The sequence below is a fragment of the Mixta sp. genome (genome assembly GCF_024610815.1).
In the GTDB taxonomy this organism is placed as follows: domain Bacteria; phylum Pseudomonadota; class Gammaproteobacteria; order Enterobacterales; family Enterobacteriaceae; genus Mixta; species Mixta calida.
This window is the reverse complement of the sequence record NZ_JANION010000209.1, coordinates 1-49,185: the sequence shown is the minus strand read 5'-3', so window position 1 is coordinate 49,185 and position 49,185 is coordinate 1. Positions and strand designations below refer to the sequence as shown.

Below are 49,185 nucleotides of genomic sequence, written 5' to 3'. Positions count from 1 at the left end.
CATTGATCTGCTGGATTTTCGCCGAAACGCCTTCGGTAAAGACCAGTTTCAAATCGACGCGGTTGCGCGGCAGCGGCGTCACTACCGCTTTTACGCTGGCGCTGTATTTGCCGACGCTGTAGTAGAAATCTTCCAGCCCTTTTTCAATACTGGAGATAGTCGTGCGATCCAGCGCTTCGCCGACGCGCACGCCGGACGCTTCGAGATTCTGTTTGAGCATGTCATCTTTCACCGCCTTGTTGCCGGAGAAAGTGATGCTGGCAATGGTGGGACGCTCTTTGACCTGAACAATCAGCGTGGCGCCGTCGCGCAGGACCTGAACATCTTCGAAGTTCCCGGTAGCAAACAGGGCGCGAATGGTATTACTGATATCTTCATCATCTACCGTATCACCAACACGCACCGGCATGCTGAGCAGAGCCGCACCGACAGCGACTCGCTGCAGTCCTTCGAAATGAATGTCCTTCACTACGAACCCGTCTGCACCGTAAACGGTGGCGCTGCTGAACAGCAGCGACGCTATGAGCAACTTTTTCATCGCCATCGTTGTTATGCGTTCTTCCTAACACGTCCCAGCCTGGACAACGTTCCGGTCATCACAGGCGAGAGAAATCATTGAATAGTGCAAGCCCCATTAACAGCACCAGCAAAATCGAGCCGATGCGATAACTGAAGTCCTGAACTCGCTCGGACACCGGTTTTCCTTTGATTTTTTCAATCGCCAGAAAAAGCAGATGCCCACCATCTAATACCGGTAACGGGAACAAATTGATAATACCGAGATTCACGCTGATAAGCGCAAGAAACATCAGGTAATAAATCATCCCATACTCTGCTGACATCCCGGCGCCCTGCGCGATAGAAATCGGCCCGCTCAGGTTGTTCAGCTTAACATCGCCGGTGACCAATTTGCCAAGCATGCCGACCGTCAGCTTCATCAGCTGCCAGGTTTTCTCCCCGGCCTCGCCAATGGCAGCGAACGGACCATACTGCCGCACCGTTTTATACTCTTCCGGCAGCGGCAGCACGCGCGGCACGACGCCGGCAAACCCTTCCGCGCCTTTCGCGGTCGGCGTCAGCGTCAGGCTGACGATCTCACCCTGGCGCTCGACATCCAGCGCGATGGCTTTGGCCGGACTTTCCCGCACCAGGTTAACGAAATCCCGCCATGCCGTCAGCGGTTGCCCATCGACTTTAACGATCCTGTCGCCAGCTTGCAAACCTGCCGTGCTGGCAGGCGAGTTCGTCTGTACATCCGCCAGTACCGTTTCAATCTCCGGCCCGCGCGGCGCGATGCCCAACGCCGACACAGGGTCCTGCTTGTCCGGCTCAAAATGCCAGTTACGCAAATCGACCCGTTTTTCCACACGCTGCGATGAACCGAAAGGCGACAGCGTCAGGGTAACGTCGGTGTCGCCGATCTTACCTACCAACGCCATGCGCACGGCATCCCAGTCAGGCGTTTCGATGCCATCTACAGCTTTAAGTTCCATTCCGGGCGAAATTTGCGCTTCCGCCGCCACCGAATCGCTCAGGATTTCGCCAATTACCGGACGCACGCCGGGGACGCCGTGAATAAACACCAGCCAGTAGGCGAAAATGGCGAAGAGGAAGTTGGCGACGGGGCCGGCGGCGATGACTGCCGCGCGCTGCAGCACCGTTTTATTGTTGAAGGCCTGATGACGCAGTTCCGGCGCGACGCTCTCTACCCGCTCATCCAGCATTTTGACGTAGCCGCCGAGCGGAATCAGCGCGATGACGTACTCGGTGCCGAGCCGGTCGCGGCGGCGCCATAGCGCCTTGCCGAAGCCGACGGAAAAGCGCTCGACTTTAATCCCGCAACGGCGCGCCACCCAGAAGTGGCCGAATTCATGCACGGTGATCAGCACGCCCAACGCAACGATAAAGGCGGCAAGACTCCAGATAAAGCTCAGCATAGCGTCTTGTCCTTACAGCGTCCTGAACACCAGCAGCAGTAAACAGGCGAAGACCGGCACCGCAGCGGTCAGGCTGTCGATACGATCGAGAATGCCGCCGTGGCCGGGGATCAGATGCCCGCTGTCTTTGATGCCCGCTTCGCGCTTGAACATGCTTTCCGTCAGATCACCCAGCACGGAAGCCAGCGTAGCGATAATGGAGCTGATCAGCAGCGTGGCCGGCGCAACGCTGAGCGGCGCCCACAGGCCGAACAGCCAGGCGATCAGCGCGGCAGTGACCAGCCCGCCGAAAAAGCCTTCCCAGGTTTTGCCCGGCGACACTTTCGGTGCCAGCTTATGCTTACCGAACAGACGGCCGAACATATAAGCCCCGGAGTCAGCGCCCCAGACCAACACCATCACGTACAGCAGCCACCAGGCGCCGGCGAAATGGTCAGCGGTGTAGTGATACTGACGCAGCGCCACCATGCCGAAGAAAAACGGCACGATAGTCAGCACGCCGAACAGCAGGCGCAACGCGCGCGATTGCCGCCAAAAGCTGGCGGAACCGGGATAGGACAATACCAGCAGCAGCGCGACAATCCACCAGCCGAGCGCAGTCCATAGCGAACCGCTGAACTGCGGCAGCTGCACGGCATATTGATAAGGAGGAAGCGTGAAAAGCATCAGGGCAAGCAGCAGGCCGCAAAGCACGGCCAGCCAGATGCGTTGAAGACGGGAAGTGAAGCCGGCAAGCTGGCCCCATTCCCATGCGGCCAGCATGCATACCACAAGCGTGGCGATGGCGAACCCGGAGGGCGGTAACCAGAAAAGCGCAGCGATCACCAAAGGAATTAAGATGAACGCTGTAATCAGACGCGACTTCAGCAAAGGTTACCCCCAGGGCGCTCAGGCGCCGCCAGGTGCTGCGCCGCCAAATCGACGCTCACGATGTGAGAAAGCATTCATTGCACCTTCAAAAACTTGTTCGTCAAAATCAGGCCAGAGAACATCGGTAAAGTAAAACTCCGCGTAGGCGATTTGCCACAGCAGGAAGTTACTGATGCGATGTTCCCCCCCGGTCCTTATTACCAGATCCACCGGTGCCAAATCATGCATACAGAGAAATCCGGACAGCGTAGTTTCCTCGATCTGGTCAGGACGGAGCAACCCTTCCTGCACCTGCTCGGCTATCTGTCGTACGCCGTGAATAATATCCCAACGGCCGCCATAATTCGCGGCAATGTTGAGGGTTAATCCATTATTTTGTTGAGTAAGTTCCTCGGCGCGGCGAATACGCTCCTGTAAGCGTGAATTAAAACGGCTGATATCGCCAATAATTCTTAAGCGAACATTGTGTTTGTGCAGGCTTTTTACTTCGCTATCCAGCGCCCAGACAAACAGCTCCATCAGCGCCACCACTTCCTGGGGCGGACGGGACCAGTTCTCGCTACTGAAGGCATAAAGCGTGAGTGCTTCCAGTTTATTGCTGACGGCAAAGCTTACGGCGCGACGCACCGATTTCACTCCCGCTTTATGACCAGAGACACGAAGTTTGCCCTGATTTTTCGCCCAGCGGCCGTTGCCATCCATGATGATGGCCACATGACGCGGGCGTATCCGCTGCTGGTCATCGGTTGTTATTTGAGTTTCGGACGACATAACGCGTATTCATTTCCTTTCATCAGAAATACAGCGGCTTCTGAATACATTTCCCGTGCGGCCGTAAAAAAGCCGTGACGACCACGGCTCTGTTCACCGCTCTGGCTGTGTGTAAATGCAAAACGGGAGCCGGGGACTATACCAGTTTCCCCCAGGGCTCACAAATAGCGACCACGCAAAACTGCGAATTAACCCGCCGCGGAGAAACGCGGCAACAGCGCCTGCGCCGCCCGTCGCGCCTCAGTATCGATCGCCAGTACCGCGTCCACGCTTTGTGGCTCAGCATGGTGAAGCGATGCCAAAACGGCGGTGTTGAGCGCGGCAATATCGGTAAAGCGAATCCGCCCGTTAAGAAACGCGGCGACCGCTATCTCGTTTGCCGCATTCAGCGCGGTGGTCGCCGCCTGCCCCTGCTCGCACGCATCCATCGCCAGCTTCAGGCAGGGATAGCGATGAAAATCAGGTTCGGCGAAGGTTAACGCCTTCATGCGGGTAAAATCGAGCGGTGTGGCGCCCGCTTCGACCCGCTGCGGCCAGGCCATAGTATGCGCGATCGGCGTACGCATATCCGGCGATCCCAGCTGCGCCAGCACGCTGCCGTCGCGGTAGCGCACCATAGAGTGAATCACCGACTGCGGATGCAGGATCACTTCCATCTGCGCATCGGTTGCATTAAACAGCCAGCGGGCTTCAATGTATTCCAGGCCTTTATTCATCATGGTGGCGGAGTCAACGGAGATTTTACGTCCCATCGACCAGTTCGGATGCGCGCATGCCTGCTCCGGCGTGACGGTAGCCAACGCCGGGAGCGGCGTGTCACGAAACGGTCCACCAGATCCCGTAAGGATGATCGACTCAATGCCGTTCTCCTGCAGGTTAGCGTATCCTAACTGTTGCTGGATGGAAGCCGGTAAACTCTGAAAAATGGCATTATGCTCGCTGTCGACAGGCAACAGACGCGCGCCGCTGGCGCTCACCGCCTCCATAAATAAACGGCCGCACGTGACAAGGGATTCTTTATTCGCCAGCAGCACCGTTTTGCCGGCGCGAATGGCGGCCAGCGTCGGCAGCAGGCCCGCCGCGCCGACGATCGCCGCCATCACCTGATCTACCTCATCCAGCGCCGCCAGTTCACATGCGGCCTCTTCGCCGAACAGCACCTCGGTTTTTGCGCCCTGTTCATGCAGGCGCTGGCGCAGCAGGCGCGCGGAGGCTTCATCAGCCATCGCGGCGTAGTCGGGATGGAAGCGCAGGCACTGCTCGGTCATCAGATCGACATTGTATCCGGCGACCAGCGCCTTAACGGAGAACTGCTGGGGATTAGCCGCCACCACCGCCAGCGTATTAGTGCCAATCGATCCGGTGGAGCCGAGAATGGTTAGTTGCTTCATGAGGCCGCTCTGTGTAGAAATTCGGACACGGCGCTACAGAGAAATGCGCCAGTGCGCCAATAATGGGGAGAAAGCAAAACGCCGTCAAACAGCGTAGGCTGGATAACAGTACGCTGTGGACGGCGTTTTACAGAAGCGTGATGGAATCAGAAGTCCATCAGCTCCGTTTCTTTTTCAGCCAGCGCGGCATCGATTTTCTTAATATACGCGTCGGTCATTTTCTGAATTTCATCCTGCGCACGGCGTTCTTCATCTTCGCCGATCGCTTTGTCTTTCAGCAGCGCTTTCACTTTGTCGTTCGCGTCGCGACGGACGTTACGCACGGAAACACGGCCCTGCTCAGCTTCGCCACGCACGACCTTGATCAGATCTTTACGACGTTCTTCGGTCAATGGCGGCAGCGGCACGCGAATGTCGGTGCCGGCGGAGCTCGGATTCAGACCGAGATCGGAGGACATGATCGCTTTCTCAACAGCCGGACCCAGAGAGCGGTCAAACACGTTGATCTTCAGCGTGCGTGAGTCTTCGACGGTAACGTTGGCCAGCTGGCGCAGCGGTGTCGGCGTACCGTAGTATTCTACTACGATACCGTCGAGAAGCGCTGGTGATGCGCGGCCAGTGCGTACTTTGCCGATGTTATTTTTGAACGCCTCAACGCATTTTTCCATGCGCGTATCGGCATCTTTTTTGATGTCGTTAATCACGTTGTAACCCTTGGATTCTGTTTGACCTGCCACGGCTACGTGTCAGGAAACGGTAAAATTCGTCGGTAATCCTGAACGGTGCGCGACGCGCTAAACGCCGCGCAGACAGAATATACCCTATTTTACGCCGTGACGGATATTAATGCGTAATCAGGGTGCCTTCTTTTTCACCCATTACGACACGACGCAGCGCGCCCGGCTTGTTCATATTGAACACGCGAATCGGCAGCTGGTGGTCGCGCGCCAGCGTAAAGGCGGCCAGATCCATCACTTTCAGTTCACGTTCCAGCACTTCCTGATAGGAGAGCTGGTCATACAGGGTCGCGTCCGGGTTCTTAACCGGATCGGCGGAATAAACGCCGTCGACTTTGGTGGCTTTCAGCACCACGTCGGCTTCAATTTCGATCCCGCGCAGGCAGGCGGCGGAGTCGGTCGTAAAGAACGGGTTGCCGGTGCCGGCGGAGAAGATCACTACGCGATTGTTGCGCAGCAGGCTGATGGCTTCCGCCCAGCTGTAGTTGTCGCATACGCCGTTCAGCGGAATCGCTGACATCAGGCGCGCGTTCACATAGGCGCGGTGTAGCGCATCACGCATCGCCAGCCCGTTCATCACGGTCGCCAGCATGCCCATGTGGTCGCCCACGACGCGATTCATGCCCGCCTGCGCCAGACCGGCGCCACGGAAAAGGTTGCCTCCACCAATCACGACGCCCACCTGAATACCCAGCTCCACCAGCTCTTTAATTTCCTGAGCCATGCGATCGAGCACGCTCGCGTCGATGCCGAAACCTTCGGCGCCCTGCAGCGCTTCGCCACTCAGTTTTAGCAGGATACGTTGATAAACAGGTTTTGCATTGGTAGCCATGGTCGTTTTTCCTGGAAGCTATCATGAAAATGAGGAGTTAAATCCGATCTATCATCCGCTTAGCCGGTAAGGAAAGCTATTGGGATGAGACTGAAAAATGCTGACGAACTCAGACAAAAAAGAACCGCCGGTTGGCGGTTCTTTCGGGACCATTAAGACTGCTTGGACATAGCAGCAACTTCTGCTGCGAAGTCGCTTTCGACTTTCTCAATGCCCTCACCCACTTCGAAGCGGATGAAGTTGATGACGTCAGCGCCTTTCTCTTTCAGCAGCTGGCCAACGGTTTTGCTCGGGTCCATTACGAAGTGCTGACCGGTCAGGGAAACTTCGCCGGTGAACTTGTTCATACGGCCCTGAACCATTTTCTCAGCGATTTCGCGCGGTTTACCGGACTGCATGGCGATATCCAGCTGGATCTGATGCTCGCGAGCCACCACGTCAGCCGGTACGTCTTCCGGCTTCACATATTCCGGCTTGCTTGCCGCAACGTGCATAGCGATGTGTTTAACCAGCTCTTCATCAGCGCCGGTTGCAGAAACCAGAACGCCGATACGCGCGCCGTGCAGGTAAGAACCTACAACGTCGCCTTCCAGGATAGCAACGCGACGGATGTTGATGTTTTCACCGATTTTCGCTACCAGCGCGGTGCGCTGATCTTCGAATTTCGCTTTCAGCGCTTCGATATCAGTGATGCGCTCAGCGGTTGCAGCGGCGATAACTTCTTTACCGAAAGCCAGGAAGCCTGCGTCTTTTGCAACGAAGTCGGTTTCGCAGTTCAGCTCGACGATCACGCCGACATTGCCAGCGACTTCAGTCAGGATTACGCCTTCAGCAGCAACGCGGCCAGATTTCTTCGCCGCTTTCGCCTGACCAGACTTACGCATGTTGTCAATCGCCAGCTCGATGTCGCCATTCGCTTCAACCAGCGCTTTTTTACATTCCATCATGCCCGCGCCAGTACGCTCGCGCAGTTCTTTTACCAGAGCAGCGGTAATATCAGCCATTCTCTCTTCCTCAGTTGTCTGTTGCCTGCGGTTTTTCTTCCCGCTCGCGCGGGAAACGGCCGCCACGATATTGCCGGGACGACCAGCCTGCCTGCCCGCAATTCGCTGCGGGCCAACAGCCCCTGTTCGCAGGAGTGCGTCGCCGCCCGGTCAGACGCTGCCGGACCGGGCGGCGGTTAAAAAAATAAAGGGGCCTTAAGCGGCCCCTTACAGATCATATCTGAATGATAAGGGCTCTGTAGCAGAGCAAACCTTATTAAGCGTTCTCTAAAGAAGCTTCTTCTGCCTGCTCAGCCAGATCCTGAGAGCGGCCTTCGCGAATGGTAGTCGCTACAGCGGTCAGGTACAGGCTAACAGCACGGATCGCATCGTCGTTACCCGGGATAACGAAATCAACGCCATCCGGATCGGAGTTGGTATCAACGATAGCAAATACCGGGATACCCAGGTTATTTGCTTCTTTGATCGCGATGTGTTCGTGATCGGCGTCGATCACAAACAGTGCGTCCGGCAGACCGCCCATGTCTTTGATACCGCCCAGGCTGTTTTCCAGCTTGGCCAGTTCACGAGCGCGCATCAGCGCTTCTTTTTTGGTCAGCTTGTCGAACGTACCGTCCTGAGACTGAGTTTCCAGATCTTTCAGACGCTTGATGGACTGACGAACGGTTTTCCAGTTAGTCAGCATACCACCCAGCCAGCGGTGGTTGACGAAGAACTGGTCGCAGCTCAGTGCAGCCTCTTTGATTGATTCGCTGGCAGCGCGCTTAGTACCGACAAACAGAATCTTACCTTTACGGGAAGCGATTTTGTTCAGTTCCGCCAGAGCGTCGTTGAACATCGGTACGGTTTTCTCAAGGTTGATGATGTGAACTTTGTTACGCGCACCGAAGATGAACGGCTTCATTTTCGGGTTCCAGTAACGGGTCTGGTGACCGAAGTGAACACCAGCCTTGAGCATGTCGCGCATGGAAACAGTTGCCATGATTACCTCTGTAATAAGTTGGGGTTGGGCCTCCACATATCCCATGCAACCGACCCCGAAAGGCACCCCGGCGCATGTGCCGATATGTGTGTGTTATTTACACGGGAGATTTATGCGTTTCCCGCAGGGCTTTCGCCTTACATGGAATCGTCGGCGCGCTTTATACCATAAAGCGTGATTTGACGCCAATATTTGTTAGCGCTTATCGGCCGCGCGCGCCAATCGCCCTGACCGTCCTTCGTAGCGGCAAGCGACGCCGTCGTCGGCAGATTAACGGTCAGTGGCAGCGCGCAGGCTGACCTGCTAACATGGCTCCACTTGCTCTATTATTGTCGAAAATGACGACAACTGCGGATAAAATTAATGGCAATTTCAATTAAAACCCCAGAAGAAATCGAAAAAATGCGCGTGGCGGGCCGTCTTGCCGCCGAAGTGCTGGAGATGATCGAGCCTCACGTGAAGCCGGGCGTTTCCACCGGCGAACTCGATCGGATCTGCAACGACTATATCGTCAACACGCAGAAGGCGATTTCTGCCAGCCTGGGCTATCACGGCTTCCCGAAATCGGTCTGCATTTCGGTGAACGACGTAGTATGTCATGGCATTCCGAGCGACGATAAGCTGCTGAAAGACGGCGACATCGTCAATATCGACGTGACGGTCATTAAAGACGAGTATCACGGCGACACGTCCAAAATGTATATCGTCGGCAAACCGACCATTCTGGGCGAGCGTCTCTGCCGCGTCACGCAGGAGAGCCTCTATTTAGCGCTGCGCATGGTGAAGCCGGGCATCCGTCTGCGCACGCTGGGCCGCGAAATTCAGAAGTATGTCGAGGCGCAGGATTTCTCCGTAGTGCGTGAATATTGTGGACACGGCATCGGCAAAGGCTTCCATGAAGAGCCGCAGGTGCTGCACTACGACGCGGATGACGGCGGCGTCGTGCTTCAACCGGGTATGACCTTCACCATCGAACCCATGGTCAACGCGGGCGATTACCGCATCCGCAGCATGAAAGATGGCTGGACGGTAAAAACCAAAGATCGCAGCTTGTCCGCGCAGTATGAACACACTATTGTGGTGACAGATAACGGCTGTGAAATTCTTACCCTGCGTAAAGACGACACCATTCCGGCAGTGCTGGTAAACGAAGCCTGAGGGCAGCGCGCGCCTGCCTGAATGTGATTTGCGAAAGCCGGCTGCCCGCCGGCTTTTTTTATGGCGAAAGCGGAGCAATCTTTCCATGAGCAATGGCGTAACCGAAGAAGTAAAACATGGCCTGGCGGATTCGCCGTCGGAGTGGGACGACGCCCAGCTTACGCGCGAGACGCTAAAACAGCATCTTGACCGTTTTCAACAGCATCTCGCCGCCGCCTTCGACGCCGGCGAAGAGGTGGAAACGCTGATTGACGCCCGCACGCTGTTTATCGATCGACTGCTGCGCCGCCTGTGGCGCTTTTACGGCTTTGAAGAGGTGGCGGAGATCGCGTTGGTGGCGGTAGGCGGCTATGGCCGCGGCGAGCTGCATCCGCTTTCCGACGTCGACCTGCTGATTCTGAGCCGCACGCCGCTGGAGGAGTCGACGGCGGCGCGCACCAGCGAGCTGCTGACGCTGCTGTGGGACCTGAAGCTGGAGGTCGGCCACAGCGTGCGCACGCTGGAAGAGTGTCTGCTGGAAGGCCTCGCCGACCTGACCGTCGCCACCAATCTGATCGAATCGCGCATGCTGATCGGCGACGTAGCGCTGTTTCTGGAACTGCAAAAGCATATTTTCAGCGACGGCTTCTGGCCTTCGGACCGCTTTTACGCGGCGAAAATCGCCGAGCAGCAGGAGCGCCATAAACGCTATCACGGCACCAGCTACAACCTGGAGCCGGATATTAAAAGCAGTCCCGGCGGCCTGCGCGATATCCATACGCTGCTGTGGGTCGCGCGGCGCCATTTCGGCGCCACCTCGCTGGATGAGATGGTCGGTTTCGGCTTTCTCACCGAGGCGGAGCGCAACGAGCTGAACGAGTGCCAGACGTTCCTGTGGCGCATCCGCTTCTCTCTGCACCTGACCCTGCCCCGCTACGATAACCGCCTGCTGTTCGATCGCCAGCTAACCGTCGCGCAGCGCCTGAACTACCAGGGCGAAGGCAACGAGCCGGTCGAACGCATGATGAAAGATTTCTTTCGCGTCACGCGGCGCATCGGCGAACTTAACCAGATGCTGTTGCAGCTGTTTGACGACGCCATTCTGGCGCTGGAGGCGACCGATAAACCGGTGCCGATTGATGACGATTTCCAACTGCGCGGCACGCTGATCGATCTGCGCGACGACGCGCTGTTTATCCGCCAGCCGGAAGCGATCATGCGCATGTTCTGGGTAATGGTGCGCAATGAAAATATCAAAGGCATCTACTCCTCCACGCTGCGCCAGCTGCGCCATGCGCGCCGCAATCTGCGTCAGTCGCTCTGCTACCTGCCGGAGGCGCGCCGCTACTTCCTCTCTATCCTGCGCCATCCCGGCGCGGTGAGCCGGGCGCTGGTGCCGATGCACCGTCACAGCGTGCTGTCGGCCTATCTGCCGCAGTGGAGCAAAATCGTCGGGCAGATGCAGTTCGACCTGTTTCACGCCTACACGGTGGATGAACATACCGTGCGCGTGCTGCAAAAGCTGGAAAGCTTCGCCTGCGAAACCACCCGTTCGCGCCATCCGCTCTGTGTCGAACTCTGGCCGCGCCTGCCGCAGCCGGAGCTGCTGCTTATCGCAGCGCTGTTTCACGATATCGCCAAAGGTCGCAACGGCGACCACTCGATTCTCGGCGCGCAGGACGCGCTGGCGTTTGCCGAGCTGCACGGTTTGAATTCGCGTGAGGCGCAGCTGATCGCCTGGCTGGTGCGCTATCACCTGCTGATGTCGGTCACCGCCCAGCGCCGCGATATTCAGGACCCAGCGGTGATCCAGCAGTTCGCCGAGGTGATGCACAATGAAAACCGCCTGCGCTATCTGGTCTGCCTGACCGTGGCGGATATCTGCGCCACCAACGAAACGCTGTGGAACAGCTGGAAGCAGAGCCTGTTGCGCGAACTCTTTTTCGCCACTGAAAAACAGCTGCGGCGCGGCATGGAAAACTCGCCCGACCTGCGCGAGCGCGTGCGCCATCATCGATTGCAGGCGTTGGCGCTGCTGCGCATGGACAATATTAATGAAGAAACGCTGCATCAAATCTGGAGCCGCTGCCGCGCCGACTATTTCCTGCGCCATACGCCGAATCAGCTGGCGTGGCACGCGCGTCATCTGATGAATCACGATCTCAGCAAGCCGCTGGTGCTGGTCAGCCCGCAGGCGACGCGCGGCGGCACGGAAGTTTTTATCTGGAGCCCCGACCGTCCTTATCTGTTCGCCGCCGTAGCGGGCGAGCTGGATCGTCGCAATCTCAGCGTGCATGACGCGCAAATCTTTACCAGCCGCGACGGCATGGCGATGGATACTTTTATCGTGCTGGAGCCGGACGGCAGCCCGCTGGCGCCCGATCGTCACCAGATGATCACCCAGGCGCTGGAGCAGGCGATCGCGCAGACCAGCTGGACGCCGCCGCGCACCCGCCGCCAGTCAGCGAAGCTGAAGCACTTTAACGTCGATACCGAGGTGCGCTTCCTGCGCTCGTTCAACGATCGCCGCACCTGGCTGGAGCTGGTGGCGCTCGACCGACCCGGCCTGCTGGCGCAGGTAGGAGAGGTCTTTGCCGATTTAGGCATCTCGCTGCACGGCGCGCGCATCAGCACCATCGGCGAGCGGGTGGAGGATCTGTTTATCCTCGCCGACGATGAGCGCCAGGCGCTGAGCGCCAATTTACGTCATAAGCTGCAACAACGGTTGACAGCGGCCCTTAATCCAAACGATAAAGTGTGACCCCGATTTTTTAACACCGTCGTTCACCAGACTATCGGGCCAGCAGCGGGGATCTGCGTCCTTGCCCAACGGTGAATGCAATAACCAGGATGAAAATGCAAATGCAACAGTTACAGAGTGTTATTGAGCGCGCGTTCGAGTCACGCGCAGACATCACGCCAGCCAACGTTGACGCGGAAACGCGCGACGCGGTTAACCAGGTCATTGCTCTGCTCGACAGCGGCGCGCTGCGCGTCGCCGAAAAGATCGACGGCGAGTGGGTGACCCACCAGTGGCTGAAAAAGGCGGTGCTGCTCTCTTTCCGCATCAATGACAATCAGGTAATTGAAGGGGCTGAAAGCCGTTTCTATGACAAAGTGCCGATGAAGTTCGCTGATTACGACGAAGCGCGCTTTAAAAAAGAGGGCTTCCGCGTGGTGCCGCCTGCCGCCGTGCGTCAGGGTGCTTATATCGCCCGCAACACCGTGTTAATGCCTTCCTACGTCAATATCGGCGCGTTTGTCGATGAAGGCTCTATGGTTGATACCTGGGCGACCGTGGGCTCCTGCGCGCAGATCGGCAAAAACGTCCACCTTTCCGGCGGCGTGGGCATTGGCGGCGTGCTGGAGCCGCTGCAGGCGAATCCGACCATTATCGAAGACAACTGCTTTATCGGCGCGCGCTCTGAAATCGTGGAAGGCGTAATCGTTGAAGAAGGTTCGGTGATCTCAATGGGCGTCTACATCGGCCAGAGCACCAAAATTTACGACCGCGAAACCGGCGAAATCCACTATGGCCGCGTCCCAGCCGGCTCCGTGGTGGTTTCCGGCAACCTGCCGTCAAAAGATGGCTCTTATAGCCTCTACTGCGCCGTGATCGTGAAAAAAGTCGATGCGAAAACACGCGGCAAAGTCGGCATCAATGAGCTGCTCCGCACCATTGACGAGTAACGCCTGATCTCCGCCCTGCCCATCGCGGCGGGGCGCTTTCATCGCAGTTTCCCGCTGCGCCAGTTCGCCCCAGCCTGACCTTATCGCGTCGTCGTTTTTTCTGACAATCCGCTATTATTCGCCCTTCCCTGCCTGCCCGCTGCGTTTGGTTTTATCCGCTCATGCTGCAATAAATTAAAGATGCGTTTATTTTTTATGCAGGCGATAATTCAGCTCAGTAATTTCTGCGGCGCGATGTCCCGAAAGTTATCGTTTAAGTCTACAGTGATCACAGGCGCTTTTTCCTGCGCAGGCAGGAAGCCGGTGCGGCCTTTAGGGGTCGACATGAAGTGTAACGGAACCGTTGCGACGCCCCAATTTCACCTTCACAGGAAGCATTGCCATGTATGACAATTTAAAAAGCCTGGGCATTTCTAATCCGGAAGATATCGATCGCTACAGTCTGCGTCAGGAAGCGAACAACGACATTCTGAAAATTTACTTCCGCAAAGATAAGGGCGAATTTTTTGCCAAAAGCGTGAAGTTTAAATACCCGCGCCAGCGTAAGACCGTGGTCGCCGACGGCCTCGGCCAGGGCTATAAAGAAGTACAGGAGATCAGCCCTAATCTGCGCTACGTGATCGACGAACTGGATCAGATTTGCCAGCGCGATCAGGTTGAGATCGATCTGAAACGTAAAATCCTCGACGATCTACGCCATCTGGAGAGCGTGGTCTCCAATAAGATTGCGGAAATTGAATCCGACCTGGATAAGTTAACCCGCAATAGCCGCTAACGGAAAACGCGCCGCGCCACACGCGGCGTTTCCCTTCTCAGGGCTGTTCATCCAGCTGCAGCGCCACGTAGAGCAGCAGCCGATCGTCAAACTGGTTCAGATTCAGCCCGGTCAGCTCGGAAATACGGTTCAGCCGGTATTCCAGCGTATTGCGATGAATAAACAGCGCCCGCGCCGTTGCCGACGGCTGTACGTTATGGCTGAACCAGGCGAGCAGCGTGCGCCGCAACAGGCCGTTGTTGTCCATCGCTTTGAGTTTCATCAGCGGACGCGACAGCTCATTGGCCTGCCAGCCGCCGCGCAGGCTGTCCAGCAGTACCGGCAGCACCAGATCCTGATAAAAATAGCTGCGCTGATCGGGCATCCGCTGCTTGCCTACCGCCATCGTAGTGCGCGCCGTGCGGTAAGAGCGGGCGATGCTGCCTGCGCCGGTGAAGTAGTTGCCCAGCGCGATGCGGATGCGCAGATGGCCGCTCTCTTTCATACGCCCCAGCAGCAGCTCAACGCGGCGGCGATGATCGTCCTGATCGTAACGTCCATGCGCGTTCAGTGCCGGTTTCAGCACCACCATCTCCGTCAGCGACACAATGGCGATCAGGTTATCGCGCTCCGGCGTGGTCAGCAGCGTTTGCAGCTGCTGTAGCTCCGCCATCGCGCTGTCGACGCCCAGCTGCCCGCTGTCCACCTCGACCACCGCCGCCACGCGCGGTTGATTGATATCGATCCCCAGTCGCTGCGCCCACTCCATCAGCGCTGGCGAAAGCGTCTCGCTGCGGATCAGATTCAACACCAACTCTTCGCGCAGGCGGCTATCCTGCGCCAGCATATGCAGCAGCCGCCCCTGCTCCAGCATCATCTCCGCCGTCATGCAGACCAGCTCGCCATACTGGCGCAGCGAAACCGGATCGCCGGTCAACCCAATGACGCCAACAATCTCGCCGGCGATACGCAGCGGTAGGTTGATGCCTGGCCGCACGCCATGCAGATGACGCGCCACGGCTTCATCGATATCCACTACGCGCGCCTGCGACAGCGCCAGTAGTGCCCCTTCGTGTAGTTCACCGATACGTTCCCGATCGCCGCTGCCGATAATGCGGCCGCGTGCGTCCATCACGTTGACGTTGCTGTCGATAATCTTCATGGTGCGCGCCACGATATCCTGAGCCAGACGAGCATCCAGGTGATAGTTAGCCATCATTAGCTCCAGCAATAACAGGGGAGAAACAGCATACGTTGGCCGTTGCAGTGAAGCATTGTGCATTTGCACAAAGCCCCGCTTCGATTGATAAATTTGCGGTAGGTATCACAAAGCGACAGAGAAAAGTAGCGGCGTAAAAAAGCCCGACGGACAGGCCGCCGGGCCGCAGGGACTTCGCCTTTTTACGTTCGGGCGGCTCAGCCGCCCGAACATCTTACTGCATCAACAGATAGATATTGCTGTCGCCGCGTTTGATATTCAGCGCCAGCACAGACGGCTTGGTATCCAGCACTTTACGCAGTTCGCCGAGGTTAGTGACCGGCTGCTGGTTGACGCCCAGAATCAGGTCATCTTTCTTCAGGCCGATACGCGCGGCGGCGCTGTTCGGTTTAACGCTGTCCACGCGTACCCCTTTCTGCCCGTTAACCACCGCGTTGCTCAAGTCGGCGCCTTCGATACCGGTATAGATAGTGGCGGAATCGACTTTATCCTGAGAGCTTTGCTGTAATTCCACCGTCACCGTCAACGGTTTGCCGTCGCGCAGCAGACCCAGCTCCAGCTTGGTGCCGACCGGCAGCGAGCCGACTTCGGCGCGCAGTGCGGCAAAGCTGGAAATCTGTTTCTTGTTCAGCGAGATCACCACGTCGCCCGCTTTGATGCCTGCTTTCGCGGCGGACGATTTCGGCATCACCTGGCTGACGAAGGCGCCGCGCTGCGCGTCGACCTTCATCGCTTTCGCCAGCTCGGAGTTCAGCTCGGTGCCCCTAATGCCCAGCTCGCCGCGTTTCACCTGGCCGAACTCCACCATCTGCGCGGTCAGGTTTCTCACCATATTGCTCGGAATGGCGAAGCCGATGCCGATATTGCCGCCGTCCGGCGCGAGGATCGCGGTGTTGATGCCGATCAGCTCGCCGTTCAGGTTTACCAGCGCGCCGCCGGAGTTGCCGCGGTTAATAGCGGCGTCGGTCTGAATAAAGTTTTCGTAGTTTTCTACGTTCAGACCGCTGCGGCCCAGTGCGGAAACGATGCCGGAAGTGACGGTTTCGCCAAGGCCGTAAGGGTTGCCGATCGCCACGGTATAGTCGCCGACGCGCAGGCTGTCTGAGTCGGCGATCTTAATCGCGGTAAGGTTTTTAAAGTCCTGTAGCTGAATCAGCGCGATATCGGAGCGCGGATCTTTGCCGATGACTTTCGCCTCATAGCGGCGTCCGTCGCTGAGCTGCACCTGAATTTTCGTCGCGTTGTCGACCACGTGGTTGTTGGTCACCACATAGCCCTTCTCCGCGTTAATCACCACGCCGGAGCCCAACGCTCGGAATTTCTGCTGCGGCGCGGCGTTGCCGCCCGGCGCTGCGCCCTGGCACATCGGCGAGTTCTGGAACGGCGAGCCGTCCTGACAGAAAGGCGAGTTGTCGCCGAAGAACTGTTGGAACTGCGGCGGCAGACGCGGCGTACGAGCGGTGGTGCTGCCTTCAACGTTAATGCTGACGACGGAAGGCATCACTTTTTCCAGCATGGGGGCCAGGCTGGGTAATTGCTGAGTGGAAGTGGTGGAAGAAGAAGCGGTTTCTGCCGCCATCACATATGCCGGGCTCATCGCCATTCCCAGGCTTAAAGCCAGCGCGCTTAATACAAGAGCTGTTTTTTTCATTCGTCTGTTACTCGTATCGGATCAATGAAGCTAACCATAACAATGGTAGTGTTGATGAGATTAATTTTTTACCGCAAAGTTCATCAGTAACTTTTTGGCAAAAGTAAAAAAATATTCTGCATCTTTACAAAACTCCTTTTTATTACTTCACTATTCAACCGCCATTAAACGTCGGTATTCATCCCAGGCGTACAGGTCGGTCATTCCACTAATATAATCCTGAATCAGACGCGCGCGGTAATAACGCTCCCACAACAGCCGTTGATATTTGTGTTCAATCTTTACCGTGCGCATATGCTGCTGATAGGCGCGCCGGTGCTTGCCGGAGAGTTTATGAAACAGTCGGGTTTCAATAGGATGTCCGGCAAGGAAATCTTCCGTCATCAGCGTAGTGAAGGCCTCGTAATTAAGCGCCAGCAGCGGCTGATAAATATCCAGCAGCCCTTTTATCACACGATAGCCCTGTAATTCCAGCTGCTCGACTTCAGAGTGATTAAATACGTGGCGGCGGGCGACGGTTTTAAATAAGGCCAGCAGTCGCCCCTCTTCGCCCTCGTCTTCTAACAGCGCATGGTTAAAGTCGCCGTTAAATATCGCCTCAAGATTATTTACGAAACGGTTTACCGCATGGCTGACCAGCACATTCTGCACGCTGACGCGCAGCGACATAAAAAACTGGTCGCTTCTGCCGCGTATTTTTTTGCCGTTAGCCTCGCGCCAGGCGTAGCCGATGGTGCGGCTGAAGGCATCGCCGGGACGCACCGGCCCCCAGAGTTTTTCCAGATAGCCGTAGAGCATATCGACATTGAAAATCGCTTTCTCCACCGCATCGTCAAGGTCGGCGATGCAGTAAGAAATATCGTCCGCCGCCTCCATTATCCAGGTAAGAGGAAAACGGTGATGCTCTTTCAGCTGCGTGGCAGCGCGCAGCTCGGCGATGTAATGGCGTTCGGAAAGATAAAAGCCCGGCTTTTTCATCAGGGTGGTGAACTGCGCGGGCTTGTCGCCCTGCCACCAGGCGGGCGCGGTATATTTCAGAATGCAGGCGACCTGGCAGTAGGTCAGATTAAGCTGCAACAGCGTGTGCACCAGGCGGATCGCCTGCGCATTGCCTTCGAAGTGACAGAGATCCTGCCGGATCATCGCATTCAGCTGGTTAAAGCCGTCGCGCTGCTCATCCCCTTCGACGCCGGCGATCAGCGGATCCACCAGCTCCGCCGGCAGATTGGCGTCAAACCAGTCGTTGATCGCCGCCTCGCCGAAATGGCCGAACGGCGGATTGCCTACGTCATGCAGCAGACAGGCCATCTCGACCAGGCTTTCAAACGCGCCCGCCAGCTCCTGGAGGCCGTACTTTTCCAGCCCGCCCTGATTTTTCAAGGTTTCGAGGATCTCTTTGGCGATATAGCGTCCGGTTTGCTGCACCTCCAGCGAATGGGTCAAACGCGAGCGCACCGCGGCATTGCGCTCCAGCGGAAAAACCTGCGTTTTCTGTTGCAGACGTCGAATAGCGGCAGAGTTGATAATGCGCCCGCGATCGCTTTCAAAGTGACGGGTAATGGCATATTCCCCCTGCGGCGCTTCCCGACTGTTCCACGGCCGCTGAAAGCTGATTCGCTGCCGGAAATTAATCTTCTCCATCCATTCCACCTTGTTTCTGCATGAAAACATCTCTCCGCGAGCATGTGGTAGACTATGCAACACTTCAAACGCTGAATTCCACTTTAATTACAGGCGAGCAACTCTATGAAAGCAGGCATTATTGGCGCGATGGAGCAGGAAGTTACCCTGCTGCGCGATAAAATCGAGAACCGTGAAACGCTTTCCATCGCAGGCTGCGAAATTTACACCGGCACGCTGAATGGCGTGGAGGTCGCGCTGTTGAAATCGGGTATTGGTAAAGTTTCCGCCGCGATGGGCACTGCGCTGCTGCTGGAGCGCTGCCGCCCGGACATGGTGATCAATACCGGTTCGGCGGGCGGCCTCGCCTCTTCGCTGAAGGTGGGCGATATCGTGGTGTCGGACGAAGTGCGCTATCACGACGCCGACGTGACCGCTTTCGGTTATGAGCCAGGGCAAATGGCGGGCTGCCCGGCCGCCTTCCCGGCCGACGAGAAACTGATCGCCGCGGCGGAAAGCTGCATTCAGCAGCTGAACCTGCATGCGGTGCGCGGCCTGGTGGTGAGCGGCGACGCCTTTATCAACGGCGCGGAGCCGCTGGCGCGCATTCGCGCGACCTTCCCGCAGGCGATTGCAGTAGAGATGGAAGCGACGGCTATCGGCCATGTATGCCATCAATTCGCCACGCCGTTCGTGGTGATCCGCGCCATCTCCGACGTGGCGGATCAGGAATCGCATCTCAGCTTCGAAGAGTTTCTCAGCGTGGCGGCGAAACAGTCCTCCCTGCTGGTGGAAACGCTGCTGGGCCAGCTGGCGCGTGGCTAAATGGCTGCTGGGGCTGCTGACGCTCTGGCTGTGCGCGGCCATGGCCGCCGCCGCGCCGCGCGTTATCACCCTGGCGCCGCACCTTACCGAACTCGCCTTCGCCGCTGGCATCACGCCGGTGGCGGTCAGCGCCTGGTCCGATTATCCGCCAGAGGCGAAGCAGCTTGAACAAGTCGCTAACTGGCAGGGCATCAAGCTGGAGCGCATTCTGGCGCTGAAGCCGGATCTGGTGTTGGCCTGGCGCGGCGGCACGCCACAGCGTCAAATCGATCAGCTACGCGCGCTGGGCGTAACGGTGCTCTGGCTCGATCCCAGCGCCATTGACGACATTCCTGCCGCGTTGCGTCAACTGGCGCCGTGGAGTCCGCATCCGCAGCAGGCGCAGGCCGCCGCCGATCGACTGGCGGCGCGCTTTGCGGCGCTGCGCCAGCGTCACGCAGACCAGCCTCGTCATCGGGTGTTCTTACAGTTCGGCCAGCGGCCGCTGTTTACGGCCGCGCGCAATACGCTGCAAAACCAGCTGGTAGCGCTGTGCGGCGGCGACAACATCTTTGCCGACAGCGCGGCGCCCTGGCCGCAGGTCAGCCGCGAACAGGTACTGACGCGCCATCCCGATCTGATAGTCATTCCCGGCGACAGCGACGCCGCCGAGCGCACCGCCCGTTTCTGGCAGCCGCAGCTCGCCGCTCAGGTGATCGCCATCCCGGAAGACTGGCTGAGCCGCCCCGGCCCGCGCAGCATTTTGGCTGCGGAAAAACTCTGCCAGGCGCTGCAATCGCAAAAATCCTGATTAAAGGTCACGTTAAGCACGCAGGAAAGGAGGCGAATATCAAACAGGAGACGCGCCTGATTACCGTAGAAGGGTAACGGCGGTAAAAACAGATGGGCCTTACTCCAGGTAAGGCCCATTTTCTTATCAGATGCTGAACGAAGAACCGCAGCCGCAGGTGGTTTTCGCATTCGGGTTAGTGACGATAAAACGGGAGCCTTCCAGACCCTCGGTATAATCCACCGAACCGCCCACCAGATATTGCAGGCTCATCGGATCGACCACCAGCGATACGCCCGATTTCTCGATCGTCATGTCGCCATCATTGATCTTATCGTCGAAGGTGAAGCCATACTGGAAACCGCTGCAACCGCCGCCGGTAATATAGACGCGCAGTTTCAGATCTGGATTATCTTCATCGGCGATCAGGGTTTTTACCTTGCTGGCTGCCGCATCGGTAAACTGCAGCGGCAGTGCTGCTACTTCATCACTCATTGAAACACTCCGCAGTTAATCAGGTCGCAACCTGTCAGGCCAGAAATGGCCGTGCTTGTCAATATTATCTAATAGCCTGGTACAGCAATCAAGCATTCGCCCTCGCACTCTGTGCCTTTTCCTCTTCCTGCTGCGCCTGCTGTTTCGCCAGCGTGCGCGCCAGCAGCGAAGAGTAAAGCGGCTTGCCGCCGAAAAACTGCGCCACCAGCGTGGCGCCGAGGCAGGTGATGATCATCGGTAGAATCAGCTGATAATTATCGGTCATCTCCAGCACCAGCACGATGCCGGTCAGCGGCGCGCGCACCGAGGCGGCGAACAGCGCGCCCATGCCGGCGATGGCGAAGGTGCCGGGTTCAAGCGTCAGCCCCGGCAGCAGCGTTGCGCAGGCCATGCCGAAGGCGGTGCCGAGCAGCGTGCCCAGCGCCAGCATCGGCGCGAAAATGCCGCCCGGCGCGCCGGAACCGAAGCAGAGCAGCGTGGTAATCACCCGCGCGATAAAAATAAACAGCAGCATCCCCACGCTATAGTGTCCTGCCGCCGCGACAGGGATCAGGCCGAAGCCGCCCCCGGCCGCCTCCGGCTCGATCACCGCGAGAATGCCGCACAGCCCGCCCAACAGCGCGCCGATAATCAGCGCTTTTTTCATCACGCCGCCGTGCAGCCGCTGAAAAAAGTCCTGAGTACGGAAGATCAGCGCGTTGAACAGCACGCCGACGATGCCGAACAGCATGCCCAGCACCAGATAGAGCCAGAGCGTATTAATCGGCGCGTTGGCCAGCTTGCCGACCGCGATCACCGCCTTCTCGCCGTTGAAATAGCGAAAAACGATGCTCGACATAATCACGCCGATAAACACCGCCTTAATCGAAATCAGGCTGTAGCGGAACTGTAACCGCATCTCTTCGATAATAAACAGAATGCCCGCCAGCGGCGCATTGAAGGCGGCGGAAAGCCCGGCGGCGGCCCCGGTCGCCAGCAGCGAGTGGCGCGCTTCGGCGCTGCGCATGCGGAACAGATCCAGCACCATGCGCCCGACGTTTCCGCCCAGCTGCACGGTCGGCCCTTCCCTGCCCAGCACCATTCCGGCGCCCAACGTGCCCATGCCGCCGAAAAACTTCACCGGTAAGACGCGCCACCAGCGCACCGGTCGCAGCTCCTCCAGCGCGCCTTCGATCTCAGGTATGCCGGAACCGCCCGCCTCCGGCGCAAAGCGGCGCACCAGCCAGTAGCCGAAGGCCGCCAGCGCCGCGGATAACAGAAAGGCCAGCGGAAAAGCCAGCCACAGATGATCGCCGGTGGTGGCGACCACGCCCAGCCGCCAGGCCTGAACGGCGTTTACCGCTTTTTCAAAAGCGACGCCCACCAGCCCGGCCAGCGTGCCGACAATGCCGGCGACGATCAGAATGGCGACCGGCGTTTTATCGCGGCGCAGCAGCATACGTAGAAAATCAGTACGTCGCAGGGGAACGACATGCAGCTGCTCGGTAGAAGTTGGAGTTTCGTTCATCACGCTCGCATCGGAAAGTTAATGAAGGCCGGTATGATACGCCGCGTGGCGCACATGGGCAAAAATTGCCGTCATGAACAACAATCTTAGCGTGCGCCTTTCAACGCGCGTATAAGTTCCCGTAGAATAGGCGGGTTTTTCTCTCATTCAGGAGCCGATTCATGAGTAAGTCCGAAAACCTGTATCACCAGGCGCAGCGCTCCATTCCCGGCGGCGTTAACTCGCCGGTACGCGCCTTTACCGGCGTCGGCGGCGTCCCCTTGTTTATTGAGCGCGCCGACGGCGCCTGGCTGTACGATGCCGACGGCAAAGCCTATATCGACTACGTCGGTTCCTGGGGACCGATGGTGCTGGGCCACAATCATCCGGCGATCCGCAATGCGGTGATCGAGGCGGCGGAACGCGGCCTGAGCTTCGGCGCGCCGACCGAAATGGAAGTGAAAATGGCGGAGCTGGTGTGCGAGCTGGTGCCGTCAATGGAGATGGTGCGTATGGTGAACTCCGGCACCGAAGCGACCATGAGCGCCATCCGTCTGGCGCGCGGCTTTACCCAGCGCGACAAAATCATCAAATTTGAAGGCTGCTATCACGGCCACGCCGACTGCCTGCTGGTAAAAGCGGGCTCCGGCGCGCTGACCCTCGGCCAGCCAAACTCGCCGGGCGTGCCGGCAGACTTCGCCAAACACACCCTGACCTGCACCTATAACGATCTCGCCTCCGTGCGCGCCGCTTTCGAGCAGTATCCGCATGAGATCGCCTGTATTATCGTCGAACCGGTGGCGGGCAATATGAACTGCATCCCGCCGCAGCCCGATTTCCTGCCGGGCCTGCGCGCGCTGTGCGATGAGTTTGGCGCGCTGCTGATCATCGACGAAGTGATGACCGGCTTCCGCGTGGCGCTGGGCGGCGCGCAGGCGTATTACGGCGTGACGCCGGACCTCACCTGCCTCGGCAAGATCATCGGCGGCGGCATGCCGGTGGGCGCCTTCGGCGGACGCCGCGACGTAATGGAAGCGCTGGCGCCGACCGGCCCGGTTTACCAGGCGGGCACTCTTTCCGGCAACCCGATTGCGATGGCGGCGGGCTACGCCTGTCTGACTGAAATCGCTCAGCCCGGCACGCATGCTACCCTGACCGATCTGACTACGCAGCTGGCGCAGGGCCTGCGCGAAGCGGCGCAGGCGGAAAACATTCCATTGGTGGTGAACCATGTCGGCGGCATGTTCGGCCTGTTCTTTACCGACGCCGAAGAAGTGACCTGCTATGAAGATGTGACGCGCTGCGATACCGAGCGCTTTAAGCGTTTCTTCCATCTGATGCTGGACGAAGGCGTCTACCTGGCGCCGTCGGCGTTTGAAGCGGGCTTTATGTCGCTGGCGCACAGCGCGGAAGATATTCAACGCACCGTTGATGCCGCGCGCCGCAGCTTCTCCCGTCTCTGATTCCTGCCAAAAAAGGGCGCCTCGCGGCGCCCTTCAGATGATCAACCAATAATGCAGCGGGCGATAGCGCCCGCTTTTTTATGTCGCTTTACGCAGCAGCCAGACAAAGTAAGGCGCACCGATAAAAGTCGCCAACAGGCCTGCCGGGATCTGATTCGGAAACGCCGCCATTCTGCCGCACCAGTCGGCGATCAGCATCAATCCGCCGCCGAGCAGCGCGGCGACCGCCAGCTGCGGCAGCGCGCGCCGGAAGCCCAGCATCCGCGCCATATGCGGCGCCATCAGGCCGACAAAGCTCAGCGGCCCGATAGTCAGCGTCGCCGCCGCGGTCAGCGCGGCCGCCAGCAGCAGCAGGCTGAGACGCACCGGCGTCAGCGCCATGCCGATAGCGCGCGCCGTGGCCCCGCCGAGCGGCAGGATCGTCAGCCAGCGGCTGGCGAAAGGCGCGATGCCGACCAGCACGACAGCCACCAGCGCGGTACGTAGCGCCTGCGGCGTATCGACGCCGTAAGTTGATCCCGATATCCAGGTCAGCAGCTGCGCCATACGCGGATCGCCGCTGGCCAGCAGCATCGCCAGCAGCGTGGTCAGCGCGGTGCTGAACGCCATGCCCGCCAGCAACATCCGTTCAGGCGAAAAGCCGCCGCGTCCGGCCACCGCCATAATCAGCAGCAGCGTCACCGCTGCGCCGAGGCTGCCCGCCGGCAGCAGCCAGCCAAAGGCGTCGCCCGGCACCAGAAAAAGCATCAGCACTACGCCGCACGCCGCGCCGGAGCTGATGCCCAGCACTTCCGGGCTGGCCATCGGATTGCCGGTCAGCCGCTGGATCACGCTGCCCGCCACGCCAAGCATCACGCCCGCCGCCAGCGCCGCCGTCATGCGCGGCGCGCGCCACGGTTGTAGCTGATGCCACAATTCGCCGCTGGCCCACTGCCAGCCCTGTGCGTCGCGTCCTAACGAAAGTGCCGTCGCCGCCAGCAGCAGCAGTACGCCCAGCCCCGCCAGCACCCAGAACAGCACATGCTGGCGCTCTGCCGGTACGTTATCGCCCTGATTGAGCTGCGGCGGCACCGCGCCGGTGCGCAGCCGCGGCAGCAGCCAGAGCAGAATCGGCGCGCCGGTCAGCGCGGTTAAGGTGCCGGTAGAGATTTCCCGCCAGTTATCGGCCAGCCAGATCACACACTGATCCGCCAACCAGAGCAGCAGCGCGCCGAGCAGCGGCGCCAGCAGCATGCGGCTGAGCAGACGCCGAGCGCCAAGCAGCTTCGCCATCAGCGGCGAAAAAAGCGCGATAAAGGCGATAATCCCGACGGCGTTGACCAGCATCGCGCTGAGAATAATCGCCAGTCCCAGCGCCGCCAGTCGCACCAGCGACAGCGCCACGCCAAGATTTCTGGCGACGCCGTCATCCAGCCCCAGCAACGTCAGCGGCCGGCGCAGCAGCAGCGCCAGCACGAAGCCCACCAACAGGCGCGGCAGCAAAAAGGCGACGTTGCTCCAGTCCTGCTGGCTTAGCGAGCCGGTGCTCCAGAGAAACAGGTTTTGCAGCTGATCGTGTTTGAAAATGGCGAAGATCTGGTTCACCGCGCCGCAGTAGAGGCTCATCACCAGCCCGGCGAGGATCAGCGTGACCGGCGACAGCCGCTTGCCCCAGGCGATGCCGAACACCAGCAGGCCGATCAGCACCGCGCCCGCCATCGCCGCGATCTGCTGCGTCATCTCTCCGCCCGGCAGCGCCCACAGCGTGACGACCGTCAGACCCAGCTGAGCGCCGCTCGCCACGCCCAGCGTCGTAGGCTCCGCCAGCGGGTTGCGCAGGATCTGCTGAAACAGCACGCCGACCAGCCCCAGGCCCGCGCCGGCTAGCAGCGCGATCGCCAGCCGCGGCAGCAGGCTGAAGTGAAAGACCATCTGATCGATATCATTGCGATCCGGCTGCCAGAGCGCGGTCAGCCACTGCCGCTGCGGCAGATGGTGGGTAAGATTGAGCCCGGTCAGCGCCAGCGAAACCAGGAACAGCGCGCCGATCAGCGTCACCGGAAATGTCCAACTTCTGCGCATCATGCCTCCAGCGCCCGATCGAGCGTACGACAAAATTCCATTACCGAAAGCGTAGCGCCGTAGAACCAGACGGTCGGCACGCGCCGGAAGCGCTGCTGACGCACAAAAGGCAACGATTGCCAGAGTTCGGTCGCGCCGATTTGCGCCATCAGCGCGTCATCGCCGTGCGAGAAGCAGATCGCCTCGGCGTCATGCACCGCCGCCAGGCGTTCAATGCCGATTACCGCACTGCCCCAGAAGTTGGTTTCGCCCTGCCACGCGCTCTGTAAACCAAGCTGTTGCAGCGCTTCAAGAAACAGGCTGCCCTGGCCGAAGACGATCGCGTGGCGGGCATCGATTAGAGACATCAGCAGCAGTGGTTTCGACACGCGCGGCGCCAGTCGCACGCGCATATCGGCCATAAAGCGATCGAACATCGCCAGATGCGCCTGCGCCTGCGGCACTTTATCGATACGCTGCGCCAGCTGCATGATCGAGCGGCGCGCCGAGCTGAGCGGCTTGCCGTCTCCGCTGTTGAACGCGAAGCCCTGACTGGGGGCGATGCGCGACAATCTTTCCGGCGACGGGCCGTAGCCGCTGGAATAGAGAATTAAAGAGGGCTTCAACTGCGTCAGCAGTTCAAGATTCGGCTCGGTGCGCAGGCCAACGTCGATCACGCTGGCGGGTAGCTCAAGGCCGCCCACCCAGTCACGGTAGTTAAAGAGCTCCGCCGCCGCCATCGGCACCACGCCCAGCGTCATCATCAGCTCAAGCGGCAGCCATTCCAGCGCGACGATGCGATGCGTATCGACCGTTTCGGCACGTAGCGTTTGCTGCCAGAGCAGCGGAGAGAGCGCCATCGCGGCAAGCAGACGGCGACGAGTTACAGGCAGCATAAACACATCCTTGTATCAGTAAACGAAGCTGACCGGCGCGCCGCCCTGCGGGTGCGGCAGAATGCCCATGGGAATGTTATAAATGCGCTCAAGCACGTCGCCATGCATGAGGTCGGCGGGCGTGCCCTGCGCAATCACTTCGCCCGCGCGCAGCGCAACCAGATGGTCGCAGTAACGCGCCGCCATATTGATGTCGTGCAGCACCGCAATCACCGTCAACCCGCGCTGCTGGCTGAGGCGCTGAATCAATGCCAGCACCTCGACCTGATGCGCGATATCCAGCGCCGAAGTGGGTTCATCCAATAGCAGGCAGCGGCTGTTTTGCGCCACCAGCATCGCCAGCCAGGCGCGCTGGCGCTCGCCGCCGGAAAGACTATCCACCAGCCGCTGCGCGAACGGCTTCAGGCCCACCAGCGCAATCGCTTCTTCAACGCGCTCCCGATCCTCTTCGCCGTAGCGACCCAGCGCGCCGTGCCAGGGATAACGCCCTACCGCCACCAGTTCGCGTACCGTCATTCCCTCCGCCGCAGGCAGCTGCTGCGGCAGATAGGCGACCTGGCGAGCAAACGCTTTGCTGTTCCACGCTTCCACCGGTTTATCGTTCAGCAGCACGCGACCTTCGCTGGCCGCATGATGGCGACCGAGCATTTTCAGCAGCGTGGATTTACCTGAGCCGTTATGGCCGATCAGGCCAGTCACTTTGCCTGCGGGGAATGTCAAAGAGAGAGGATGCAGCAGCGTACGCCCCGGCACGCCAAAACTGACGCGATCGAGCGTAAAGGTTGTTTCCTGTGGCGACGGATATGACATGGTTATCTTCAACGATGACGGGCGCGGCTTGCGCCGCGCCCAGGTGAGTGAGTTAGAAACGGAATGTGGCGGTAGCCACCACCTGGCGCTCAGCGCCCCAGAAACAACCATAGGTTTCGAAGCAGCTGGCAACATATTCGCGGTCCAGCAGGTTATTGACGTTCAACGCAATGCTGGAGCCGTACATGCCGAAACGGCCAAGATCGTATTTCACTACCGCATCCATTACAGCAGCGCTGCCGACCTTAAAGGAGTTCGCCGGATCGCCGTAGCTGGAGCCGATCAGACGTCCGCCGGTGCCCAGGGTCAGGCCGCTCAGCGGTCCGCTGTTAAAGGTGTAATCGCCCCACAGCGACGCCATATGCTTCGGCACCTGCGCCGGGGTATTGCCCTTCATGGTGGTGTCTTTGGTGTATTCCGCATCGGTATAAGTGTATGACGCCGTGACGTTAACACTCGGCGTAACGGCAGCCTTCGCCTCCAGCTCTACGCCGCGTGAGCGCACTTCGCCTGCCGGTACCTGATTAAGCGCATTATTGGGATCGGCCATCAGGTTATGCGTTTTGGTTAGCTGGTACACCGCGCCAGTCAGCACCACTGGCATATCTTTCGGCACATACTTCACGCCTGCTTCATACTGCTCGCCTTTGGATGGCGCATAGGCCACGCGCGGTACGCTGTAGAGGCTGAAGGCATTGGGTTCGAAAGACTGGCTGTAGCTAAAGTAAGGGCTAATGCCGTTATCAAACAGATAGTTTATGCCGCCGCGCCAGGTAAACTGGTGGTCATTACGTTCAACGTAGCCATTGTCGCTGCGCACGGTGGTCGCCTGTTTAGACCAGTCGTAGCGTCCGCCAAAGGTAAATACCCACCTGTCCCACTCGGCCTGATCCTGAACATAAATGCCGGTCTGCTTACTTTCATTCAGCTGATAAGGCTCCGCCGTACCGAAATCCACCTCCGTCATCGACGGCAGGTTATTCAGATCCAGCGATGCGGCGTTGCCATACAGTGCGCTGATATCATTACGCATACGCATAAAGTCGACGCCGGTCAATAAGGTGTGGCTGACCTCGCCGGTGGCAAATTTACTCTGCAATTGGGTATCGACGCTAAAGTTCTGCAAACGCTCATGATCAACAATGGTTCCCCGTCCCAGGTAATGGGACTGCTCAGCGGCAGTGAGCGCCTGGCAGTAAGCATTATAGGCGTTCATGCTGTTGTTACACAGGCCCGTTCCGTAGGCGCTTTTCTGCGCCGTTTTCATTTCTGAAAAACGCAGGTTCTGACGCACGGTAAAGGTGTCGTTAAAGCCGTGTTCAAAGCTATAGCCAACCATTTTCTGGTTGCGGGAATAGGTATTGTTGGTGGCGCCTTCGTTAAAGCTGGTAGGCAGATGCCCGCCGTTTGGCAGCGGCTGTACCGTCCCCTCTTTCGGTAGCCAGCCGTAATAGCCGGTTTCCGGTTCGTTCTGGAAATAAGAGAGGAAGGTGAAATTGGTTTTGTCATCGGGTCGCCAGGTGAAAGAAGGTGCGATGGCGTAGCGCTTCTGCTCGGCGTTGATCTGCTGTTCATTGTTGGAGCGCGCCATACCGGTCAGACGCCAGGAGAAGGTGCCGCTATCATCCAGCGCATCGCTGAAATCAAAGCCGGTCTGAAACAGGCTGTCAGTGCCCATTTTGAACTGCACTTCCCGCAGCGGCTCCGTAGTCGGCCGCTTGCTTACCATCGAGACAATTCCGCCGGGGCTGCTTTTGCCATAGAGTACCGAGGTGGGGCCGCGCATTAACTCTACGCGTTCCAACATATAGGGATCGATAACCGCATCATTATAGAAATCGCCCTGCATTTTCAGGCCGTCGAGATAGTTGTTCTGGTTCAGGCCTACAGATGAAAATCCTCGAATGATAACAAAATCATAGGTGTTAGACGCACCACGGCTGGCGACGGTGACGCCCGGCGTATAGCCCAGCGCCTCTTTCACCGAGGCAGGCTGATGAATATCCATCTCCTGGCGCGTCACCACCGAAATCGACTGCGGATTTTTTTCAATAGGCGTATCGGTTTTGGTGCCGGTGGCGCTCCGCTTCGCGGCGATAGTCGGCGCCGGGCCCCATGCGCTCTCCTGCGGCGCGCTGGCCGAGGCGTCTACAACGATGGTTTCTTCAGCGGCAAACGCTGAGCCGCCAGCCAGGGTAAAGGCAATCAGGACCGCCAGCGGTCGTTTCAGCAGGCTCACTGAAGCAGATGCTGCAAGGATTTTTCTACGCGCATTAGCCATTATCTTTTCTCTGAGTGAAAACGGGATGTAAACGTAAACGAGAATTATTCTTATGCTTATTATTGTGGGTGGATAATATGCGAAACAATCTTGGATCTGCAAGCGCTAATAGAGGCTGCCAGCCCTGCTGCGGCGAGGTTTAATGCAACGACTTCTTCGCTATGCGATAGATCAAAAAGGGCGCAGCCAGCGCGCCCAATAAAGAAGATACGTTAAGTCTGACAGCGTAAAATCCAGCCATTCTCCGTTTCCGGAGTCCGACATACGGCGACCGCTTCACGCAGCGCCTGCGGCGACATCGTTAGCAATGACGGTCGCCTCATACAGCGGTTTCGTCACCGTCCTGACAATACAGATGGCGAAGATAGCCCTCCCTGCCGCCTGCGCCAGCAATAGAGACAGTCATTCAATCTGCATCAGGCGCTTGCTGTCCGCCTTATTTAATTACTCTCACCGGTTAAGGAAGCCGCTTAATTTATAGTGAAAATAAAAAGCGCGAACGGCAGCTAATGGAATAAAAAAGGGCGCACGTTAATGTGCGCCCGTTGGTTTTACTCTCACTTAATGCGATCAGTCGCCGCCGAACATATCCTTGATCCAGCCCGCGACGCCGTCGCCGCTTTGCTGCTGCGGCGGTTGCTGTTGCGGTTGTTGAGGCTGTTGCTGTTGCTCCAACTGCTGTTGCTGCATCTGCTGCTGCTGGATCTGTTGCATCTGCTGCTGGCAAAGCGCATCGGCGTCGGTGGTCCAGACAGGTAAGGTGCGCCAGCCGCTGCTGCCGGTATTGCAGACAAAGTTGCCAGCGGAATCCACAGCCATGGAGGCGATATCTTCCGGCGGCGTCAGCGTCAGCGGCATGGGAGACTGGTTCTCCAGATAGCGGCGGTAAAGCTGCATCGCGCCTGACGATCCATAAAGTTTCGCTGGCTGGTTGTTATCGCGGCCAATCCAGGTGATAGCGACCTCTTTGCCATCTATACCGGCGAACCAGCTGTCGACCTGGCTGTTGGTGGTGCCGGTTTTGCCCGCCAGGTGCGCGTTCGGGAACTTCGCGCCCAGCGCATGAGCGGTGCCGCGCGCGGCAACCTGCTGCATGGTATACAGCGTCAGATAGGCCGCCTGTGCAGGCACTACGCGCTCCGCCTGCGGAAAGCTCTGATACAGCACGCTGCCGTCTTCGGCGATTACCGAGCGCACCGCAGAGAGCGGCGCGCGGTTGCCGCCGCTGGCGATCGACTGAAACGCCTGCGCCACTTCAACCGGCGTCAGGTTCAGGGCGCCCAGCAGCATCGCCGGCACCGGATGCAGCTGATCCTTCGGCAGGCCCAGCTTCGTCCAGGTATTGATCACATTATCCAGCCCCAGCGTCATGCCCAGGTTTACCGTCGGCACGTTCATCGAGTTGGTTAATGCATCGACCAGCATCACCTTGCCGCTGAAGCGATGGTTGTCGTTCTGCGGTTTCCACACCTGTCCATTGGACATTTTCAGCGCGATAGGCTCATCGGCGATCCAGGTGTTAAGACGATAGGTGTCAGGCTGCGACAGCGCCGTCAGATAGGTCGCCGGCTTCGCCAGAGAACCGATCGAGCGACGCGCCTGCATGGCGCGGTTGTAACCGGCGAACTGCGGATCGGCGCCGCCCACCATCGCGCGCACTTCGCCGCTAAAGCGATCGACGATCACCATCGCGGTTTCCAGATCTTTCAGGCCGCGCTGTTTCTTCAGCGCCGGAATCCCCTCTTCCACCGCTTTTTCCGCCGCATCCTGCGACACCGGATCGAGCGTGGTGAAGATCTTCACGCCGGAGAGATCTTTCACCTTATCGCCCAGCTTCGCCTGCAATTCGCCGCGCACCATCTGCATAAAGGCAGGCTGAGGCGTGATCACGCCGCCCTTCGGCTGTACGCCGAGCGGACGGGCGCTGAGCATGTCATACAGCTCCTGATCGATCACTTTCTGCTGCTGCAACAGGCGCAGCACCAGGTTGCGTCGCTCCAGCGCCAGCTTCGGATTACGCCACGGGTTGTAAAGCGACGCGCCTTTCACCATACCCACCAGCAGCGCCTGCTGATCGAGGCTCAGCTCATCCACCGGACGGCCAAAATAGTAGAGACTCGCCAGCGGGAAGCCACGGATCTGATCGTTGCCCGCCTGGCCGAGATACACCTCGTTCAGGTAGAGCTCCAGAATGCGGTCTTTGCCGTAGCGCGCGTCCATAATCAGCGCCATATACGCTTCGTTGGCTTTACGCCACAGCGTGCGCTTGTTGGTCAGGAACAGGTTCTTCACCAGCTGCTGCGTCAACGTACTGCCGCCCTGCACCGCGCGTCCGGCGGTAATGTTCGCCAGGAAAGCGCGGCCGATGGAATAGAAGCTGATGCCGTCGTGTTCGTAGAAGTGACGATCTTCCGTCGCGATCAGCGTATCCACCAGCAGATCGGGGAAGCCCGCACGCGGCACGAACAGCCGCTGCTCGCCGTTAGGCGACTGCAACATGGTGATCAGGCGCGGATCGAGACGGAAGAAGCCGAAGTCGCGTCCGTTATCAAGGTTTTTGATCTCGCTCAGCGCATCGTTGCTGAACGTCAGACGCGCGCGGATCTGCCCCTCTTTACTGTCGGGGAAATCGAACGGGCGACGGATCAGCTCGATACTGTTGGCCTGCACGGTGAACTCGCCCGGACGCGTCATGCGCGTCACCTGACGGTACTGCGTGCCTTCCAGCAGTGCAATCATCTCTTTCTTGTTATAGGCCATGCCGGGTTCGAGGTTGACCATGCGGCCATAGACCGCCGCCGGCAACTGCCAGACTTTGCCGTCAATACGGCTGCGAATGGCCGAATCGAGATAAACGCCGTAGGCCGCCATCACGACGACGCCGACAATAAACAGCTTAATCAGCCATCCCAGCCATTTTCTTTTTTTGCTGCGCGGCGGCCGCCCTTTTCCTTTACGTGGCACCGGTCTTTCCTCCTGGTAATCATCATTCTGTTCGTCGTTATATTCTTCCCTGCGGCGTCCCTGGCCGCCCGATTTACGTGGCGGCTTAGGCTGTTTTCCTTTGCGCCCGATAGGTTCGCGATCGTTCCCAGACATTCGTTTCGTTTCTCCAGGGATGGCCTTTTGGCAAGGCCGGTTACTCTGTTCTTACTGCATCATTTCGGAAAGCAGAACCCTCCGAAAGCTATCCGCCCAGGCTACTGCGGCGCGGCGTATTTTTTGGTGCGGCGCGTGGGCAGCGCGCTGGCCGGATCGTCGGGCCAGGCATGTTTAGGGTAGCGCCCTTTCATCTCTTTCTGCACCTGCGGATAAGCGCCTCGCCAGAACGCGGCGAGATCGCGGGTGATTTGCAGCGGCCGCTGCGCGGGGGATAGCAGCTCCAGCACCAGCGGCACGCGCCCTTCGGCAATCGCCGGGTTTTGCGCTTCGCCAAACATCTCCTGCAGGCGCACCGCCAGCGCGGGCGGCTTTTCGCTGTCATAGCGAATCGGCAGGCGGCTGCCGGTCGGCACAGTGTAGTGAGTTGGCAACGCACTATCCAGCCGCTGACGTTGCGACCATGTGAGCAAATGTAATAATGCGCTGACGAGGTTGATCTGACGCAGCCCTCGCATGTCGCGCACGCCGTTCATCTCCGGCAGCAGCCAGCGTTCAAGAGTGGCGAGCAACGTCTCATCATCCATCGCTGGCCAGCTTTCCTCCGGCAGCCACTGCGCGGCGCATTGCAGCCTCAGCCGCAGCTGCACCGCTTCCGGCGTCCAGTTCAGCACCGACAGTCCTTTTTCGCCAATCCAGCGCAGCATCGCCGGATGCAGCACCTCCGCCTCCGGCTTCGCCAGCGGCGCTGATTTCAGCGCCAGCACGCCGATTTTATCGCGCTGCCAGGCGCGCAGCGTGCCTTTCTCTTCGTCCCATTCGACGTCGGTTTCGCTGCGCACCAGACCGGGCGCATCGTGCTGCAAAGCCGCCATATCCACCGGCAGCGCCAGCAGGATGCGCGCCTCTGTCTGCGCGTCGGTTTGCAGAAGCTGCGGCGCGATCAGCCATTCATGGCGCGTCAGGGCGTCGTCGTGATCGAGCATCGCGCCCGAACCGCCCGCCAGCTGATAACGCCCGCTGTCGCCGCGGCGACGCGCAATGCGATCGGGAAACGCCTGCGCCAGCAGCGCCGGCGCCAGCGCGGCATCCACCGAGCCGCCGACGCCGCTCAGCCGTTTTTGCAGCTGACGCGCGCGCTGCTGCCAGCCGCCGTGCGCGGTAAAGAGATGGTCGCTGAGATTGCGGCTTCCCTGACGCGGCGGTTCCTCAAGGATCGCTGTCAGACGCGCGGCGGTGGCCAGCGCATCTTTATCTTTCGCGGCGGTCAACAGCGCCGCCAGACTCGGTTCGCTGCCCAGCGCGGCCATTGCACGTCCTTTAGCTGTCAGCCTGCCTTCCTCGTCAATAGCGCCCAGTCTGCGCAACAGCGTTTGCGCCGCCTGTAGCGCAGGCAACGGCGGCGTATCGATCCAGCTGAGCTGCGCGACGTCGCGACAGCCCCACTGCAACAGATCGAGCCACAGCGCGCTGAGATCGCTCTGTAAAATTTCCGGTTCGCTTTGGGCGGCGGCGCGCTCCGCCTGTTCACGACTGATTAAGTGTAGACAGATGCCCGGCGACAGACGACCGGCGCGGCCAGCGCGCTGCGTCATCGACGCCTGGCTGACGCGCTGGGTTTGCAGCCGCGTAACGCCGCTGCGCACGTCGAAACGCGCCGCGCGCTCCAGCGCGCTGTCCACGACCAGACGGATGCCGTCGATGGTCAGGCTGGTCTCGGCAATATTGGTCGCCAGCACCACCTTACGTTTGCCAGCGGGCGCAGGCAGAATGGCGCGACGCTGCGCCGCCAGCGGCAGCGCGCCGTAGAGCGGGCAGAGTTCGGTCTCCTCGTCCACGCGCGACGCCAGCTGATTCTTCACCCGTTCGATCTCGCTGACGCCGGGCAGAAACAGCAGCAGCGAGCCGCTTTCCGCGCGCAGCAGCTGCGCCACTTCGCGCGCCACCGCCTCATCAAAACGCAGCTGCGGCGACAGAGTGGCGTAGCGCCGCTCCACCGGAAAGCTGCGCCCTTCGGAGACGATAAGCGGCGCGTCGGGCAGGCGCGCGCTGAGACGCGCGTTATCCAGCGTGGCGGACATAATCAGCAGCCGCAGATCGTCGCGTAGCCCCTGCTGCACATCCAGCAACAGCGCCAGCGCCAGGTCGGCCTGCAGGCTGCGCTCGTGAAATTCATCGAGGATAATCAGCGATACGCCTTCGAGCATCGGGTCCTGTTGCAGCATGCGCGTCAGGATGCCTTCGGTCACCACCTCCAGCCGGGTCGCCGGTCCGGTGCGGCTTTCGCCGCGCATACGGTAGCCGACCTGGCCGCCGGGCTCCTCGCCCAGCTGTTCCGCCAGGCGCTGCGCGACATTGCGCGCCGCCAGACGACGCGGCTCCAGCATAATGATGCGCCCGGCGAAGCCGCCCTGCTGCAACAGCCGCAGCGGCAGCCAGGTCGATTTGCCTGCGCCCGTTGGGGCGGCCAGCAGCACCTGCGGCGCCTGTTTTAGCGCGGCCAGCACCTCAGGCAGCACGGCGCTTACCGGTAAATCACTCAAACGAAACTCCGTCCAGCATTGGTCTTCTGATGGTGCGCATTGTAGCATTCCTCTGTGTTGTTTACCGGAGAGTGTTATGAGCGCACGTCGTCTCTTTTTCGGCATCGGTTTGCCGGAGCCTTTACAGCAGCAGCTGGTGCGCTGGCGCGCGGAACAGTTTCCCGAAGAGGCGGGCCGCCCGATCGCCGCCGCCAATCTGCATATTACGCTGGCCTTTTTGGGCGACGTCAGCGATGAGAAAGCGCAGGGGCTGCAACAGCTGGCTGGCCGCATCCAGCAACGTGCCTTCGCCCTCGACCTGGATGACGCAGGCCACTGGCCGCGCCCCGGCGTGGTGTGGCTTGGCTGCCGCCAGGCGCCGCGCGGGCTGTTGCAGCTGGCGGAGATGCTGCGTTCGCAGGCGGCGCGCAGCGGCTGTCATCAAAGTCCGCAGCCCTTTCATCCCCATATTACGCTGCTGCGCAACGCTACCCGCCCGGTGGCGCTGCCGCCGCGCAATTTCCACTGGCGGTTTACGGTGGATTGCTTTTCTTTATATCAGTCGGTTTTCAGCCAGGGGCGCACTCGCTATCGCCGCCTGCAAAGCTGGCCGCTGCAGGAGTCTTCATGAAATTTGAACCGGCGCTGCGTCCGGCGCGTTTGCTTAGCCGCTATAAGCGTTTTCTGGCCGATGCGGTGACGCCGGAGGGCGAGACCTTTACCCTGCACTGCGCCAATACCGGCGCGATGACCGGCTGCGCCACGCCAGGCGATACCGTTTGGTACTCCACTTCGGACAGTCTGACGCGCAAATACCCCAGCAGCTGGGAGCTGACCGAAACGCAGCAGGGTCATATGATCTGCGTTAATACGTTGCGCGCCAATCAGTTAGTGCGCGAAGCGCTGGCGGCGGAGCGCATTGCGGAATTGTCTGGTTACCAACATTTACGCGCTGAGGTGAAATACGGTGCGGAACGCAGCCGCATCGATTTCCTGCTTCAGGCGGACAACAGGCCGCAGTGCTATATTGAAGTGAAATCTGTAACGCTGTTGCAGAAAGGGAGAGGATACTTTCCAGATGCGGTGACCGTGCGCGGCCAAAAACACCTGCGTGAACTAGCCAGCATCGCCCGACGGGGCGAACGTGCGGTTATGTTATTTACTGTTCTGCACTCGGGGATTGAGGACGTTTCCCCCGCACGTCACATTGACGCGCGTTACGCAGAAGAACTGGCACAGGCGCAACAGAGCGGCGTAGAGATCCTTTGCTATAAGGCGCAGTTATCTCCGACGGGCATGTGGCTGGAAAATCGACTGGAACTGGCGTTGTAATATTTAGTGCGATTTATTGTGCTACAAGGTAGCGTCGCGCTAAATACGCTGTTCCTCACAGGCTTGTCAAGATGCGTTCAGGAATAATTGCCAACCTTGACTGCTTCTGTTATTTATAGCGGCCTGTTTTTTTCCCCATTGGGGATCGATAGTGCGTGTTATCCAGGAGAAACAACATGCAAGAAGGGCAAAACCGTAAAACATCGTCCCTGAGTATTCTCGCCATCGCTGGGGTGGAGCCGTACCAGGAGAAACCGGGCGAAGAGTATATGAACGAAGCCCAGCTGGCGCACTTCAGGAAAATCCTTGAAGCGTGGCGCAATCAACTCAGGGATGAAGTGGATCGTACGGTATCACACATGCAGGACGAAGCGGCTAACTTCCCTGATCCGGTCGACCGCGCCGCTCAGGAAGAAGAGTTCAGCCTCGAACTGCGCAACCGCGACCGCGAGCGTAAACTGATCAAAAAGATTGAGAAGACGCTGAAAAAGGTAGAAGACGACGATTTCGGCTACTGTGAATCCTGTGGCGTTGAAATCGGTATCCGTCGCCTTGAAGCGCGTCCTACCGCCGATCTGTGCATCGACTGTAAAACGCTGGCGGAAATCCGCGAAAAACAGATGGCCGGCTAACGGCACGTGAACGATGCAGTGCGAGCGGGATACTCTCCCGCCCCACTGCAGTTACGTGAATACGGTGATGTCTACTCCCTGTACTGGACGCTTTGCTCCCTCTCCTTCCGGTGAACTCCATTTCGGCTCGCTGATCGCCGCGCTTGGCAGCTATTTGCACGCCCGCGCGCAGGGCGGCCGCTGGCTGGTGCGCATCGAAGATATCGATCCGCCGCGCGAAGTGCCCGGCGCCGCCGACGCGATTCTGCGTCAGCTGGACCACTACGGCCTGCACTGGGACGGCGAGGTGCTGTGGCAGTCGCAGCGTCATGACGCCTATCGTGAAGCGCTGGCGTGGCTGCGTCAGCACCGGCAAAGCTATTATTGCACCTGTACCCGCAGCCGCATTCAGCAAATCGGCGGCGTGTACGACGGGCACTGCCGCGATCGACATCTGGGCCCGGAAAACGCCGCGTTGCGCCTGCGTCAGCGCGCGCCGGTAAGGCAGTTCCACGATCTGCTGCGCGGCGATATCCATGCCGACAGCGCGCTGGCGGAAGAAGATTTCATTATTCATCGCCGCGACGGGCTGTTCGCCTATAACCTGGCGGTGGTGGTGGACGATCATTTTCAGGGCGTGACCGAAATCGTGCGCGGCGCGGATCTGATTGCGCCAACGGTGCGCCAGATCGCCCTCTGGCGGCAGTTCGGCTGGCAGGAGCCAGCTTATCTGCATTTGCCGCTGGCGCTTAATCATGATGGCAATAAGCTGTCGAAGCAGAATCATGCGCCTGCGCTGCCGACCGGCGACCCGCGCCCGGTGCTGATCGACGCGCTGCGTTTTCTGGGACAATCCGCGCCGGAAGCGTGGCGGGATATCACAACAGCACAGCTGCTTGAACAGGCCGTTGCACAGTGGGATTTGGCGAAAATGCCGCGCAATGACGCGCTGCCCGCCATCGAAACGACAACACCATTCTCAAATGGGTCGCAACAGGCTATGATTAGCCGCTGATTTTACCACCGAATTATCGTCATTATCGAGGTGTCCTATTTTTACCCGAGTAGCTAATTTTTGCCGTAAAGTCCTGAGTCGTGATGACGCGGCGCCGGCAGAGGTTGAGGAAGACGAACTGCAGATGACCGTCATCCCTCGTGAAAGTCACAACATCTCGCGCAAAGACATTAGCGAAAACGCCCTGAAAGTCCTGTATCGCCTGAACAAGGCGGGCTACGAGGCTTATCTGGTGGGCGGTGGTGTCCGTGACCTGCTGCTGGGTAAAGCGCCGAAAGATTTTGATGTCACCACCAACGCGACGCCGGAGCAGATGCGCAAACTGTTCCGCAACTGCCGTCTGGTCGGCCGCCGTTTCCGTCTGGCGCACGTGATGTTCGGCCCGGAAGTGATCGAAGTAGCGACGTTCCGCGGCCACCACCAGGCGGAAGAAGACGCCAACGCCCAGCGCGGCCAGAACGGCATGCTGCTGCGCGACAACATTTTCGGCACCATTGAAGATGACGCCCAACGCCGCGACTTAACCATCAACAGCCTCTACTACAGCGTGGCGGATTTTACCGTGCGCGACTATGTCGGCGGCCTGCAGGATCTGCAACAGGGCATTATCCGTCTGATTGGCGATCCGGAAACGCGCTACCGCGAAGATCCGGTCAGGATGCTGCGCGTGGTGCGCTTCGCCGCCAAGCTGGAGATGACCATTGCGGAAACCACCGCCGAGCCGATCCCGCGCCTCGCTACGCTGCTGAACGATATTCCGCCGGCGCGCCTGTTTGAAGAGGCGCTGAAGCTGCTGCAGGCGGGCTACGGATATCAAACCTATCTGCTGCTGCGCGAATATCAGCTGTTTCAGCCGCTGTTCCCGGTGATTAGCCGCGCCTTTACCGAGCGCGGCGACAGCCTGATGGAGCGCATGGTGGAGCAGGTGTTGAAGAATACCGACACGCGCATTCAAAATCAGATGCGCGTGAATCCCGCGTTCCTGTTCGCCGCCATGTTCTGGTATCCGCAGCTGGAGACCGCGCAGCGCATCGCGCAGGAGAGCGGACTCGCCTACTATGACGCCTTTGCGCTGGCGATGAACGACGTACTGGATGAAGCCTGCCGCTCGCTGGCGATTCCGAAACGCATCACCACGCTGGTACGCGATATCTGGCAGCTTCAGCTGCGGATTTCCCGTCGTCACGGCAAGCGCGCGCTGAAGCTGATGGAGCATCCGAAGTTCCGCGCCGCCTACGATCTGCTGGCGCTGCGCGCGGAAGTGGAGAACAATCAGGAACTGCAGCGTCTGGCGCACTGGTGGGGCGAATTCCAGGCCGCCGCGCCGCCGCAGCAGAACCATATGCTGAAAAATCTCGGCGACGATCCGGCGCCGCGCCGTCGTCAGCGTCGTCCGCGCAAGCGTCCCGCCGCCCCGCGCCGCGAGAACAGCAGCAACGCATGATGATGCTGAACCTCCTGCGCCTTCGCATCCTGGATCGCGTATGAATCGCGTTTATCTGGCCTTAGGCAGCAACCTCGCCGATCCGCTGCATCAGGTGCGTAACGCGCTTGATGCGCTGGCCGCCATTCCGCAAACGCAGCGGGCGGCGGTGTCGGCGTTTTACCGCACGCCGCCCTACGGCCCGCCCGATCAGCCCGACTATCTCAACGCCGCCGTAGCGCTTGATACGCAGCTGTCGCCAGAGGCGCTCCTCGATCATACGCAGCGCATCGAGCTGGAACAGGGACGCGTGCGCAAAGCGGAACGCTGGGGGCCGCGCACGCTCGATCTCGATATTATGCTGTTTGGCGATCGGGTGCTGAGAACCCCGCGTCTGACGGTGCCCCACTACGATATGCTCAACCGCGCCTTTATGCTGGTGCCGCTGTTGGAGATCGCGCCGCAGGCCCGCCTGCCAGATGGACGCTATCTGGCTGATATCGCAGCTAAACTTGACTGCAGCGCCATTCAACTCTGGTAAAGCCTCCGCCTCCCCTCGGGCGCGCTACTGACGCCACGATAAGAAGTTTCCTCTGACCGTCGCGATCCTTTACACTGCGCCCACCAGAACGTAGATACTGAGGTTGTCATGAAACCCACCACTATTTCGCACCTGCGCCAGTGGAAACAGGCAGGCAAAAAATTTGCCTCTATCACCGCCTATGATTTCAGCTTCGCCCGTCTGTTTGCCGATGAAGGCATTCAGGTGATGCTGGTCGGCGATTCACTGGGCATGACGGTACAGGGACATGAATCCACGCTGCCGGTGACGGTAGACAATATCGCTTATCATACCGCTGCGGTGCGCCGCGGCGCGCCGCACTGCCTGCTGCTCGCCGACCTGCCGTTTATGAGCTATGCCACGCCGCAGCAGACCTGTGAAAGCGCGGGCCGCCTGATGCGCGCCGGGGCCAATATGGTTAAGCTGGAAGGCGGCGCCTGGCTGACGGAAAGCGTGCGTATGCTCACCGAGCGCGCGGTGCCGGTGTGCGGCCATCTTGGCCTGACGCCGCAGTCGGTTAATATTTTCGGCGGGTATAAAGTGCAGGGTCGCGACGATGAAGCCGCAGAGCGCCTGCTGGCCGACGCGCTGGCGCTGGAAGCGGCGGGCGCACAGCTGATGGTGCTGGAGTGCGTGCCGGTCGCGCTGGCGCAGCGCGTCACCGAGGCGCTGACGATCCCGGTGATCGGCATCGGCGCGGGCAACGTCACCGACGGCCAGATTCTGGTGATGCATGACGCCTTCGGCATTACCGGCGGCCATATCCCCAAATTCGCCAAAAACTTTCTGGCCGAAGCGGGCGACATCCGCGCGGCGGTGCGCCAGTACGTGCAGGAAGTCGAAAGCGCCGTCTACCCCGCTGCGGAACACAGTTTCCAGTGAACAGGAGAAAATCCGTGTTGATTATCGAAACGCAGCCGATGCTGCGCCGTGAAATTCGTCGCTGGCGTCAGGATGGCAAACGCATCGCGCTGGTGCCGACCATGGGCAACCTGCACGACGGCCATATGACGCTGGTGGATGAGGCGCGCGAGCGCGCCGATATCGTGGTGGTCAGCATCTTCGTTAACCCGATGCAGTTCGATCGCGCCGACGATCTGGCGCGCTACCCGCGCACCCTGCAGGAAGATTGCGAAAAGCTGAACCGTCGCGGCGTCGACCTGGTGTTCGCCCCCGCTCCGGCTGATATCTATCCCAAAGGGCTGGACACCCAGACCTTCGTCGACGTGCCGGGCCTGTCGACGCTGCTGGAAGGCGCCAGCCGCCCCGGTCATTTCCGCGGCGTCGCTACCATCGTCAGCAAGCTGTTTAATCTGGTGCAGCCCGACCTTGCCTGCTTCGGCGAGAAAGATTATCAGCAGCTGGCCTTGATCCGCAAAATGGTGGCCGATATGGGCTACGATATCGATATTATCGGCGTGCCGACGGTTCGCGCGAAGGATGGCCTGGCGCTGAGTTCGCGCAACGGCTATCTCACCGCCGACGAGCGCAAGCTGGCGCCGATGGTAAGCCAGGTGATGCGCGAGATGGCGCAGAAACTGGCCAACGGCGAGCGTCATACCGAAGAGATTATCGAAAGCGCCGAAGCGGCGCTGCGTGAGAAAGGCCTGCGTCCCGACGGCCTGGCGATCTGCGATGCGGATACGCTGCTGCCGCTTAATGTCGACAGCAAGCGCGCGGTCATTTTGATGGCCGCCTGGCTGGGCAAGGCCCGCTTGATCGATAATCAGACGGTTGATCTGACCCAGTAGACAAGCGACGGCGATCCATGAATACTGTCGCTCATCTTTTGATTTGTTGCGGAACAAGGTAACAGAGATATGGTACGCACCATGCTGCAAGGCAAGCTGCATCGGGTGAAAGTCACCCAGGCCGACTTGCATTACGAAGGGTCCTGCGCCATTGACCAGGATTTCCTCGACGCCTCCGGCATTCTTCAGTACGAGGCGATCGATATTTATAACGTGACCAACGGACAGCGTTTTTCCACTTACGCCATCGCGGCGGAACGCGGTTCGAAAATCATCTCCGTTAACGGCGCCGCCGCCCGCTGCGCCTGCGAAGGCGATATTTTGATCATCTGCTCCTACGTGCAGATGCCGGACGAAGAGGCGCGCCAGTGGCAGCCGAAAGTCGCCTACTTTGAAGGCGACAATCAGATGAAGCGTCTGGCGAAAGCCGTACCGGTGCAGGTTGCCTGATTTCCCGGCGGGACCGTTCTGTCCCGCCTGTTTTGCCCGCTTCCCCTTACAACTTCCCTTTAGCTTGTTGTTTACTGCCGCCCGATTTGCTTTTTCTTTATCGCCGATAATCTTCCCCTGCCCGCCGCATCGTTTCCCCCTTTTCCGGCTTCCGTGTCAGCTTAAATCATGTAGCGCCTTGCCGTTGGGCGGCGTCAGGCGCATCTCGCTAAAGGTCACCGCCAGTCCGGCGCGCTCCGGCGTGCAGCACATCACGCCGACCTGGCAGCGTTCCGTCGTGACGAAGCGGCACAGGCGCAGCAGCGGCCAGACTTCGCCATCGACGGAATATTGCAGCCGCAGGGCGTCGCCGCGTCGGGTCAGTCGCATCCAGAAATCGCGCGCATCGCCGTTAAACGGCCCGGTGGCCCAGTCGGAGCTGCCCTGCGTCAGCACGCTGCCGATGGCGGGGTGACCGTCGTTATATTCAATTCCCGCCTTAAGCCACTGCTGCTCATCGGCCAGCAGCATAATGCCCGCCTGATCGTAGAGCGTATGGAAATCGGCGCGAATGCGCGCCTGAAAGGTAAAATCCCCTTCCGCCTCGCAGCCGTAAAAATGGCCGCTGAAGCGGGTAAAGCCGTACCAGGTTTCGCGCCAGAAATCGGTGTTCTGGTCGGTCACTACCGAAAGCTGCTGGTTCTCTTCGCGCCAGACGGCGGGCGGGTTAATCCAGTGAAACTGCGACATCACGCACCTCGACAAAAAAGTTAAAGCGTTTTCAGCACCCGGCACGGATTGCCCGCCGCCACGACGCTGGCCGGAATATCTTTCGTCACCACGCTGCCGGCGCCGATCACGCTGTTGTCGCCAATCGACACGCCCGGCAGGATCTGCACGCCAGCGCCGATCCAGACGTTATTGCCAATGGCGACCGGGCGCGCATACTCCAGCCCGCAGTTACGCTGTTCCACGTCAAGCGGATGTCCGGCGGTATGAATGCCGACGGACGGGCCGATAAAAACGTTGTCGCCGATAGTGACCTTGCCGCAATCGAGGATCACCAGATTGACGTTGGCGTAAAAATTCTCGCCGGTTTCGATATTGCGTCCGTAGTCGCACCAGAAAGGCTGTTCGATCAGAATCTGTTCGCCGGTACGGCCAAGCAGCGCCTTAATCTGTTTGTCCCGTCCGGCCAGGTCGCGCGGATCGGTTTGATTGTACTGTTGCAGCCGATATTTCACCTCGCCGCGCTCGGCGATCAGCGCCGGATCGTAGTTGGCGTCGTAGAGTAATCCCGCCAGCGCTTTTTCCGCTTCGGTCATCTTTCCTCCATTCATCTGTTCAGACAAGACGACGCTACAGGTCGGCCAGCCGCCTTACGGCGCAGGCCACCAGTTCCGGCGTCACCGGCATGACGGAACGATGGATCATCATGCCCTCGATAAAGGCGTCGATCGCCACCGCCGCCGTCGGCGAGAAGAACTGCTCCAGCGCGCTGCGGCTACGCGTCATCCAGCCCAGCATGATCGGCTTCAGTTCAGGACGGCGACTGGCGTAGCCGTAAAGCTCATAGCTCAGCAGTAAAGTGCGTGAAGAGGAGGTGGCGTCGCCAAACACGATTGCCACCACCGCATCGACTGCATCCTGCTGCGTGCGCGCCAGGGCGATGCGGGCGGAGAATTGATCGGAGATATGCTGTGAAAGCTGGTTAAACGCGGCGAAAAGCAGCGCTTCCAGGCTACTGAAATAGTAGCTGACCGCGCTGAGCGGCACCGCCGCCTCGGCCGCCACCTTACGGTAGGTGGTGCCCGCAACGCCATATTTTACAATCACCTCCAGGGCCGCCTCGGCAATACGTTCGCGCCGCTGCGGGTCCTGACGCCAGCTTCTCTCTGTCATTCTGTTCGTCCTTCTCTGCCTCAGGAAACAGCCTGGCACAAAGAGCGAAACTGAACAAATGTCCCAATTGCTTTATCAGATTTACCGCAGCGCGACGGCAAAATATGGGCGAAAAAAAACGCGCTCCGTAAAGCGCGTTCAGCAGGTCGATATCAGGTGCGCAGACCGCGCCCGCGCTGGATCAGCGTCCAGGCCAGTATGTAAAACACCACGATAAAGGCGACCAGCACCGACAGCGTAAACACCAGCGGCACGTCGTTGATGCCCAGGAAGCCGTAGCGGAAACCGCTGATCATATAGACGACCGGGTTCAGTTTGGACACCGCCTGCCAGAACGGGGGCAGCAGCGTCAGCGAATAGAACACCCCGCCCAGGTAGGTCAGCGGCGTCAGCACAAAGGTCGGGATCAGGCTGATGTCGTCAAAAGTGCGCGCAAAGACCGCGTTCAGCAGGCCCGCCAGCGAGAACATCACCGCGGTCAGCAGCAGCGTCACCGCCACCATCAGCCAGGAGTGCACATGGAACGGCACAAAGAACAGCGATACCGCCGTCACCAGAATGCCCACGCAGATGCCGCGCGCCACGCCGCCGCCGACGTAGCCGGCAATCACGATATGGGTCGGCACCGGCGCCACCAGCAGCTCTTCTATGTTGCGCTGAAACTTGGCGCTGAAGAAAGACGACGCGACGTTGGCGTAGGCGTTGGTGATCACCGCCATCATAATCAGCCCCGGCACGATAAACTGCATATAGCTGAAGCCATGCATATCGCCGATACGCGAGCCGATCAGATTGCCGAAGATAATAAAATAGAGCGTCATGGTGATTACCGGCGGCACCAGCGTCTGAATCCAGATACGGGCGAAACGGTTGATCTCTTTCGCCCAGATACTTTTCAGCGCGACCCAGTATAAGTGCGTCATGCGTGACCTCCCGTTTTTCCCTGCACCAGACTGACAAACAACTCTTCCAGGCGATTCGCCTTGTTACGCATGCTCAAGACCTGCACGCCCTGCGCGCTGAGCTGGCTGAATACGCTGTTCAGCCCCTGCTCGCGCATCACCTCTACTTCCAGCGTCGAGGTGTCCACCAGCCGATACTGGAAACCTTCCAGGCGCGGCAACGGGCTTTTCGCCGCCAGGTCGAGGATAAAGGTTTCCGACTTCAGCTTCGCCAGCAGCCCTTTCATCGAGGTGTTTTCCACCAGCTCGCCGCTCTGGATAATGCCGATATTGCGGCACAGCATTTCCGCTTCTTCCAGATAGTGGGTGGTCAGGATAATGGTCGTGCCCTGCGCGTTCAGCTCTTTCAGGAAGGTCCACATAGAGCGACGCAGCTCGATATCGACGCCCGCGGTCGGCTCGTCGAGGATCAGTAGCTTCGGCTCATGCATCAGCGCGCGCGCGATCATCAGACGGCGCTTCATGCCGCCGGAGAGCATACGCGCGCGCTCATTGCGTTTGTTCCAGAGATCGAGTTGGGTAAGGTACTTCTCCGCGCGCTTCAGCGCATCGCGGCGCTCAACGCCGTAGTAGCCCGCCTGGTTAACCACGATCTGCAGCACGGTTTCAAACGGGTTAAAGTTGAATTCCTGTGGCACCAGCCCCAGCTGGCGTTTGGCGTTGACCACATCTTTTTCCAGGTCGTAGCCGAAAACGCGCACCCGGCCGCCGCTTTTGTTAACCAGCGAACTGATAATGCCGATGGTGGTCGATTTCCCCGCGCCGTTCGGCCCCAGCAGCGCGTAAAAATCGCCCGCCTCGACCGCCAGATCGACCCCTTTCAGCGCCTGAACGCCGCCGGAGTAGGTCTTGGTGAGTTTTTCTAGTTCCAGTGCATAGGTCATAGAGAAGTTGCTTACCCTGTTTTGTTAACTGTTATTTTTACCGTTTGAAATTGTCAGACGTTGTCCTATAGTACGTCCACGCATTTTTGCTTGTTACAGAACGATAACCATCATGAAAGATATTGATACACTCATCAGCAACAACCGCGAATGGTCTAAATTACTGGTTGAGGAAGATCCCGGCTTTTTCGAGCGCCTCGCGCTGGCGCAAAAACCCCGCTTTCTGTGGATTGGCTGCTCCGACAGCCGCGTTCCTGCCGAACGCTTAACCGGCCTTGAGCCTGGCGAGCTGTTTGTCCATCGTAACGTCGCAAACCTGGTGATCCATACCGACCTCAACTGCCTCTCCGTGGTGCAATACGCGGTAGAAGTGCTTGAAGTGGAACATATCATCATTTGTGGACACTACGGATGCGGCGGCGTACAGGCGGCGGTTGAAAACCCGGAACTGGGGCTGATCAACAACTGGCTGCTGCACATCCGCGATTTGTGGTACAAGCATAGCTCGTTACTGGGCGAACTGCCGCCAGAGAAACGCTTTGATAAGCTTTGCGAAATCAACGTTATGGAGCAGGTCTACAACCTGGGCCATTCAACGATTCTGCAGTCGGCATGGAAACGCGGGCAGAAAGTGACGATTCACGGCTGGGTTTACGGCATCCACGACGGCTGCCTGCGCGACCTGCAAGTGACCGCCACCAGCCGCGAGCTGCTGGAACAGCGTTACCGTCACGGCATTGCCAACCTGCTCAACCATCCTGAAAGCCATCGCTAATTAGCGAACGGCATAATAGCCCGTCACGCAACGGCTATCTTTAATCGATTGTGCTGTCCCTGACAGCACAATCGTTCATCCTTACTCTTCCAGCATCACCACTTTGCCGATATAGGGCAGATGGCGATAGCGCTGCGCGTAGTCGATGCCGTAGCCGACCACAAACTCATCAGGAATAGAAAAACCGATATATTCGACGTTCACGTTGACTTCGCGGCGCGACGGCTTGTCCAACAGCGTGCAGATCGCCAGCGATTTCGGCTCGCGCAGGCTGAGGATTTCACGCACTTTGCTCAGGGTATTGCCGGAATCGATGATGTCCTCGACGATCAGCACATCCTTGCCGCGGATATCTTCATCCAGATCCTTGAGGATTTTCACGTCGCGGCTGCTCGACATGCCGCTGCCGTAGCTGGAGGCGGTCATAAAATCGACTTCATGCGAAACATCGATGGTGCGGCACAGATCGGCCATAAACATAAAGGAGCCGCGCAACAGGCCCACCAGCACCATATCGCTGCCGCTGTCGCGGTAATCTTCGGTGATCTGCTGGCCCAGTTCGGCGATACGATTGCGAATCTCCGCTTCGGAGATCATTACTTCAACGGTGTGTTTCATAGCTTCAGCTTCGTCATCTGTCGAAAGCAGCGAAGTCTATCATAATTTGCGGGTCAAATACCGCCGCGCGACCGCGTTATGGTGTGGCGCCTCACAGACATACAGACTGCTGAACGTCCAAAATACCGTATTTAATCATGCTTTTGGTTTTAAAGTTAGAACGTTAAGTCATTTATCAGCTAATAAGCCGTTGTGGTAGCGTAAGCGCAATTTCGTTGCCGGATTGCCAGGAGAAACCATGAAACAGGCCAATACGAAAAAAACCCATATCGGTAAACGCCCGCTGCAACCGGAAACCCAGATGCTGAATTACGGCTACGATCCCGCGCTGTCGGAAGGCGCGGTAAAGCCGCCGGTGTTTTTGACCTCGACGTTCGTGTTCAACAGCGCGGAAGATGGCCGCGACTTCTTTGATTATGTGTCGGGCCGACGCGAGCCGCCTGCGGGCGCGTCCGGCGGTCTGGTTTATTCGCGCTTTAATCATCCCAACAGCGAGATTGTAGAAGATCGCCTGGCGGTTTATGAGCGCGCCGAAAGCAGCGTGCTGTTCTCTTCCGGCATGTCCGCCATTTCGACGACGCTGCTGGCCTTCGTTAAACCGGGCGATGTTATTCTGCACTCCCAGCCGCTCTACGGCGGCACCGAGACCCTGCTGAGCAAAACCTTTTTGCGCCTGGGCGTCGCGGCGGTCGGCTTCAGCGACGGCCTGAATGAAGAGAAAGTGCAGCAGGCGGCAGACCAGGCGCTGGCCGCCGGACGCGTATCGGTAATTCTGATTGAAACGCCCGCTAACCCGACCAACAGCCTGGTAGACATTGCGCTTATTCGGCGCGTCGCGGAGAAAATCGCCGCGCAGCAGGGCCATCGTCCGATTATCGCCTGCGACAATACGCTGCTCGGCCCGCTGTTCCAGCGGCCGCTGGAGCACGGCGCGGATATCTCTCTTTACTCGCTGACCAAATATGTCGGCGGCCATTCCGATCTGATCGCCGGCGCGGCGATGGGCAGCAAAGCGCTGATGACGCAGGTGCGCGCCTTGCGCAGCGCGATCGGCACCCAGCTTGATCCGCACTCCAGCTGGATGCTGGGCCGCTCGCTGGAGACGCTGTCGCTGCGTATGGAGAAAGCCAACCGCAACGCCGAGGCGGTCGCCAACTTTTTACGCGGCCACGAGAAGGTGGAGAAGCTGCACTATCTGTCATTCCTGGACGCCAACTCCGCCGCCGGAAAAACCTTCCAGGCGCAAAGCAGCGGTGCCGGTTCGACCTTTTCTTTTGATATTCGCGGCGGGCAGGCTGCCTCATTCCGTTTCCTGAACGCGCTACAGCTGTTTAAGCTGGCGGTCAGCCTGGGCGGAACGGAATCGCTCGCCAGCCATCCTGGCAGCACCACTCATTCCGGCGTGCCTGCCGAGGTACGCCAGCGTATCGGCATTACTGAAGCAACGATTCGTCTGTCGATCGGCATTGAGAACAGCGACGATTTAATTGAGGACCTGAAGCTGGCGCTGGAACAGGCGTAACGCATTTATTGACGGGGCGGCGTTTGGTACAGACCCGCCCTTTTTACGCTTTAAGATAGCGAATGAATTATTGTTGCGCTTTACTGTTACTTTTAACGTTATTACCTTTATACCAGTT

General features: G+C 59.1%; 44 protein-coding genes. 18 read left to right on the top strand and 26 right to left on the bottom strand.

Annotated features, from left to right (window positions below):
* From MYY08_RS16085 to rpsB, 9 genes are all read right to left on the bottom strand, one after another.
* The coding region (locus MYY08_RS16085) for a POTRA domain-containing protein (protein WP_288014914.1) at positions 1-544 on the bottom strand (544 nt) is incomplete at its 3' end.
* A 52-nt stretch (positions 545-596) separates the two neighbouring features.
* On the bottom strand, positions 597-1,937 hold the full coding sequence (gene rseP / locus MYY08_RS16080; RefSeq protein WP_038628050.1) for a sigma E protease regulator RseP: 1,341 nt from the start codon (positions 1,935-1,937) through the stop codon (positions 597-599).
* A 12-nt stretch (positions 1,938-1,949) separates the two neighbouring features.
* Entirely contained in the window at positions 1,950-2,807 is an 858-nt protein-coding gene (gene cdsA / locus MYY08_RS16075; RefSeq protein ID WP_288014912.1) for a phosphatidate cytidylyltransferase, read from the bottom strand.
* A gap of 18 nt (positions 2,808-2,825) precedes the next feature.
* On the bottom strand, positions 2,826-3,578 hold the full coding sequence (ispU, locus tag MYY08_RS16070) for a (2E,6E)-farnesyl-diphosphate-specific ditrans,polycis-undecaprenyl-diphosphate synthase (protein WP_038628054.1): 753 nt from the start codon (positions 3,576-3,578) through the stop codon (positions 2,826-2,828).
* Positions 3,579-3,766: 188 nt separating this feature from the next.
* Positions 3,767-4,969: a 1-deoxy-D-xylulose-5-phosphate reductoisomerase gene (gene ispC / locus MYY08_RS16065; RefSeq protein WP_038628055.1), complete on the bottom strand. Its 1,203-nt coding sequence runs from the start codon at positions 4,967-4,969 to the stop codon at positions 3,767-3,769.
* 146 nt (positions 4,970-5,115) lie between these two features.
* Positions 5,116-5,673 (bottom strand): ribosome recycling factor, encoded by a 558-nt coding sequence (gene frr / locus MYY08_RS16060; protein WP_038628058.1) that lies wholly within the window; start codon positions 5,671-5,673, stop codon positions 5,116-5,118.
* Positions 5,674-5,812: 139 nt separating this feature from the next.
* Complete coding sequence (pyrH, locus tag MYY08_RS16055) at positions 5,813-6,538, bottom strand: UMP kinase (protein WP_038628061.1); 726 nt, start codon at positions 6,536-6,538, stop codon at positions 5,813-5,815.
* 152 nt (positions 6,539-6,690) lie between these two features.
* Positions 6,691-7,542, bottom strand: a complete 852-nt coding sequence (gene tsf, locus MYY08_RS16050; RefSeq protein ID WP_038628065.1) for a translation elongation factor Ts — start codon at positions 7,540-7,542, stop codon at positions 6,691-6,693.
* Positions 7,543-7,798: 256 nt separating this feature from the next.
* Positions 7,799-8,524: a 30S ribosomal protein S2 gene (rpsB, locus tag MYY08_RS16045; protein ID WP_038628067.1), complete on the bottom strand. Its 726-nt coding sequence runs from the start codon at positions 8,522-8,524 to the stop codon at positions 7,799-7,801.
* A gap of 363 nt (positions 8,525-8,887) precedes the next feature.
* Here rpsB and map point away from each other — a divergent pair, with 363 nt between their 5' ends.
* The 4 genes from map to MYY08_RS16025 all read left to right on the top strand — a co-directional run bounded on the left by map (position 8,888) and on the right by MYY08_RS16025 (position 14,126).
* Positions 8,888-9,682, top strand: coding sequence for a type I methionyl aminopeptidase (map, locus tag MYY08_RS16040; protein WP_038628069.1), 795 nt, complete (start codon positions 8,888-8,890; stop codon positions 9,680-9,682).
* A gap of 85 nt (positions 9,683-9,767) precedes the next feature.
* Positions 9,768-12,422, top strand: a complete 2,655-nt coding sequence (gene glnD, locus MYY08_RS16035; protein WP_038628071.1) for a bifunctional uridylyltransferase/uridylyl-removing protein GlnD — start codon at positions 9,768-9,770, stop codon at positions 12,420-12,422.
* Positions 12,423-12,523: 101 nt separating this feature from the next.
* Complete coding sequence (dapD, locus tag MYY08_RS16030) at positions 12,524-13,351, top strand: 2,3,4,5-tetrahydropyridine-2,6-dicarboxylate N-succinyltransferase (RefSeq protein WP_038630120.1); 828 nt, start codon at positions 12,524-12,526, stop codon at positions 13,349-13,351.
* A 382-nt stretch (positions 13,352-13,733) separates the two neighbouring features.
* Positions 13,734-14,126, top strand: a complete 393-nt coding sequence (locus MYY08_RS16025) for a DUF3461 family protein (RefSeq protein WP_038628074.1) — start codon at positions 13,734-13,736, stop codon at positions 14,124-14,126.
* Between the two features lie 37 nt (positions 14,127-14,163).
* Here the strand turns inward: MYY08_RS16025 and MYY08_RS16020 are convergent, their stop codons facing one another.
* From MYY08_RS16020 to dgt, 3 genes are all read right to left on the bottom strand, one after another.
* A complete protein-coding gene (locus MYY08_RS16020; RefSeq protein ID WP_038628075.1) occupies positions 14,164-15,321 on the bottom strand; it encodes a CdaR family transcriptional regulator in 1,158 nt (385 codons plus the stop codon).
* A 217-nt stretch (positions 15,322-15,538) separates the two neighbouring features.
* On the bottom strand, positions 15,539-16,975 hold the full coding sequence (degP, locus tag MYY08_RS16015; protein WP_038628078.1) for a serine endoprotease DegP: 1,437 nt from the start codon (positions 16,973-16,975) through the stop codon (positions 15,539-15,541).
* A 150-nt stretch (positions 16,976-17,125) separates the two neighbouring features.
* Complete coding sequence (gene dgt, locus MYY08_RS16010; RefSeq protein WP_038628081.1) at positions 17,126-18,616, bottom strand: dGTPase; 1,491 nt, start codon at positions 18,614-18,616, stop codon at positions 17,126-17,128.
* A 105-nt stretch (positions 18,617-18,721) separates the two neighbouring features.
* On the opposite strand from dgt, the gene mtnN reads away from it, so the two are divergent.
* Positions 18,722-19,420 carry a 5'-methylthioadenosine/S-adenosylhomocysteine nucleosidase gene (gene mtnN, locus MYY08_RS16005; protein WP_038628084.1) on the top strand — a complete coding sequence of 233 codons (699 nt, stop codon included), beginning with the start codon at positions 18,722-18,724 and terminating at the stop codon, positions 19,418-19,420.
* Positions 19,413-20,210, top strand: a complete 798-nt coding sequence (gene btuF / locus MYY08_RS16000; protein WP_038628086.1) for a vitamin B12 ABC transporter substrate-binding protein BtuF — start codon at positions 19,413-19,415, stop codon at positions 20,208-20,210. Before mtnN ends, btuF begins: the two co-directional genes overlap by 8 nt.
* Positions 20,211-20,336: 126 nt before the next feature.
* On the opposite strand, the gene erpA is transcribed toward btuF, so the two are convergent.
* Entirely contained in the window at positions 20,337-20,684 is a 348-nt protein-coding gene (gene erpA / locus MYY08_RS15995) for an iron-sulfur cluster insertion protein ErpA (RefSeq protein ID WP_038628088.1), read from the bottom strand.
* A gap of 88 nt (positions 20,685-20,772) precedes the next feature.
* The gene (gene clcA / locus MYY08_RS15990) at positions 20,773-22,191 is read right to left on the bottom strand and encodes a H(+)/Cl(-) exchange transporter ClcA (protein WP_052133947.1); all 1,419 of its coding nucleotides are present in this window, start codon (positions 22,189-22,191) and stop codon (positions 20,773-20,775) included.
* Positions 22,192-22,352: 161 nt separating this feature from the next.
* On the opposite strand from clcA, the gene hemL reads away from it, so the two are divergent.
* The gene (hemL, locus tag MYY08_RS15985) at positions 22,353-23,633 is read left to right on the top strand and encodes a glutamate-1-semialdehyde 2,1-aminomutase (protein WP_038628089.1); all 1,281 of its coding nucleotides are present in this window, start codon (positions 22,353-22,355) and stop codon (positions 23,631-23,633) included.
* A 78-nt stretch (positions 23,634-23,711) separates the two neighbouring features.
* On the opposite strand, the gene fhuB is transcribed toward hemL, so the two are convergent.
* The 6 genes from fhuB to hrpB form a co-directional block, all read right to left on the bottom strand.
* Positions 23,712-25,694 (bottom strand): Fe(3+)-hydroxamate ABC transporter permease FhuB, encoded by a 1,983-nt coding sequence (gene fhuB, locus MYY08_RS15980; protein WP_038628092.1) that lies wholly within the window; start codon positions 25,692-25,694, stop codon positions 23,712-23,714.
* Positions 25,694-26,569, bottom strand: coding sequence for a Fe(3+)-hydroxamate ABC transporter substrate-binding protein FhuD (gene fhuD, locus MYY08_RS15975; protein WP_038628094.1), 876 nt, complete (start codon positions 26,567-26,569; stop codon positions 25,694-25,696). Before fhuD ends, fhuB begins: the two co-directional genes overlap by 1 nt.
* Before the next feature lie 15 nt (positions 26,570-26,584).
* Positions 26,585-27,379, bottom strand: a complete 795-nt coding sequence (fhuC, locus tag MYY08_RS15970; protein ID WP_288014904.1) for a Fe3+-hydroxamate ABC transporter ATP-binding protein FhuC — start codon at positions 27,377-27,379, stop codon at positions 26,585-26,587.
* Positions 27,380-27,431: 52 nt separating this feature from the next.
* The gene (gene fhuA, locus MYY08_RS15965; RefSeq protein WP_052133948.1) at positions 27,432-29,660 is read right to left on the bottom strand and encodes a ferrichrome porin FhuA; all 2,229 of its coding nucleotides are present in this window, start codon (positions 29,658-29,660) and stop codon (positions 27,432-27,434) included.
* A gap of 570 nt (positions 29,661-30,230) precedes the next feature.
* A complete protein-coding gene (gene mrcB / locus MYY08_RS15960) occupies positions 30,231-32,759 on the bottom strand; it encodes a bifunctional glycosyl transferase/transpeptidase (RefSeq protein ID WP_038628101.1) in 2,529 nt (842 codons plus the stop codon).
* A gap of 101 nt (positions 32,760-32,860) precedes the next feature.
* Positions 32,861-35,302, bottom strand: a complete 2,442-nt coding sequence (hrpB, locus tag MYY08_RS15955) for an ATP-dependent helicase HrpB (RefSeq protein WP_244947403.1) — start codon at positions 35,300-35,302, stop codon at positions 32,861-32,863.
* A gap of 76 nt (positions 35,303-35,378) precedes the next feature.
* Here hrpB and thpR point away from each other — a divergent pair, with 76 nt between their 5' ends.
* The 9 genes from thpR (at position 35,379) to panD (ending at position 42,425) form a co-directional block, all read left to right on the top strand.
* Positions 35,379-35,912 (top strand): RNA 2',3'-cyclic phosphodiesterase, encoded by a 534-nt coding sequence (gene thpR, locus MYY08_RS15950; protein ID WP_038628107.1) that lies wholly within the window; start codon positions 35,379-35,381, stop codon positions 35,910-35,912.
* Positions 35,909-36,613: a DNA/RNA nuclease SfsA gene (gene sfsA / locus MYY08_RS15945; RefSeq protein ID WP_190296523.1), complete on the top strand. Its 705-nt coding sequence runs from the start codon at positions 35,909-35,911 to the stop codon at positions 36,611-36,613. The genes thpR and sfsA overlap by 4 nt, the downstream gene beginning before the upstream one ends.
* Positions 36,614-36,789: 176 nt before the next feature.
* Positions 36,790-37,245 (top strand): RNA polymerase-binding protein DksA, encoded by a 456-nt coding sequence (gene dksA / locus MYY08_RS15940; protein WP_038628110.1) that lies wholly within the window; start codon positions 36,790-36,792, stop codon positions 37,243-37,245.
* A 67-nt stretch (positions 37,246-37,312) separates the two neighbouring features.
* Positions 37,313-38,239: a tRNA glutamyl-Q(34) synthetase GluQRS gene (gluQRS, locus tag MYY08_RS15935; protein ID WP_038628112.1), complete on the top strand. Its 927-nt coding sequence runs from the start codon at positions 37,313-37,315 to the stop codon at positions 38,237-38,239.
* A 37-nt stretch (positions 38,240-38,276) separates the two neighbouring features.
* The gene (gene pcnB, locus MYY08_RS15930) at positions 38,277-39,683 is read left to right on the top strand and encodes a polynucleotide adenylyltransferase PcnB (RefSeq protein WP_038628114.1); all 1,407 of its coding nucleotides are present in this window, start codon (positions 38,277-38,279) and stop codon (positions 39,681-39,683) included.
* Between the two features lie 40 nt (positions 39,684-39,723).
* Complete coding sequence (gene folK / locus MYY08_RS15925; RefSeq protein ID WP_038628116.1) at positions 39,724-40,203, top strand: 2-amino-4-hydroxy-6-hydroxymethyldihydropteridine diphosphokinase; 480 nt, start codon at positions 39,724-39,726, stop codon at positions 40,201-40,203.
* Between the two features lie 108 nt (positions 40,204-40,311).
* Positions 40,312-41,106, top strand: a complete 795-nt coding sequence (gene panB / locus MYY08_RS15920) for a 3-methyl-2-oxobutanoate hydroxymethyltransferase (RefSeq protein WP_288014901.1) — start codon at positions 40,312-40,314, stop codon at positions 41,104-41,106.
* 14 nt (positions 41,107-41,120) lie between these two features.
* The gene (panC, locus tag MYY08_RS15915) at positions 41,121-41,975 is read left to right on the top strand and encodes a pantoate--beta-alanine ligase (protein WP_038628120.1); all 855 of its coding nucleotides are present in this window, start codon (positions 41,121-41,123) and stop codon (positions 41,973-41,975) included.
* 69 nt (positions 41,976-42,044) lie between these two features.
* Positions 42,045-42,425, top strand: a complete 381-nt coding sequence (gene panD / locus MYY08_RS15910) for an aspartate 1-decarboxylase (protein WP_038628123.1) — start codon at positions 42,045-42,047, stop codon at positions 42,423-42,425.
* A 156-nt stretch (positions 42,426-42,581) separates the two neighbouring features.
* Here the strand turns inward: panD and MYY08_RS15905 are convergent, their stop codons facing one another.
* From MYY08_RS15905 to MYY08_RS15885, 5 genes are all read right to left on the bottom strand, one after another.
* Complete coding sequence (locus tag MYY08_RS15905) at positions 42,582-43,154, bottom strand: DUF1349 domain-containing protein (protein WP_081981832.1); 573 nt, start codon at positions 43,152-43,154, stop codon at positions 42,582-42,584.
* A gap of 20 nt (positions 43,155-43,174) precedes the next feature.
* Positions 43,175-43,729: a sugar O-acetyltransferase gene (locus MYY08_RS15900; protein ID WP_038628129.1), complete on the bottom strand. Its 555-nt coding sequence runs from the start codon at positions 43,727-43,729 to the stop codon at positions 43,175-43,177.
* Positions 43,730-43,763: 34 nt separating this feature from the next.
* Entirely contained in the window at positions 43,764-44,306 is a 543-nt protein-coding gene (locus tag MYY08_RS15895; RefSeq protein WP_038628131.1) for a TetR/AcrR family transcriptional regulator, read from the bottom strand.
* A 152-nt stretch (positions 44,307-44,458) separates the two neighbouring features.
* Positions 44,459-45,229 carry an ABC transporter permease gene (locus MYY08_RS15890; protein ID WP_038628134.1) on the bottom strand — a complete coding sequence of 257 codons (771 nt, stop codon included), beginning with the start codon at positions 45,227-45,229 and terminating at the stop codon, positions 44,459-44,461.
* The gene (locus MYY08_RS15885) at positions 45,226-46,152 is read right to left on the bottom strand and encodes an ABC transporter ATP-binding protein (RefSeq protein ID WP_038628137.1); all 927 of its coding nucleotides are present in this window, start codon (positions 46,150-46,152) and stop codon (positions 45,226-45,228) included. The genes MYY08_RS15890 and MYY08_RS15885 overlap by 4 nt, the downstream gene beginning before the upstream one ends.
* A 112-nt stretch (positions 46,153-46,264) precedes the next feature.
* Here MYY08_RS15885 and can point away from each other — a divergent pair, with 112 nt between their 5' ends.
* The gene (gene can / locus MYY08_RS15880) at positions 46,265-46,927 is read left to right on the top strand and encodes a carbonate dehydratase (protein WP_038628139.1); all 663 of its coding nucleotides are present in this window, start codon (positions 46,265-46,267) and stop codon (positions 46,925-46,927) included.
* Between the two features lie 81 nt (positions 46,928-47,008).
* On the opposite strand, the gene hpt is transcribed toward can, so the two are convergent.
* The gene (hpt, locus tag MYY08_RS15875) at positions 47,009-47,545 is read right to left on the bottom strand and encodes a hypoxanthine phosphoribosyltransferase (protein ID WP_038628142.1); all 537 of its coding nucleotides are present in this window, start codon (positions 47,543-47,545) and stop codon (positions 47,009-47,011) included.
* A 238-nt stretch (positions 47,546-47,783) separates the two neighbouring features.
* On the opposite strand from hpt, the gene MYY08_RS15870 reads away from it, so the two are divergent.
* On the top strand, positions 47,784-49,067 hold the full coding sequence (locus tag MYY08_RS15870; RefSeq protein ID WP_038628144.1) for a cystathionine gamma-synthase family protein: 1,284 nt from the start codon (positions 47,784-47,786) through the stop codon (positions 49,065-49,067).
* Positions 49,068-49,185 lie beyond the last annotated feature (118 nt).

Bases quoted from the DNA above. Each gene is read 5' to 3' on its own strand.
- rseP (WP_038628050.1), bottom strand. From the start codon at position 1,937: ATGCTGAGCTTTATCTGGAGTCTTGCCGCCTTTATCGTTGCGTTGGGC.
- ispU (WP_038628054.1), bottom strand. From the start codon at position 3,578: ATGTCGTCCGAAACTCAAATAACAACCGATGACCAGCAGCGGATACGC.
- ispC (WP_038628055.1), bottom strand. From the start codon at position 4,969: ATGAAGCAACTAACCATTCTCGGCTCCACCGGATCGATTGGCACTAAT.
- pyrH (WP_038628061.1), bottom strand. From the start codon at position 6,538: ATGGCTACCAATGCAAAACCTGTTTATCAACGTATCCTGCTAAAACTG.
- tsf (WP_038628065.1), bottom strand. From the start codon at position 7,542: ATGGCTGATATTACCGCTGCTCTGGTAAAAGAACTGCGCGAGCGTACT.
- rpsB (WP_038628067.1), bottom strand. From the start codon at position 8,524: ATGGCAACTGTTTCCATGCGCGACATGCTCAAGGCTGGTGTTCACTTC.
- map (WP_038628069.1), top strand. From the start codon at position 8,888: ATGGCAATTTCAATTAAAACCCCAGAAGAAATCGAAAAAATGCGCGTG.
- glnD (WP_038628071.1), top strand. From the start codon at position 9,768: ATGAGCAATGGCGTAACCGAAGAAGTAAAACATGGCCTGGCGGATTCG.
- dapD (WP_038630120.1), top strand. From the start codon at position 12,524: ATGCAACAGTTACAGAGTGTTATTGAGCGCGCGTTCGAGTCACGCGCA.
- MYY08_RS16025 (WP_038628074.1), top strand. From the start codon at position 13,734: ATGTATGACAATTTAAAAAGCCTGGGCATTTCTAATCCGGAAGATATC.
- MYY08_RS16020 (WP_038628075.1), bottom strand. From the start codon at position 15,321: ATGGCTAACTATCACCTGGATGCTCGTCTGGCTCAGGATATCGTGGCG.
- degP (WP_038628078.1), bottom strand. From the start codon at position 16,975: ATGAAAAAAACAGCTCTTGTATTAAGCGCGCTGGCTTTAAGCCTGGGA.
- dgt (WP_038628081.1), bottom strand. From the start codon at position 18,616: ATGGAGAAGATTAATTTCCGGCAGCGAATCAGCTTTCAGCGGCCGTGG.
- mtnN (WP_038628084.1), top strand. From the start codon at position 18,722: ATGAAAGCAGGCATTATTGGCGCGATGGAGCAGGAAGTTACCCTGCTG.
- erpA (WP_038628088.1), bottom strand. From the start codon at position 20,684: ATGAGTGATGAAGTAGCAGCACTGCCGCTGCAGTTTACCGATGCGGCA.
- clcA (WP_052133947.1), bottom strand. From the start codon at position 22,191: ATGAACGAAACTCCAACTTCTACCGAGCAGCTGCATGTCGTTCCCCTG.
- hemL (WP_038628089.1), top strand. From the start codon at position 22,353: ATGAGTAAGTCCGAAAACCTGTATCACCAGGCGCAGCGCTCCATTCCC.
- fhuB (WP_038628092.1), bottom strand. From the start codon at position 25,694: ATGCGCAGAAGTTGGACATTTCCGGTGACGCTGATCGGCGCGCTGTTC.
- fhuD (WP_038628094.1), bottom strand. From the start codon at position 26,569: ATGCTGCCTGTAACTCGTCGCCGTCTGCTTGCCGCGATGGCGCTCTCT.
- fhuC (WP_288014904.1), bottom strand. From the start codon at position 27,379: ATGTCATATCCGTCGCCACAGGAAACAACCTTTACGCTCGATCGCGTC.
- fhuA (WP_052133948.1), bottom strand. From the start codon at position 29,660: ATGGCTAATGCGCGTAGAAAAATCCTTGCAGCATCTGCTTCAGTGAGC.
- mrcB (WP_038628101.1), bottom strand. From the start codon at position 32,759: ATGTCTGGGAACGATCGCGAACCTATCGGGCGCAAAGGAAAACAGCCT.
- thpR (WP_038628107.1), top strand. From the start codon at position 35,379: ATGAGCGCACGTCGTCTCTTTTTCGGCATCGGTTTGCCGGAGCCTTTA.
- sfsA (WP_190296523.1), top strand. From the start codon at position 35,909: ATGAAATTTGAACCGGCGCTGCGTCCGGCGCGTTTGCTTAGCCGCTAT.
- dksA (WP_038628110.1), top strand. From the start codon at position 36,790: ATGCAAGAAGGGCAAAACCGTAAAACATCGTCCCTGAGTATTCTCGCC.
- gluQRS (WP_038628112.1), top strand. From the start codon at position 37,313: ATGTCTACTCCCTGTACTGGACGCTTTGCTCCCTCTCCTTCCGGTGAA.
- folK (WP_038628116.1), top strand. From the start codon at position 39,724: ATGAATCGCGTTTATCTGGCCTTAGGCAGCAACCTCGCCGATCCGCTG.
- panB (WP_288014901.1), top strand. From the start codon at position 40,312: ATGAAACCCACCACTATTTCGCACCTGCGCCAGTGGAAACAGGCAGGC.
- panD (WP_038628123.1), top strand. From the start codon at position 42,045: ATGGTACGCACCATGCTGCAAGGCAAGCTGCATCGGGTGAAAGTCACC.
- MYY08_RS15905 (WP_081981832.1), bottom strand. From the start codon at position 43,154: ATGTCGCAGTTTCACTGGATTAACCCGCCCGCCGTCTGGCGCGAAGAG.
- MYY08_RS15900 (WP_038628129.1), bottom strand. From the start codon at position 43,729: ATGACCGAAGCGGAAAAAGCGCTGGCGGGATTACTCTACGACGCCAAC.
- MYY08_RS15895 (WP_038628131.1), bottom strand. From the start codon at position 44,306: ATGACAGAGAGAAGCTGGCGTCAGGACCCGCAGCGGCGCGAACGTATT.
- MYY08_RS15890 (WP_038628134.1), bottom strand. From the start codon at position 45,229: ATGACGCACTTATACTGGGTCGCGCTGAAAAGTATCTGGGCGAAAGAG.
- MYY08_RS15885 (WP_038628137.1), bottom strand. From the start codon at position 46,152: ATGACCTATGCACTGGAACTAGAAAAACTCACCAAGACCTACTCCGGC.
- can (WP_038628139.1), top strand. From the start codon at position 46,265: ATGAAAGATATTGATACACTCATCAGCAACAACCGCGAATGGTCTAAA.
- hpt (WP_038628142.1), bottom strand. From the start codon at position 47,545: ATGAAACACACCGTTGAAGTAATGATCTCCGAAGCGGAGATTCGCAAT.
- MYY08_RS15870 (WP_038628144.1), top strand. From the start codon at position 47,784: ATGAAACAGGCCAATACGAAAAAAACCCATATCGGTAAACGCCCGCTG.